At 36.7% G+C, this 56,935-nt stretch carries 65 protein-coding genes and 2 pseudogenes (1 of these 67 cut by a window edge); 30 read left to right on the forward strand and 37 right to left on the reverse strand.

The genetic code is table 11. The features are described from left to right. Window positions 1-567: 567 nt before the first annotated feature. Window positions 568-1,251 carry an MgtC/SapB family protein gene (locus CQ058_RS13930; RefSeq protein ID WP_002143579.1) on the forward strand — a complete coding sequence of 228 codons (684 nt, stop codon included), beginning with the start codon at window positions 568-570 and terminating at the stop codon, window positions 1,249-1,251. Window positions 1,252-1,346: 95 nt separating this feature from the next. Continuing rightward, window positions 1,347-2,342 carry a potassium channel family protein gene (locus CQ058_RS13935; RefSeq protein WP_002191049.1) on the forward strand — a complete coding sequence of 332 codons (996 nt, stop codon included), beginning with the start codon at window positions 1,347-1,349 and terminating at the stop codon, window positions 2,340-2,342. Here CQ058_RS13935 and CQ058_RS13940 read toward each other — a convergent pair. Both CQ058_RS13940 and CQ058_RS13945 read right to left on the reverse strand, forming a co-directional pair. Next, on the reverse strand, window positions 2,329-2,742 hold the full coding sequence (locus CQ058_RS13940) for a YugN-like family protein (protein WP_002131278.1): 414 nt from the start codon (window positions 2,740-2,742) through the stop codon (window positions 2,329-2,331). The genes CQ058_RS13935 and CQ058_RS13940 overlap by 14 nt on opposite strands. A 108-nt stretch (window positions 2,743-2,850) precedes the next feature. Further along, window positions 2,851-4,203 (reverse strand): glucose-6-phosphate isomerase, encoded by a 1,353-nt coding sequence (locus tag CQ058_RS13945; protein WP_002015845.1) that lies wholly within the window; start codon window positions 4,201-4,203, stop codon window positions 2,851-2,853. Window positions 4,204-4,485: 282 nt separating this feature from the next. Here CQ058_RS13945 and CQ058_RS13955 point away from each other — a divergent pair, with 282 nt between their 5' ends. Then, window positions 4,486-4,719, forward strand: coding sequence for a DUF378 domain-containing protein (locus CQ058_RS13955; RefSeq protein ID WP_002034535.1), 234 nt, complete (start codon window positions 4,486-4,488; stop codon window positions 4,717-4,719). 112 nt (window positions 4,720-4,831) lie between these two features. Here CQ058_RS13955 and yugI read toward each other — a convergent pair whose 3' ends face one another. The 3 genes from yugI to CQ058_RS13970 form a co-directional block, all read right to left on the reverse strand. Then, the gene (gene yugI / locus CQ058_RS13960) at window positions 4,832-5,176 is read right to left on the reverse strand and encodes a S1 domain-containing post-transcriptional regulator GSP13 (protein ID WP_002015848.1); all 345 of its coding nucleotides are present in this window, start codon (window positions 5,174-5,176) and stop codon (window positions 4,832-4,834) included. Between the two features lie 252 nt (window positions 5,177-5,428). Beyond that, complete coding sequence (locus CQ058_RS13965) at window positions 5,429-6,619, reverse strand: aminotransferase (RefSeq protein ID WP_002129685.1); 1,191 nt, start codon at window positions 6,617-6,619, stop codon at window positions 5,429-5,431. Beyond that, window positions 6,616-7,113 (reverse strand): Lrp/AsnC family transcriptional regulator, encoded by a 498-nt coding sequence (locus CQ058_RS13970; protein WP_002067952.1) that lies wholly within the window; start codon window positions 7,111-7,113, stop codon window positions 6,616-6,618. Before CQ058_RS13970 ends, CQ058_RS13965 begins: the two co-directional genes overlap by 4 nt. A 262-nt stretch (window positions 7,114-7,375) precedes the next feature. On the opposite strand from CQ058_RS13970, the gene CQ058_RS13975 reads away from it, so the two are divergent. Next, entirely contained in the window at window positions 7,376-8,356 is a 981-nt protein-coding gene (locus CQ058_RS13975) for a 2-hydroxyacid dehydrogenase (RefSeq protein WP_002034537.1), read from the forward strand. A 260-nt stretch (window positions 8,357-8,616) separates the two neighbouring features. After that, the gene (locus CQ058_RS13980) at window positions 8,617-9,456 is read left to right on the forward strand and encodes an alpha/beta fold hydrolase (RefSeq protein ID WP_002089283.1); all 840 of its coding nucleotides are present in this window, start codon (window positions 8,617-8,619) and stop codon (window positions 9,454-9,456) included. A 177-nt stretch (window positions 9,457-9,633) separates the two neighbouring features. Here the strand turns inward: CQ058_RS13980 and CQ058_RS13985 are convergent, their stop codons facing one another. After that, the gene (locus tag CQ058_RS13985; RefSeq protein WP_002015854.1) at window positions 9,634-9,885 is read right to left on the reverse strand and encodes a YugE family protein; all 252 of its coding nucleotides are present in this window, start codon (window positions 9,883-9,885) and stop codon (window positions 9,634-9,636) included. A 117-nt stretch (window positions 9,886-10,002) separates the two neighbouring features. Here CQ058_RS13985 and CQ058_RS13990 point away from each other — a divergent pair, with 117 nt between their 5' ends. Further along, window positions 10,003-11,154, forward strand: a complete 1,152-nt coding sequence (locus CQ058_RS13990) for a MalY/PatB family protein (protein ID WP_105589770.1) — start codon at window positions 10,003-10,005, stop codon at window positions 11,152-11,154. Between the two features lie 117 nt (window positions 11,155-11,271). Here the strand turns inward: CQ058_RS13990 and CQ058_RS13995 are convergent, their stop codons facing one another. Both CQ058_RS13995 and CQ058_RS31830 read right to left on the reverse strand, forming a co-directional pair. After that, a complete protein-coding gene (locus CQ058_RS13995) occupies window positions 11,272-11,811 on the reverse strand; it encodes a superoxide dismutase family protein (RefSeq protein ID WP_002089287.1) in 540 nt (179 codons plus the stop codon). Between the two features lie 68 nt (window positions 11,812-11,879). Next, window positions 11,880-12,056: a hypothetical protein gene (locus CQ058_RS31830; protein WP_000982764.1), complete on the reverse strand. Its 177-nt coding sequence runs from the start codon at window positions 12,054-12,056 to the stop codon at window positions 11,880-11,882. Window positions 12,057-12,229: 173 nt separating this feature from the next. On the opposite strand from CQ058_RS31830, the gene kapB reads away from it, so the two are divergent. Further along, window positions 12,230-12,613, forward strand: a complete 384-nt coding sequence (kapB, locus tag CQ058_RS14000) for a kinase-associated lipoprotein KapB (protein ID WP_001209324.1) — start codon at window positions 12,230-12,232, stop codon at window positions 12,611-12,613. 40 nt (window positions 12,614-12,653) lie between these two features. Here kapB and kapD read toward each other — a convergent pair whose 3' ends face one another. Further along, complete coding sequence (gene kapD, locus CQ058_RS14005) at window positions 12,654-13,277, reverse strand: 3'-5' exonuclease KapD (RefSeq protein ID WP_002034559.1); 624 nt, start codon at window positions 13,275-13,277, stop codon at window positions 12,654-12,656. Between the two features lie 290 nt (window positions 13,278-13,567). Here kapD and CQ058_RS14010 point away from each other — a divergent pair, with 290 nt between their 5' ends. Next, window positions 13,568-14,893, forward strand: coding sequence for an ArsB/NhaD family transporter (locus CQ058_RS14010; RefSeq protein ID WP_002145115.1), 1,326 nt, complete (start codon window positions 13,568-13,570; stop codon window positions 14,891-14,893). A 103-nt stretch (window positions 14,894-14,996) separates the two neighbouring features. Here the strand turns inward: CQ058_RS14010 and CQ058_RS14015 are convergent, their stop codons facing one another. Continuing rightward, window positions 14,997-15,464, reverse strand: coding sequence for a hypothetical protein (locus CQ058_RS14015; protein WP_002034556.1), 468 nt, complete (start codon window positions 15,462-15,464; stop codon window positions 14,997-14,999). A gap of 118 nt (window positions 15,465-15,582) precedes the next feature. On the opposite strand from CQ058_RS14015, the gene CQ058_RS14020 reads away from it, so the two are divergent. Together CQ058_RS14020 and CQ058_RS14030 are read left to right on the forward strand one after the other, a co-directional pair. Continuing rightward, entirely contained in the window at window positions 15,583-16,296 is a 714-nt protein-coding gene (locus tag CQ058_RS14020) for a DNA alkylation repair protein (protein ID WP_002192376.1), read from the forward strand. A gap of 346 nt (window positions 16,297-16,642) precedes the next feature. Continuing rightward, complete coding sequence (locus tag CQ058_RS14030) at window positions 16,643-18,019, forward strand: glycine--tRNA ligase (RefSeq protein WP_002034552.1); 1,377 nt, start codon at window positions 16,643-16,645, stop codon at window positions 18,017-18,019. A 38-nt stretch (window positions 18,020-18,057) separates the two neighbouring features. Here CQ058_RS14030 and CQ058_RS14035 read toward each other — a convergent pair whose 3' ends face one another. Continuing rightward, the gene (locus tag CQ058_RS14035; RefSeq protein ID WP_002145111.1) at window positions 18,058-18,441 is read right to left on the reverse strand and encodes a hotdog fold thioesterase; all 384 of its coding nucleotides are present in this window, start codon (window positions 18,439-18,441) and stop codon (window positions 18,058-18,060) included. 96 nt (window positions 18,442-18,537) lie between these two features. On the opposite strand from CQ058_RS14035, the gene CQ058_RS14040 reads away from it, so the two are divergent. Both CQ058_RS14040 and CQ058_RS14045 read left to right on the forward strand, forming a co-directional pair. After that, window positions 18,538-19,281 (forward strand): DUF3298 and DUF4163 domain-containing protein, encoded by a 744-nt coding sequence (locus CQ058_RS14040; protein WP_002129698.1) that lies wholly within the window; start codon window positions 18,538-18,540, stop codon window positions 19,279-19,281. A gap of 50 nt (window positions 19,282-19,331) precedes the next feature. Beyond that, on the forward strand, window positions 19,332-19,925 hold the full coding sequence (locus tag CQ058_RS14045) for a biotin transporter BioY (RefSeq protein ID WP_002191054.1): 594 nt from the start codon (window positions 19,332-19,334) through the stop codon (window positions 19,923-19,925). Between the two features lie 45 nt (window positions 19,926-19,970). Here CQ058_RS14045 and galU read toward each other — a convergent pair whose 3' ends face one another. Continuing rightward, window positions 19,971-20,858, reverse strand: a complete 888-nt coding sequence (galU, locus tag CQ058_RS14050) for a UTP--glucose-1-phosphate uridylyltransferase GalU (RefSeq protein ID WP_002191055.1) — start codon at window positions 20,856-20,858, stop codon at window positions 19,971-19,973. Window positions 20,859-21,003: 145 nt separating this feature from the next. Then, entirely contained in the window at window positions 21,004-22,728 is a 1,725-nt protein-coding gene (locus CQ058_RS14055; protein ID WP_105589771.1) for a phospho-sugar mutase, read from the reverse strand. A 143-nt stretch (window positions 22,729-22,871) separates the two neighbouring features. Between CQ058_RS14055 and cdaS the strand changes: the two genes are divergently transcribed. Then, window positions 22,872-23,477, forward strand: coding sequence for a sporulation-specific diadenylate cyclase CdaS (gene cdaS / locus CQ058_RS14060; RefSeq protein ID WP_105589772.1), 606 nt, complete (start codon window positions 22,872-22,874; stop codon window positions 23,475-23,477). A gap of 168 nt (window positions 23,478-23,645) precedes the next feature. Here cdaS and pepA read toward each other — a convergent pair whose 3' ends face one another. The 5 genes from pepA to CQ058_RS14085 form a co-directional block, all read right to left on the reverse strand. After that, on the reverse strand, window positions 23,646-25,130 hold the full coding sequence (gene pepA / locus CQ058_RS14065) for a cytosol aminopeptidase (RefSeq protein WP_002015872.1): 1,485 nt from the start codon (window positions 25,128-25,130) through the stop codon (window positions 23,646-23,648). 276 nt (window positions 25,131-25,406) lie between these two features. Then, window positions 25,407-26,033, reverse strand: coding sequence for a 3D domain-containing protein (locus CQ058_RS14070; RefSeq protein ID WP_002089307.1), 627 nt, complete (start codon window positions 26,031-26,033; stop codon window positions 25,407-25,409). Window positions 26,034-26,119: 86 nt separating this feature from the next. Beyond that, a complete protein-coding gene (locus CQ058_RS14075; RefSeq protein WP_002089308.1) occupies window positions 26,120-26,437 on the reverse strand; it encodes a YuiB family protein in 318 nt (105 codons plus the stop codon). Then, a complete protein-coding gene (locus tag CQ058_RS14080) occupies window positions 26,434-26,940 on the reverse strand; it encodes an NUDIX hydrolase (protein ID WP_002015875.1) in 507 nt (168 codons plus the stop codon). The genes CQ058_RS14075 and CQ058_RS14080 overlap by 4 nt, the downstream gene beginning before the upstream one ends. A 120-nt stretch (window positions 26,941-27,060) precedes the next feature. Then, window positions 27,061-28,269, reverse strand: a complete 1,209-nt coding sequence (locus CQ058_RS14085) for an NAD(P)/FAD-dependent oxidoreductase (protein ID WP_002067919.1) — start codon at window positions 28,267-28,269, stop codon at window positions 27,061-27,063. Between the two features lie 464 nt (window positions 28,270-28,733). On the opposite strand from CQ058_RS14085, the gene CQ058_RS14090 reads away from it, so the two are divergent. From CQ058_RS14090 to CQ058_RS14100, 3 genes are all read left to right on the forward strand, one after another. Next, window positions 28,734-29,723: an NAD(P)/FAD-dependent oxidoreductase gene (locus tag CQ058_RS14090; protein WP_002191057.1), complete on the forward strand. Its 990-nt coding sequence runs from the start codon at window positions 28,734-28,736 to the stop codon at window positions 29,721-29,723. A 178-nt stretch (window positions 29,724-29,901) separates the two neighbouring features. Next, on the forward strand, window positions 29,902-30,378 hold the full coding sequence (locus CQ058_RS14095) for a GyrI-like domain-containing protein (RefSeq protein ID WP_002191058.1): 477 nt from the start codon (window positions 29,902-29,904) through the stop codon (window positions 30,376-30,378). A gap of 329 nt (window positions 30,379-30,707) precedes the next feature. Then, window positions 30,708-31,955: an MFS transporter gene (locus tag CQ058_RS14100; protein WP_002034542.1), complete on the forward strand. Its 1,248-nt coding sequence runs from the start codon at window positions 30,708-30,710 to the stop codon at window positions 31,953-31,955. A 17-nt stretch (window positions 31,956-31,972) separates the two neighbouring features. Here CQ058_RS14100 and CQ058_RS14105 read toward each other — a convergent pair whose 3' ends face one another. Beyond that, window positions 31,973-32,854 (reverse strand): helix-turn-helix domain-containing protein, encoded by an 882-nt coding sequence (locus CQ058_RS14105; RefSeq protein WP_002167455.1) that lies wholly within the window; start codon window positions 32,852-32,854, stop codon window positions 31,973-31,975. 231 nt (window positions 32,855-33,085) lie between these two features. On the opposite strand from CQ058_RS14105, the gene CQ058_RS14110 reads away from it, so the two are divergent. After that, window positions 33,086-33,547 carry a 2-thiouracil desulfurase family protein gene (locus tag CQ058_RS14110; RefSeq protein ID WP_002192374.1) on the forward strand — a complete coding sequence of 154 codons (462 nt, stop codon included), beginning with the start codon at window positions 33,086-33,088 and terminating at the stop codon, window positions 33,545-33,547. 28 nt (window positions 33,548-33,575) lie between these two features. Here the strand turns inward: CQ058_RS14110 and CQ058_RS14115 are convergent, their stop codons facing one another. The 4 genes from CQ058_RS14115 to CQ058_RS14130 all read right to left on the reverse strand — a co-directional run bounded on the left by CQ058_RS14115 (window position 33,576) and on the right by CQ058_RS14130 (window position 36,267). Further along, on the reverse strand, window positions 33,576-33,929 hold the full coding sequence (locus CQ058_RS14115) for a YxeA family protein (protein WP_002191062.1): 354 nt from the start codon (window positions 33,927-33,929) through the stop codon (window positions 33,576-33,578). A gap of 508 nt (window positions 33,930-34,437) precedes the next feature. Continuing rightward, complete coding sequence (locus CQ058_RS14120; RefSeq protein ID WP_002034566.1) at window positions 34,438-34,791, reverse strand: HesB/IscA family protein; 354 nt, start codon at window positions 34,789-34,791, stop codon at window positions 34,438-34,440. Window positions 34,792-34,832: 41 nt separating this feature from the next. Continuing rightward, window positions 34,833-35,699, reverse strand: a complete 867-nt coding sequence (dapF, locus tag CQ058_RS14125; RefSeq protein ID WP_002191063.1) for a diaminopimelate epimerase — start codon at window positions 35,697-35,699, stop codon at window positions 34,833-34,835. 328 nt (window positions 35,700-36,027) lie between these two features. Then, window positions 36,028-36,267: a YuzB family protein gene (locus CQ058_RS14130; RefSeq protein WP_002015892.1), complete on the reverse strand. Its 240-nt coding sequence runs from the start codon at window positions 36,265-36,267 to the stop codon at window positions 36,028-36,030. A 428-nt stretch (window positions 36,268-36,695) separates the two neighbouring features. Here CQ058_RS14130 and CQ058_RS14135 point away from each other — a divergent pair, with 428 nt between their 5' ends. From CQ058_RS14135 to CQ058_RS14145, 3 genes are all read left to right on the forward strand, one after another. Beyond that, entirely contained in the window at window positions 36,696-37,766 is a 1,071-nt protein-coding gene (locus CQ058_RS14135) for an NAD(P)/FAD-dependent oxidoreductase (RefSeq protein WP_002192372.1), read from the forward strand. A gap of 268 nt (window positions 37,767-38,034) precedes the next feature. Next, the gene (locus CQ058_RS14140; RefSeq protein ID WP_002192371.1) at window positions 38,035-38,694 is read left to right on the forward strand and encodes an ABC transporter ATP-binding protein; all 660 of its coding nucleotides are present in this window, start codon (window positions 38,035-38,037) and stop codon (window positions 38,692-38,694) included. Continuing rightward, window positions 38,678-39,472 carry an ABC transporter permease gene (locus CQ058_RS14145; protein WP_002129719.1) on the forward strand — a complete coding sequence of 265 codons (795 nt, stop codon included), beginning with the start codon at window positions 38,678-38,680 and terminating at the stop codon, window positions 39,470-39,472. The genes CQ058_RS14140 and CQ058_RS14145 overlap by 17 nt, the downstream gene beginning before the upstream one ends. 50 nt (window positions 39,473-39,522) lie before the next feature. On the opposite strand, the gene phnA is transcribed toward CQ058_RS14145, so the two are convergent. The 3 genes and pseudogenes from phnA to CQ058_RS14155 all read right to left on the reverse strand — a co-directional run bounded on the left by phnA (window position 39,523) and on the right by CQ058_RS14155 (window position 40,826). After that, on the reverse strand, window positions 39,523-39,864 hold the full coding sequence (gene phnA / locus CQ058_RS14150) for an alkylphosphonate utilization operon protein PhnA (RefSeq protein ID WP_002089332.1): 342 nt from the start codon (window positions 39,862-39,864) through the stop codon (window positions 39,523-39,525). Window positions 39,865-40,145: 281 nt separating this feature from the next. Next, window positions 40,146-40,238 (reverse strand): annotated as a pseudogene (locus tag CQ058_RS33065) (DUF2628 domain-containing protein); the annotation flags it as partial. Between the two features lie 213 nt (window positions 40,239-40,451). After that, entirely contained in the window at window positions 40,452-40,826 is a 375-nt protein-coding gene (locus CQ058_RS14155; RefSeq protein WP_002034571.1) for a hypothetical protein, read from the reverse strand. Window positions 40,827-40,914: 88 nt separating this feature from the next. On the opposite strand from CQ058_RS14155, the gene CQ058_RS14160 reads away from it, so the two are divergent. Next, a complete protein-coding gene (locus CQ058_RS14160; RefSeq protein ID WP_002015882.1) occupies window positions 40,915-41,391 on the forward strand; it encodes an SMI1/KNR4 family protein in 477 nt (158 codons plus the stop codon). 350 nt (window positions 41,392-41,741) lie between these two features. On the opposite strand, the gene CQ058_RS14170 is transcribed toward CQ058_RS14160, so the two are convergent. Continuing rightward, window positions 41,742-42,536: a nucleotidyltransferase domain-containing protein gene (locus CQ058_RS14170; RefSeq protein ID WP_002192368.1), complete on the reverse strand. Its 795-nt coding sequence runs from the start codon at window positions 42,534-42,536 to the stop codon at window positions 41,742-41,744. Window positions 42,537-42,587: 51 nt separating this feature from the next. Then, a complete protein-coding gene (locus CQ058_RS14175) occupies window positions 42,588-42,896 on the reverse strand; it encodes a YuzD family protein (protein WP_000248586.1) in 309 nt (102 codons plus the stop codon). 206 nt (window positions 42,897-43,102) lie between these two features. Between CQ058_RS14175 and CQ058_RS14180 the strand changes: the two genes are divergently transcribed. Next, on the forward strand, window positions 43,103-43,339 hold the full coding sequence (locus tag CQ058_RS14180) for a NifU family protein (RefSeq protein WP_000431158.1): 237 nt from the start codon (window positions 43,103-43,105) through the stop codon (window positions 43,337-43,339). A gap of 435 nt (window positions 43,340-43,774) precedes the next feature. Continuing rightward, complete coding sequence (locus CQ058_RS14190; protein WP_001137788.1) at window positions 43,775-43,990, forward strand: hypothetical protein; 216 nt, start codon at window positions 43,775-43,777, stop codon at window positions 43,988-43,990. A 59-nt stretch (window positions 43,991-44,049) separates the two neighbouring features. Here CQ058_RS14190 and yutH read toward each other — a convergent pair whose 3' ends face one another. After that, window positions 44,050-45,051 (reverse strand): spore coat putative kinase YutH, encoded by a 1,002-nt coding sequence (yutH, locus tag CQ058_RS14195; protein WP_002089339.1) that lies wholly within the window; start codon window positions 45,049-45,051, stop codon window positions 44,050-44,052. 120 nt (window positions 45,052-45,171) lie between these two features. Here yutH and CQ058_RS14200 point away from each other — a divergent pair, with 120 nt between their 5' ends. Further along, complete coding sequence (locus CQ058_RS14200; RefSeq protein ID WP_002015902.1) at window positions 45,172-45,663, forward strand: phosphatidylglycerophosphatase A family protein; 492 nt, start codon at window positions 45,172-45,174, stop codon at window positions 45,661-45,663. A gap of 19 nt (window positions 45,664-45,682) precedes the next feature. Here the strand turns inward: CQ058_RS14200 and CQ058_RS14205 are convergent, their stop codons facing one another. The 3 genes and pseudogenes from CQ058_RS14205 to CQ058_RS14220 form a co-directional block, all read right to left on the reverse strand. Further along, a complete protein-coding gene (locus CQ058_RS14205) occupies window positions 45,683-46,162 on the reverse strand; it encodes a GNAT family N-acetyltransferase (RefSeq protein WP_002192367.1) in 480 nt (159 codons plus the stop codon). A gap of 520 nt (window positions 46,163-46,682) precedes the next feature. Continuing rightward, entirely contained in the window at window positions 46,683-49,256 is a 2,574-nt protein-coding gene (locus CQ058_RS14215; RefSeq protein ID WP_142396350.1) for an FtsX-like permease family protein, read from the reverse strand. Beyond that, window positions 49,240-50,012: pseudogene (locus CQ058_RS14220) on the reverse strand (ABC transporter ATP-binding protein). The gene CQ058_RS14215 and the pseudogene CQ058_RS14220 overlap by 17 nt, the downstream one beginning before the upstream one ends. 243 nt (window positions 50,013-50,255) lie before the next feature. Between CQ058_RS14220 and CQ058_RS14225 the strand changes: the two are divergent. Beyond that, window positions 50,256-50,837: an NAD(P)H-dependent oxidoreductase gene (locus CQ058_RS14225; RefSeq protein ID WP_002192362.1), complete on the forward strand. Its 582-nt coding sequence runs from the start codon at window positions 50,256-50,258 to the stop codon at window positions 50,835-50,837. Window positions 50,838-50,868: 31 nt separating this feature from the next. Here CQ058_RS14225 and CQ058_RS14230 read toward each other — a convergent pair whose 3' ends face one another. From CQ058_RS14230 to CQ058_RS14245, 4 genes are all read right to left on the reverse strand, one after another. Further along, window positions 50,869-51,399 carry a hypothetical protein gene (locus CQ058_RS14230; RefSeq protein ID WP_002166524.1) on the reverse strand — a complete coding sequence of 177 codons (531 nt, stop codon included), beginning with the start codon at window positions 51,397-51,399 and terminating at the stop codon, window positions 50,869-50,871. Window positions 51,400-51,515: 116 nt separating this feature from the next. After that, the gene (locus CQ058_RS14235; RefSeq protein WP_002129729.1) at window positions 51,516-52,280 is read right to left on the reverse strand and encodes a TIGR01457 family HAD-type hydrolase; all 765 of its coding nucleotides are present in this window, start codon (window positions 52,278-52,280) and stop codon (window positions 51,516-51,518) included. 107 nt (window positions 52,281-52,387) lie between these two features. Further along, on the reverse strand, window positions 52,388-53,020 hold the full coding sequence (locus CQ058_RS14240; protein WP_002191077.1) for a helix-turn-helix transcriptional regulator: 633 nt from the start codon (window positions 53,018-53,020) through the stop codon (window positions 52,388-52,390). Window positions 53,021-53,098: 78 nt separating this feature from the next. Continuing rightward, a complete protein-coding gene (locus tag CQ058_RS14245; protein WP_002139295.1) occupies window positions 53,099-53,539 on the reverse strand; it encodes a DUF86 domain-containing protein in 441 nt (146 codons plus the stop codon). Between the two features lie 147 nt (window positions 53,540-53,686). Between CQ058_RS14245 and glpX the strand changes: the two genes are divergently transcribed. The 4 genes from glpX to CQ058_RS14270 all read left to right on the forward strand — a co-directional run bounded on the left by glpX (window position 53,687) and on the right by CQ058_RS14270 (window position 56,344). Beyond that, on the forward strand, window positions 53,687-54,658 hold the full coding sequence (gene glpX / locus CQ058_RS14250) for a class II fructose-bisphosphatase (RefSeq protein ID WP_002034593.1): 972 nt from the start codon (window positions 53,687-53,689) through the stop codon (window positions 54,656-54,658). 16 nt (window positions 54,659-54,674) lie between these two features. Continuing rightward, complete coding sequence (locus tag CQ058_RS14255; RefSeq protein ID WP_002167444.1) at window positions 54,675-54,941, forward strand: DUF3055 domain-containing protein; 267 nt, start codon at window positions 54,675-54,677, stop codon at window positions 54,939-54,941. 372 nt (window positions 54,942-55,313) lie between these two features. Further along, complete coding sequence (locus tag CQ058_RS14265) at window positions 55,314-55,811, forward strand: hypothetical protein (protein WP_002192361.1); 498 nt, start codon at window positions 55,314-55,316, stop codon at window positions 55,809-55,811. An 11-nt stretch (window positions 55,812-55,822) separates the two neighbouring features. Further along, window positions 55,823-56,344 (forward strand): GNAT family N-acetyltransferase, encoded by a 522-nt coding sequence (locus CQ058_RS14270; RefSeq protein ID WP_002191081.1) that lies wholly within the window; start codon window positions 55,823-55,825, stop codon window positions 56,342-56,344. A gap of 10 nt (window positions 56,345-56,354) precedes the next feature. Here the strand turns inward: CQ058_RS14270 and CQ058_RS14275 are convergent, their stop codons facing one another. Then, window positions 56,355-56,657, reverse strand: coding sequence for a YutD family protein (locus CQ058_RS14275; protein ID WP_000435944.1), 303 nt, complete (start codon window positions 56,655-56,657; stop codon window positions 56,355-56,357). 118 nt (window positions 56,658-56,775) lie between these two features. Between CQ058_RS14275 and CQ058_RS14280 the strand changes: the two genes are divergently transcribed. Beyond that, on the forward strand, window positions 56,776-56,935 hold the 5' end (the start) of the coding sequence (locus tag CQ058_RS14280) for a YhcN/YlaJ family sporulation lipoprotein (RefSeq protein ID WP_002191082.1). It continues 419 nt past the right edge of the window; the window shows 160 of its 579 coding nt (coding positions 1-160); its start codon is at window positions 56,776-56,778; its stop codon lies beyond the right edge, outside the window.

A 56,935-nucleotide genomic window follows, 5' to 3' on the forward strand; every position in this document is an offset into this window, starting at 1 on the left:
TCAAACTCTCCAATAAAGTTAGTTTGTCTAGCATCTAAAAATAAAAATTGACGTTCACGTTGTTTGTTTCGTTCAGTTTTCAAAGAACTTATCTGCCGCTTCAGAAGCGACTTCATCATATTAACATCTTCATTTTTCGATGTCAACTATGTTTTTCAATTTCTTTTTTGTCGTTTTCTGCGTTTCTGCATCAGCGACGTTTATTAATATATCATGTGAAAAAATGAAATGCAACACCTTTTGAAAACTTTTTTGAAACCAACTACATTTCTTTTTTAATATCATATACTTAAACGAAACATCTCTTTCATTTCTAAGTAATTCCTACATATATTCTATAGAAAGTCACTCTGTCAAAAAACGTTTCTTTCTATATAAAGTGAAACTTTAATCAGTGGGGGTGTTCATCCCCCACTGATTATTAGCCTTCACCAATCGGGCATTTACGGGCAGTCGTCTCCCACCTAACTTTCTCGCATTCGGCGAATTTTGAGGCGGGGCTGACTGCCCGCAAATAGTGGGATAAACGTTTTATTCATATACCATATCATACAAGGAGGAATATACATGGACTACACCGACTTATTAATAAAACTAGGTCTCTCGGCTATTTTAGGATTCGCTATCGGTTTAGAGCGCGAATTAAAACGTAAACCACTCGGCTTAAAAACGTGTTTAGTTATTTCTATTATTAGTTGCCTCCTAACTATTGTTTCTATTAAAGCAGCTTACAACTTACCACATACCGATCATATGAATATGGATCCACTTCGACTTGCCGCTCAAATTGTATCAGGAATTGGTTTTTTAGGTGCCGGTGTAATTTTACGCAGAGGAAACGATAGTATTGCGGGGTTAACGACCGCCGCTATGATTTGGGGTGCTTCTGGCATCGGCATTGCCGTTGGAGCTGGTTTCTATATCGAGGCTATTTTCGGAATGTGTTTCCTTATGATTAGTGTAGAACTTATACCATTAGCGATGAAATACGTCGGTCCTAGATCATTTCGCCAACGTGATATCGCAGTGAGACTCGTTGTACGAAATATGGACAATATCCCGACCGTAATTGAAGAAATAAAAGAAATGGATATAAAAGTTAAGAACATGAAGCTCAAAACATTGGAAAATGGTTCGCACTATTTACATTTAAAATTGTCTATCGATCAAAAAAGACATACTGCTGATGTTTATTATGCTCTTCAGCATCTTGAAAGTGTTCAACAAACTGAAGTTGAAAGTATGTATTAATTATGAAATGAACTCTCTTTTTAATTAGAGAGTTTTTCTTTTTTCTATAATGGTAACAATGAATGTAGTCCTGAAAAGTAAGGAGGAATAGGAACTTGAAATCCCGTCCGAATTTAGTAGATACATTTCGTGATTCCATTATTTTTCGTTTAATTTGTTTTATTATTGTACTTACTGCCTTCTCCGGCTTTCTTATACATATATTAGAGCCATCTCACTTCACCACATGGTTCGACGGGGTTTGGTGGTCAATCGTTACCATTTTCACCGTTGGATACGGCGATTTCGCCCCCCATACAACGATAGGAAAACTTATTGGTATATGTATTATTTTATTAGGAACGGGATTTTGTTCTTATTATATGGTTCTATTCGCTACCGACATGATTAATAAACAATATATGAGAATTAAGGGTGAAGCAGCTGCTACCTCTAATGGTCATATGATTATCGTTGGCTGGAATGAGCGTGCAAAACATGTTGTAAAACAAATGCACATATTACAACCGAACCTTGATATCGTTTTAATTGATGAAACACTTTCTTTACTTCCAAAGCCATTTCATCATTTAGAGTTTATAAAAGGTTGTCCGCATCACGATCAAACTTTATTAAAAGCTAACATTACAACAGCTCACACTATATTAATAACAGCGGATAAAGAGAAGAACGAAAGCTTAGCAGATACACAGTCCATTTTAAATATTTTAACTGCAAAAGGACTTAATCCAAACATTCACTGCATCGCTGAACTTCTTACTTCTGAACAAATCCAAAATGCAACGAGAGCTGGCGTATCAGAAATTATAGAAGGAAATAAATTAACGAGCTATGTATTTACCGCTTCTCTTTTATTCCCTTCCATTTCAGGTGTACTATTCTCACTTTACGATGAAATCTCTGATAACAAATTACAACTGATGGAGATTCCCCCGTCCTGCACCGGACAATCCTTTGCAAATTGTAGCTATACTCTTTTAAAGCAAAACATTCTCTTACTAGGTGTAAAGCGCGACGAACAATATATGATCAATCCAGTTCATTCTTTCATTCTCATCGAAAGCGACATACTCATCGTTATTCACCATTAAAAAAATGATTTTCTAGTTCTTGTACCAATACTTTACCAATATTGACATACTTTCTTTTCACATCTCCATCTGGATCTTGCGGCTCCGCAAATTGATCCAATCCACTCGTTCCAGCTGTTAAAGCATTAACATTATCATCTAGTTCGTCTTGATATACGTGCGAAAGAATATACGGTGTTTCAAGACGGACTATTACACCAGGCACATCTAGTTCCCCATCCACCGCTGTAAATGGTACGCGTAAAAATTGATACCCTTCTTCTTCGTCGATTTTATAATCAAAGCATCCTTTATCATAATCCCAATTGCCGCCAATACTATATCCAAGTGGTTTCATAACCTCTTCTAACTTATATAACGCATATGTACATCCTTCTAATTTTGATTGAATCGGAATCAAGCCCATCCCTCCTAGACTTTTCCTTTAGCATACCCATTCTAGTTTGAATATACCGATGTACCTTTCAATAAAATAATAAAAAGCGACCGGAGACCCGATCGCTTTTCATTATTTTAAACGCTCTTCTAATTCTGCTTTTAATTCTTCAAATCCTGGTTTACCAAGTAAAGCAAACATGTTTTTCTTGTATGCTTCTACTCCTGGTTGGTCAAATGGATTTACGCCTAATAGGTAGCCGCTCATCGCACATGCTTTTTCGAAGAAGTATACAAGGTAACCGAATGTGTACTCATTTAATTCAGGGATGTTTACGATTAAGTTTGGTACTCCGCCATCGCTATGTGCAAGTAATGTACCTTCGTATGCTTTTGTGTTTACGAAGTCTATCGTTTCACCAGCAAGGTAGTTTAATCCATCTAAATCGTTGTCGTCTAATTCGATTTTTAGTTCGTGTGTAGATTTACCTACTTTAAGAACTGTTTCGAATAGGTCACGACGACCTTCTTGAATGTATTGACCTAATGAGTGTAAGTCAGTTGAGAAGTTTGCTGAAGATGGGAAAATACCTTTTTGATCTTTTCCTTCACTTTCACCAAATAACTGTTTCCACCACTCAGAGAAGTAGTGAAGTGCTGGCTCATAGTTAACAAGCATTTCAATTGTTTTCCCTTTATTATATAGAGCATTACGAACTACTGCGTATTGGTAAGCTGGGTTTTCTTCAAGTTCTGATTTCGCGAAATCATTATGACCAGCAGCTGCACCTTTCATCATCTCTTCAATGTTTAGGCCACTTACAGCGATTGGCAATAAACCTACTGGTGTTAATACAGAGAAACGACCGCCAACATCATCTGGAATAACGAACGTTTCGTAGCCTTCATTATCAGATAATGTTTTTAAAGCACCGCGCGCTTTATCTGTAGTCGCATAAATACGTTTGCGTGCTTCTTCTTTTCCATACTTTTCTTCTAATAATTTACGGAAAATACGGAATGCGATTGCAGGCTCTGTTGTTGTACCTGATTTGGAAATAACGTTAATAGAAAAGTCTTTACCTTCTAGTACGTCCATTAAATCTTTCATGTAAGTGGAGCTAATGTTTTGTCCAACAAATAGCACTTGTGGAGTTTTACGTTGTTCTTTAGAAAGCGTGTTATAGAAAGAATGGTTTAACATTTCAATTGCTGCGCGTGCTCCTAGGTAAGAACCACCAATACCTACAACAAGTAAAATGTCAGAGTCATTTTTAATTTTTTCTGCGCATTTTTGAATGCGAGCGAATTCTTCTTTGTCATATTGAAGCGGAAGCTCTACCCACCCAAGGAAATCGTTCCCAGCTCCAGTTTTTTCGTGGATTGCATGATGTGTTACTTTTACTGCATCACGTAAATAAGTTAGTTCATTTTCACCGATGAAGGATAACGCTTTAGAATAGTCGAACGTTACATGTGTACTCATCTTTTTCCCTCCAATTATGTATATGTGTTTCTGTATTCACTTTAGCGAAACTAAAGTTGTAAATCAAGCGATTCAATAATTGTAAACGTAACCATTATTTATTTTTTAGAAAAAGTTCATTTTTTGCATAAAAATTCGAATTTTTCGGTATAGATGTATATACATCGTTTTTCGTACATTTTTCATGTATAAAAACAACAAAACTATACCATTCTATAAAGGAGTTAAATTTTCTTATTAACTCCTTGCTTGCTCACGCTTCACATTAAGGGGGGGCTTTTCATGAGTACCTTGCAACGTATCGCATTAGTCTTCACTGTAATCGGCGCTGTTAACTGGGGACTGATCGGGTTCTTCCAGTTTGACTTAGTAGCGGCTATTTTCGGGGGACAGAACTCAGCTCTTGCACGTATTATTTACGGCATCGTTGGTATTTCTGGGCTTATCAATCTCGGCTTACTATTTAAACCATCCGAGAATCTTGGTACTCACCCAGAAACACATGAAATTCAATAGTCAGTATGTCTTTTTCGCCTCCGACATACGAATATGATTGCATGCAATCATATTTGCAAATATATATATCATAAGTCACAGTAAAAGAGGAACGCTCATATGCGTTCCTCTTTTACTTTATTACCTCCGACTCTTCAATCCATTCTGCTAGCTTTTCTCGCAGTGTATTAAATCCGTTCTCTGATGGATTCGGTATAAGAATTCGTCCTTGCTTTCTTTTCGCCGCTTTTAACGATAAACTCATTTTTCTGTGTTCTTCATCAATTGAAAGTACTTTTACTTCTACTGTATCTCCGACCTTTAAAAAGTCATGAATGTCTTTTACATACCCATTTGTGATTTCAGATATATGCACAAGTCCTTGTGTTTCTGCATCCAAAGCTACAAATGCACCGTAATCTTGAATTCCAGTTACTTTCCCTGTTACAACCACTCCCGTTGTATATTGTTCTGACATGTGAAACACTCCCATACGTTTACCATTTTCTCTACAATTGTAAATAGCAAAGCAGATGTATTTATTGTTAAATATCCGATTAGTGGTAAGTATCCTAAGTAAAACACCGAGGTTACTCCCACCTTATATTAGTAAATTATACCACTTTGATAGAACTCATTCAAAATTCACGAAAAAATTTCCTGTAATACGTATAATTCTCCAATATTAGGATAGAATACTAACACATGGCTTTCTAGTATTCCCCCCCTTTTATGGACAAAACGTATTGTGTTTTGTCCTTTTTTTATTCTCTATGAACCGTTCCATTCTCTTCATTGCTTCCATAAGTTGCTCAAGCGATGTTGCATACGAACAACGAATAAATCCTTCACCACTCCCGCCAAACACATTTCCAGGAACAACAGCCACTTTTTCTTCTAATAATAATTGTTCTGCAAATTCTGCTGAAGATAGTCCGGTTGAAGCTATAGAAGGGAAGACATAAAATGCCCCGCCTGGCACATGACATGTTAAGCCCATTTCATTGAAAGATGTCGTCATAAAGTTACGACGTTTTTTATAGCTATCTCTCATTCGAATTACTTCATCATTTCCCCCGCGTAATGCTTCAAGTGCTGCAAATTGAGACATCGTCGGTGCACACATCATTGAATACTGGTGGATTTTGAGCATTAATTCTGAAAATTGAACAGGGGCTGCAATCATCCCAAGACGCCATCCCGTCATGGCAAACCCTTTTGAAAATCCTGAAATTAAAATCGTATGGTCACGCATATTTTTAATACTCGCGAAACTCGTATATGCTTCGTCGTATACGAGCTCTGCATAAATTTCATCCGATAACACGATTAAATTATACTTCTCAACAATAACAGCTAGCTTTTCTAATTCGGATTTATTTAACATTGCGCCTGTTGGGTTATTGGGAGAACAAAGTAATATTGCCTTTGTTTTCGTTGTAATAGCTGCTTCAATTTGATCTGGCTGTACTTTAAATTCATCTTCTAATGAAGTCGCCACTGGAACTGGGACCCCGCCCGCTAACGTAACAAGCGGTGCATACGAAACGAAACTTGGTTCAATAATAAGTATTTCATCATCAGGGTTTACAATAGCACGCATCGCTACATCTAGCGCTTGACTCGCTCCAACTGTAACAATGATTTCATCATTCGGATCATAAGATACTGCAAATTGTTTTTTTAGATACTTTGCTATTTCTTGACGGAGCTCCAATAATCCTGCATTTGCTGTATATGACGTATATCCTTGTTCTAAAGAACGAATACATGCTTGCCTTACATTCCAAGGTGTAACAAAGTCCGGCTCTCCCACTCCAAGTGAAATAACACCTTTCATACTTGCCGCTAAATCAAAAAACTTTCGTATACCGGACGGTTGTAAAGATTCTGCTACTCTAGATAGGTCAAATTGCTTCACGGTGTCACCACAATTCTCTTATCATCATCTGTCTTTTCATAAATAATCCCCTCATGTTTATACTTCTTCAAAATAAAATGAGTTGTCGTTGAAACGACAGATTCAATTGTTGCTAATTTCTCAGAAACAAACATCGCTACTTCTCCCATCGTCTTTCCTTCTAATGTAATAGAAAGGTCATATGTCCCAGACATTAAATAAACGGATTTCACTTCTGAATAGCGATAAATTTGTTCAGCTACTGCATCAAAACCGACACCACGCTTCGGTGTAACTTTCACATCAATCATCGCCGTTAAACCAGTATGTTCTTTCACTTTTGTCCAATCGATATGTGTTACATAGTCCACGATAATCTTTTCACTTTCTAATTTCGTAACCATTTTTTTCACTTCTTCTACTTCTATATTTAACAACTTCGCTAATGTATCTACAGATAAACGACTATTCTTTTCAAGACAAGCTAATAATTCCAATTCTTTCTCTGTCACCATATAAATCATCCTTCCTTTTAGTTTCTGTCTAAATTATACAAATACTCTTTCCAATTTGAAAAGAAGATTTTTTTAGTGAATTATGTCAAAATAAAGTGAAACTTTAATCAGTGGAAAGACTCACCCCGCTGATTATTATTTGAACCAATCGAGCTTTTACGGACCGTTGCTTTCCCACCTAACCTCTTTGCTTAAGCTGCTTTTTGAGGCGGGAGGCTTACTGTCCGTTAAATCGGGGTAAAGTGAAAAAACGCAGGATAAAGTGAAAGGGGATGGAACCGTGAAACCAAAAGTATATATTGCCGAACCAGTTCCAACATTTGTAGAAAACTATTTATCAGAACACTGTGATTTTGAAAAATGGGATCAAAACGAGAAAGTACCTCGTGATGTTCTATTAGAAAAAATAAAAGATAAAGATGGGTTATTAAATTTCGGATCTACTATAAATGAAGAATTATTGCAGGTTGCTCCTAATTTAAAAGTAGTAAGTAACATTTCTGTTGGCCATGATAACTTTGATTTAAAAGCGATGGAGAAACAAAATGTTATCGGAACGAATACTCCATATGTGTTAGATGATACAGTAGCCGATCTCGTTTTCGCTCTTATGTTATCTGCTGGTCGCCGTGTTTGCGAACTCAATTCCTATGTAAAAAATGGTGAATGGAACGCTGAAATTGGAAAAGAACACTTCGGACTAGATGTACATCATAGTACGATTGGTATTATCGGAATGGGACGAATTGGAGAAGCTGTCGCAAAACGAGCGAAATTCGGCTTTGATATGAATGTCCTTTACTATAACCGTCGCCGTAAAGAAGAAGCTGAGCAAAAATTTGATGCTACATATTGTGATTTACAAACTTTAATCAAACAATCTGATTTTATTATTCTTCTTACTCCATTAACAGATGAAACGTATCATCTTATCGGTGAAAAGGAATTTTCACTAATGAAAGAAACAGCAATTTTCATTAATGCTTCTCGCGGGAAAACAGTAGATGAAACTGCATTAATTCATGCGTTAACAGAAAAGAAAATATTTGCAGCCGGCATCGACACATTTACACAAGAGCCGATTCAAAAAGAGAATCCGCTCTTATCATTACAAAACGTTGTAACTTTACCGCACATCGGATCTGCAACATTAAAAACTAGGCAGCAAATGGCAATGACAGCTGCTGAAAATTTAGTAGCAGGATTACAAGGAAAAACACCACCTAATATTGTGCGTGGGTAATTATAAAGTGAAACTTTAATCAGTGGGGGTTTTGTCCATCCCCACTGATTATTAGCCTTCACCAATCGGGCTTTTACGGGCAGTTATCTCCCACCTAACTTCCTCGCATTCGCCGAATTTTGAGGTGGGAGTCTACTGCCCGTTAATGCGGGATAAATAAGCGAAAGGCAAGATGACGATGTCATCTTGCCTTTTTTTGTTAACATATTTTGTTTCTTGCCGGGAGATGATATGAACAAAAATCAATGGAGTGACAAAAAATGAACCATGAATGCAAATGCCCTTACTTCACTTTTTCCACTCGCGGGACTACTATTCATTACGAATTGTATGAACATAATACTAAAAAAGAACGACCTACTTTCGTACTCGTTCACGGCTTCCTCTCTTCCTCATTTAGCTATCGACGACTCATTCCTTTACTAACAAAGGAAGGTACAGTAATTGCCCTTGATTTACCACCATTCGGAAAAAGTGATAAATCTCATCTCTTTAAATATTCTTATCACAATTTAGCAGCTATTATTATCGATTTAATCGAACATTTATCTCTCGCGAATATTGTATTAGTTGGCCATTCTATGGGCGGACAAATTTCACTCTTTGTAAACCGACTACGCCCTGAATTAATTTCAAAGACGATTTTACTATGTAGCTCTAGTTATTTAGCACGCGCAAACTTACCTTTACTGTACTCCTCTTATTTACCGTTCTTCCACTTATACGTGAAGAACTGGATTATTCGAAGGGGCATCGTCCATAACTTAATGAATGTCGTTCATGACCATTCATTAATTGACAATGAAATGATGGAAGGCTATGCTGCTCCTTTTTATGATGATCGTATATTCCCTGCTTTAACTCGAATGATAAGAGACCGTGAAGGTGACTTATCTTCAACTGAATTACAAAAAATCGAAACCCCAGTATTACTCATTTGGGGTGAAAAAGATCGCGTCGTCCCTGTACATGTAGGACACCGTCTCCATAAAGACCTGCCAAATTCAACTTTCATTTCTTACGAAAATACAGGGCACTTACTACCTGAAGAAAAGCCCGATCATGTTTATGAAGAAATTATTACGTTTGCGACGCAATAAAGTGAAGCTTTAATCCGTGGGGGTTTTTACGGGCAGTTTGATTTCTCGCCTAACCTCTTTGCTTCAACCGAATTTTGAGGCGGGAGTCTTACTGCCCGTTAAAACGGGATAAAGTGAAGCTTTAATCAATCAGCACAAATGAAAACAAACAAAAAGGCTGTCGTAAATTCCGACAGCCTATAACGAACAACTTCCGCCTTCTTTTAGTACGAGTAACTCTACTGCTAATTTTTCGCATTTTTCAAGTGCAGGTACTTCTTCAAAAGACATAAAGTATATATGTTGAATCTTCTTTGCGATGTATTTCGGATCATCAAACACACTTACGACGTTTACAACATCGCTCGCTTCTGTTTCATAAAACTCCGGTCCCATTTGAAACGGATCCCAATTTTTCACAACCTCAATCATTTTGTCATATGCACCCATCTGCTTCCCGCCTTTTCACTTTTTAATGCTTTTCTTTATCGTATCACATCAGCTATTCTATAAGAAGAGTGAGAATTTTCATAACTTAACAGTTTGACAGAAGAAAGGAGCAAACATATGCAACTATTTCATAAAACGGTAAATCGTCGCGGAACGCATAGTACAAAATGGGATACATATAAAAATGAAGAGCTCATCCACGCTTGGATTGCCGATATGGATTTTGAAGTACCAAAACCAATTCAAACTGCATTACAAAAACGCACAGAACATCCTATTTTCGGCTATACACTTCCTCCTGAAAATATTGGGGATATCATTTGTAATTGGACGAAAAGCCAATACAATTGGGAAATACAAAAAGAATGGATTGTATTTAGCGCAGGTATCGTTCCAGCTCTTAGTACGAGCATACAAGCTATAACGAAAGAAGGAGAAGCCGTACTAGTACAACCTCCTATTTATCCACCATTTTTTGAAATGGTCAAAACAAATAATAGACAATTATGTGAGAGTCCCTTATTTAAACAAAATGGCATATATAAGATAGACTTCGAGCATCTAGAAACTCAATTTAATCAAGGTGTAAAACTAATGCTTCTTTGCAGCCCTCACAATCCTATCGGGCGCGTTTGGACGAAAGAGGAGCTAACAAAACTCGGTACGTTATGTACGCAATATAATGTAACCGTTGTCGCGGATGAAATTCACGCCGATATTATTTATAGAGGCCATACTCATACACCGTTTGCTTCTTTATCTGAAGAATTAGCAGCACGCACTATTACTTGTATGGCTCCGAGCAAAACATTTAATATCGCTGGATTACAAGCATCGATCATTATTATTCCGAATGAAAATCTCCGTAATGCCTTTATGTCTATCCAATATAGACAAGGATTCCACGGATTAAATACATTTGCTTATACAGCAATGCAAAGTGCCTATACAGAATGTAATGATTGGCTAAATGAAATTCGATTGTATGTTGAAGATAACGCTCAATTTGCTTGTGAGTATATTCAAAATCACATACCAGCTCTTTCTGTAATTAAACCAGAAGGTAGTTTTTTACTGTGGATTGATTGTTCCCACTTGGATCTTTCTCAAGATGAACGAACAGCATTGCTTGAAGAGAAAGGTAAAATCATCATTGAGCCCGGTGAGAAATACGGAACAGGTGGAGAAGCCCATATCCGAATTAACATTGGCTGTCCTAGATCTGTTTTAGAAGAAATTTTAAACAGACTACACCATACATTCTCATAACAAAAAAGGAGGCTATCCCAAAATGATATTGGGATAGCCTCCTTTTTTCGGTAAATCGATATAATTCCACTTACTATCATGCGGTTTTACAACAAAAGCTATCATTCACGGTAGCTTCTATTTTTTCTTCAGATCCGACGCTTTTTTTACGATAACACCGCAAGCAATTCGGCCACCAGATTTACCAGTTGGTTGCGTCATACCATCATCAGCGTTTTCTGTAATAATAATAGACGCTCCATCTTTTCTATGAATCGTCGTTTTTCCTTCTTCAAGCGTTATATGCGGAGCATCGATTTCTGCTTTAATCTTTCCAGAACCATCCGCCACTACATTCGGTAAATCACCATTTTCCGCACCTTTCGGATTCAAGAGCCCATGTTTTTTATTATCTGGATTAAAATGATTCCCAGATGATTCGAAACTAGGCGCTTTACATTCTCCGATTTCGTGTACATGTATACCGTGTGGTCCTGGTGTAAAGCCTTCCGCTTTAATCGTAATTTTCACTCCACTTGTTTGCTGAGCTACTTTTGCAGTCCCAACTTCATCACCTGAAGCATTATGTAATTTCACATCAATTTCTTTCGGCTTCCCTTGGTCACAACCCGCCATTAGAAATAATAAACAACAACTGAAAAAAAGCCGTCTTTTCATTCAATTCCCTCCAAAATGCTTTCTGCCCTTAGATTGTCCGAGCATAGAGGGAAACATACAAAAATGAATTACCGTTTCTTTTCAGCTAAAAGCTTTTCTTCTACTTTCTGTAATCGCTCTGCTTCTCGTTTTGATACACGAATAAACATACGCCACGTAGCGACCGCACCGATGATAAATAGAACGCAAACAATACCTGGAATAATATACTCCGTTTTATCTTCAGGAAAATATAAAGGCATCATATGAAACACTCCTTATCGGGGAATTTATAGTAAGAATAAACATCAGAATTTTCTGTTTTATCATCTTAAATTATAATTGAAGCCTGTCATATTCTCAAGGGGGCGTTCCGAAAGCGAATGATTTCTTTGACTCCTTCGCGCACTTTCCTTACTATAAACTTGAGGTGAAAAATATGAGAGAAACATTTGAAATTGGTGAAATCGTTACTGGTATTTATAAAACTGGAAAATACATCGGCGAAATTACAAATAGCCGTCCTGGCAGTTACGTCGTAAAAGTATTAGCTGTTTTAAAACATCCAGTGCAAGGTGATTTACATAATGTAAAACAAGCTGACGTACCATTCTTCCATGAAAGACGTGCTTTAGCTTTTCGTGAACAGACGAACATTCCAGAGCAAATGGTGAAGAAATATGAAGGGGAAATTCCGGATTATACAGAGTCACTAAAATTAGCATTAGAAACTCAAATGAATTCATTTTCTGAAGATGATTCACCTTTTGCGGGGCGTAGTCTAGAAACACTTCAGCAATTGAAGCAAGATTACAAACTTTAAAAAACAAAACGACCAAATTACATATTTTGCAATTTGGTCGTTACTGTGTACTCACTTTCTTTAACACTTTCGAAAAATCAACAAGTTCCCCTAATGTCGGAGGTGCTGGTTTGACTAAATACTCTTTATCTTTTTCTACTAACTTAAAAATATTATATGTCGTCATCGCATCATCAAGCGCACAATGATGCTTTCCTGTTCCTGCTTTTCCATACGCCTCAATTGCTTTCCACAGCCCTGTTTGATTTCTCTCTCCAAAAAACTTCTTATACTCAAGCGATAAATCACGACACTGTCCAAAGAATGGAAATTCTACTCCCGCCATTTCACAGTTATGCTTTAAGACTTTCATATCCATATTTCCCCACGTTACAATTGTCGGTTTACCACTCTTTTCATATTCTGCAAGTTTCTCAACAAGTTCATGAAAAGAAATTCCTTTGTCCACTACTTCCTGTTTAATTCCTAAAAATTTTTTACATCGATCCGTTAAAGACGGAAATGTTTTCGGTCTAATATGCGATGAATACGTATCTTCCACCTTACAACCAACAACTGAAACGAGTCCGACCTCAATAATTTCTGGGAAAAAACCTTTTGGCTTTTTTCTATGCTGGGGCATCGTAAACTCAAAGTCTAAAAACAAAAATCGTTGTTCATCCATACGATCCCTTCCTTATCATATTTGTCATTCCTTTCTATTTGACACTCCTACACGAACAAGCTCGAATGCTGATTCGATTTTAAATATTCAGATTGGATGTATCTTATATATATGTCAGATGCCCACAAATATTTTTAAAAATAAGAAAAAATGACCTATGCAGAAAATATGACAAAATAAACCCTTTCATTTACATCCGCCATTTTTCTACTTTATAATGACGTTATGTGTGTTTCATCTAGTTAATTTTTTGACACACTAAGAAAAGTGAATGAAAGGAGATGAGAGTTTTGCACGAAACAACGCAAGAACTCGCAAACTGGCAGTATTATTTCGCTATCGCAGTCTTTTTAATTACATATGCCATTATTATTTCTGAAAAAATTAACCGTGCTGTCATCGCACTTCTTGGTGCAGCATTCATGGTAATTGCAGGGGTCGTTGACTTACACAATGCCTTTACGAAACATATTGAATGGGGAACAATTACATTACTCATCGGTATGATGATACTCGTAAACATTACAAGTAAGTCAGGTGTCTTCCAATACGTTGCCATTAAAGCCGCAAAAGGAGCACAAGGAAATCCAATTAAAATTTTAATTTCACTTTCCTTACTTACCGCGCTCGGTTCCGCATTTTTAGATAACGTTACAACAGTACTTCTTGTTGTTCCAGTTACTTTATCTATTACGCGCATCTTGCAAGTAAATCCTGTTCCATATTTACTTTCTGAAATTATTTTTTCAAATATCGGAGGAACAGCAACATTAATTGGTGATCCGCCAAATATTATGATTGGTTCTGCAAATAAGCATTTAGATTTCAATGCTTTCTTATTCAACTTAGCACCTATCGTGATCATCATTATTGCTGTTACGGCAACAATTCTTTACTTCATGTACCGTAAGCAATTAATTGCTGATCCTGTACAAATTAAAAAATTAATGAGCTTAGATGAAAAACAATACATTAAAGACCCAGTATTAATGAAGAAATCTTTAACAGTACTTGGCCTTACTATTTTAGGTTTCATGACTCATTCCATTTTCCATATTGATGCAGCTATCATCGCCTTAACTGGCGCTACTGTACTTATGCTAATCGGTGTGAAAGAGCATGAAATTGAAGAGGTATTCGCAAGTGTAGAGTGGGTAACAATCTTCTTCTTCGCGGGACTATTCGTACTCGTTGGAGGACTTATTGATATCGGGCTTATCAAAATGTTAGCTCAAAAAGTAATTGGAATAACAGGCGGAGATATTTCTCAGGCATCTATCCTTGTTCTATGGGTATCTGGTATCGCCTCTGCAACAATCGATAACATTCCATTCGTTGCAACAATGATTCCACTTATTAACGATATGGCAGTTGGGCTAGGTTTATCACCTTCTGACGCACAAATCGACGTACTATGGTGGGCATTAGCATTAGGTGCTTGCTTAGGTGGAAACGGAACATTAATCGGGGCTTCTGCTAACGTAATCGTAGCCGGAATCGCAAGTCGTGAAGGACATAAATTCAGCTACATGGAATTCCTTAAAGTCGGCTTCCCAATTATGATCGTTTCATTAATCATTTCTCATATTTACATTTACTTACGCTATCTTATGTAGTAGAAAAAAGCACCCTGCTCAGCAGGGCGCTTTCGTTCTTTTTTCAGCATATCCGAATTATTATAGAACCAAATATATCGACCGCTCGACAACTTTGATACGCCTACTCGTTATACCTCACCGGCTCATTCCGAATAATGAACAAATGAATCGGCAAGAAAACCGAAAATGTGATTGTATGAATGATCGTAAATAGTATGGAATTCGTTCCGTATCTATCCAAAATAGCATAGATAAGATAAATAGACAGTACAAGTGATACAGCTGTTGCTAATATATATAGAATTGGTACGAAATTAAAGATGAAGCATCCAACATATATGCCAAATACTTTCCACCCTGCTTCTTCTTTCAAGAAATCTGGTAATTTATCTTTCGCTAAATCACCCCATATCTTACTATTTATAAACGGAATAAAAGCAAGAACACCATCAGTTGCACCATCATTTTTCGCCATCGTATAAAGTGCAAAAGCCGTTAACAAATACGAAATAATTGCCCAAATTATTATAACAAGCATAAACGCAAAACTAAGAGCAAAGAAACCTGCTAGTACGCCTTGATCTTCCATCTTATCCTCTCCTCTCTCTTCTCAACATATTTCATTACAGTGCAAGTTATGTTTTAAAATTTAACCAAACTCTTTGTATAATAAGAAGAGAAAGATAATGAGAGAGGAGTACATACCTATGCATCCATTTGTAAAGGCATTACAAGAGCATTTTACAGCTCATCAAAATCCCGAAAAAGCAGAACCGATGGCACGTTATATGAAAAATCACTTCCCGTTTCTCGGTATTCAAACTCCTGAGAGAAGACAGTTATTGAAAGACGTAATTCAAATACATACTCTCCCAGATAAAAAGGACTTCCAAATTATCGTGCGTGAACTTTGGGACCTACCAGAACGTGAATTTCAAGCTGCCGCACTCGATATCATGCAAAAATATAAAAAACACATAAATGAAACTCACATCCCATTTTTAGAAGAACTTATTGTCACAAAATCTTGGTGGGATTCTGTTGATAGCATCGTCCCTACATTTTTAGGTGCTATCTTTTTAAAACATCCAGAATTAATTTCTGCATATATTCCAAAATGGATTGCATCAGAAAACATATGGTTACAACGTGCCGCTATTTTATTCCAGCTAAAATATAAACAAAAAATGGATGAAGAACTCCTTTTCTGGATTATCGGACAACTACATTCCTCAAAAGAATTTTTCATTCAAAAAGCAATCGGCTGGGTCCTTCGCGAATATGCAAAAACAAAACCAGATGTAGTATGGGAATACGTTCAAAATAACGAACTTGCCTCGCTTAGTAACCGCGAAGCAATTAAGCATATTAAGCAAAATTACGGAATAAATAACGAAAAAATAGGCGAGACTCTATCCTAGATGGGCACGTTCCTCTATTGAGATTTAAAAAAGAACGTGTTAAAATATGTTCATTATTATTAATATAAGTAGCGATGACGGACTTATAAGTACTTGCATAAAAAGCGATTCAGGGATAGTGAAAGCCTGAAGCTGCGAGGAAACGGCAGTCTCGAGCAATACGTGATAAAGTGGATGCACATTTTGTGTATCAACTAGGGTGGAACCGCGGGCAAACGCTCGTCCCTAGGCGATTAAGCCTTGGGATGAGCGTTTTTTTTATGTTTTTTAAAGCATATATTGCTCGTTTCCAAAGTACCCATCACGTCATCGCAAATACGTTAACTTTCAAAAGGAGGATTTTATTATGTATTCAATGGAACAAGTTGTAAACTTAGCGAAACATCGCGGTTTCGTTTTCCCTGGTTCTGAAATTTACGGTGGTCTTGCAAACACATGGGATTACGGTCCACTTGGAATCGAATTAAAAAACAACGTCAAAAAAGCTTGGTGGAAAAAATTCATTCAAGAATCTCCACACAACGTTGGTTTAGATGCTGCTATTTTAATGAACCCAAAAACTTGGATCGCTTCTGGTCACGTTGGTAACTTTAATGATCCAATGATCGACTGTAAAAAATGTAAAGCTCGTCACCGTGCTGACAAATTAATTGAAGATGCATTAGACGTAAAAGGTATCGAAATGGTCGTTGACGGTCTTACTTTCGACCAAATGGCTGACTTAATGAAAGAACATGAAGTAAAATGCCCAGATTGCGGTAGCCAAGAATTCACGGAAATCCGTCAGTTCAACTTAATGTTCAAAACATTCCAAGGTGTTACAGAGTCTAGCACAAACGAAATCTTCCTTCGTCCTGAAACAGCACAAGGTATTTTCGTAAACTTTAAAAACGTACAACGCTCTATGCGTAAAAAACTTCCATTTGGTATCGGCCAAATCGGTAAAAGTTTCCGTAACGAAATCACACCTGGTAACTTCACATTCCGTACACGTGAATTCGAACAAATGGAACTTGAATTCTTCTGTAAGCCTGGTGAAGATTTAGAGTGGTTCGCATTCTGGCGTGAAACTTGTAAAAACTGGTTACTTTCACTTGGTATGACTGAAGAAAGCATGCGTCTTCGTGACCACGGTGAAGACGAATTATCTCACTACAGTAACGCAACAACTGATATTGAATTCAGATTCCCATTCGGTTGGGGCGAACTATGGGGCGTTGCATCTCGTACAGACTTCGATTTAAAACGTCATATGGAACACTCTAACGAAGACTTTAACTATATCGATCCACAAACGAATGAGCGTTACGTGCCTTACTGCATCGAGCCATCTCTAGGTGCAGACCGTGTAACATTAGCATTCTTATGTGATGCATATGAAGAAGAGCAATTAGAAAACGATTCTCGTACAGTTCTTCGTTTCCACCCTGCTTTAGCACCATATAAAGCAGCTATCTTACCATTATCTAAAAAGCTATCTGAAGGTGCTACTGAAGTATTCGCAGAACTAGCTAAAGACTTCATGGTAGACTTTGATGAAACTGGTTCTATCGGTAAACGTTACCGTCGTCAAGACGAAATCGGTACTCCATTCTGTATCACATACGACTTCGACTCTGTTGAAGACAAAGCTGTTACAGTACGTGACCGTGACACAATGGAACAAGTTCGTATGCCAATTAGCGAACTAAAAGGTTTCTTAGAGAAAAAAATCCAGTTCTAATTATAAAAAAGAGGCAGCTCATAAGAGCCGCCTCTTTTCTATTTTTCACGTTTTTCTTTAATTGCTACTGTACATCTTGATATGCATAGTAAATCATCATTTTCATCAATGATGCGAATATCCCAAACCATTGTCGATTGTCCTCTATGTATCGGTGTTCCAATTGCTGTTACAATTCCATCTTGCTTTGAGCGAATATGATTTGCATTAATTTCTAATCCGAAACAAATACATTTTTCTTGATCAATTAAATTGTATGAACCAACACTTGCCACAGTTTCTGCTAATGCAACAGATGCACCGCCATGTAAAAATCCAAACGGCTGATGCGTGCGTTCATCAACAGGCATTGTAGCAACTACTTTATCCTCTGTCATTTCTAACAACTCAATTCCAAGCGAATCCATTAAAGTTTTTGACATATCGTTTTCAACCTCTCTCACTTTAGATCAAATGTATAATTTTACCTGTTTAATTTCAAACTACCTATAACACTTATATAAGGAGGTTTCACCTAAATGAAACAGAAATTTTGTATACTATTGCTTATGTTCTCCTTGCTGACTATTGTACCAAATTGTGCAATAGCAGCCAAAGCATCCAACCTGACAATCAATGTTAAGACTGTAACGCAAAAAGGTAAGAAACCTTATATAGAATATCAAATTAATAGGCCTTCCTTTCACAACTTTTCTGATTCAAAATTTCAAAATAAGCTGAATTCCTATTACAAAAACTCTACTACTAAATTTAAAAGTAAATTAGAAAAAGAAGCGAAGAAATATTATGAGGAAACAGAAGGATCTAGCACACCTTTTCATCCATACGTTGCAAATGTTGACTATAAAGTAGCTTTAAACAAACCACCTTTCCTCAGCCTATATGTGAATTACTATCAATATACAGGCGGAGCGCACGGACTGTATACGTGGAAGGCAAATACATTTGATTTAAACGAAAAAAAATTATTACACTTAGACGATTTATTTCAACAAGAGGATAAATATAAAGAAATAATTCGCACAGAGATTGTAAGACAAATTAAACAAAATGAAAGCATTTATTTTCCTGATGCAGTCGAAAAAGTAACGAGCACTAAAAAGTTTCACTACTTTTTAGAACCGGATAATCTTGTAATTTATTTCTCTTTATATGAAATTGCTCCTTATTCAAGCGGAATTCCGCAGTTTCGTATTCCATACACATTGCTTAGAGACTATTTAAAGCCTTCTTATCAAAATATTTTGATTGACAACAAGTAAATATTTTCGCTACGATATTGTTAACCTAAACACAACTGGAGGTTAACATTATGAAGAAGCTTCATGTTTTAGATTTAGCATTAGCTGCCATGTTCGTCGCTCTTATGGCTATTGGTGCAAATATTGTATCGTGGGCACCATTCTTACAAATAGCGGGCATTCCATTATCTATGCAACCATTTTTCGCAATTTTAGGAGGTCTTCTTCTTGGGAGTAGACTTGGGGCATTATCAATGACTGTTTACATGCTTGTTGGAGTAGCAGGTGCGCCAATCTTCGCTAACTTCAAAGCTGGATTTGGAGCACTTTTAGATCCTACTGGTGGTTTTATTATCGCATTTATTATCGTTGCTTACGTATCAGGAAAACTAGTAGAACAAAAAGAACGACCAACATTCAGCACCTTTGCAATTGCTTCTTTCGTCGGAATCATTTTAACGTATATTATCGGTACTACTTATATGTACGGGGCAGTCAATATTTTCATGGGTGGTAATATGAGTTATAAAGCTGCCTGGATGATTATGATGTGGTTCGCAGTAAAGGATATTGCGTTTACAATTATCGGCGCTATTATCGCACCTCGCATATACTATGCTGTACGTCGTTCCGCTTATCAGCATTCTCATTCGACGATTTCATAATAAACAAGGAGCTGTTCCTATAGGAACAGCTCCTTGTTTATTATATTAAGACTCTTGCTTCATTTGCTCGTCTAAAATTTTCTTCATCATTACTAGCATATCATCACGTAATTCTGGGTGTTGCAATGCCATTTCAATTGTTGTTTGAACAAATCCTAATTTTTCACCAACGTCATAACGCTTTCCTTCGAAGTCGTAAGCAAATACACGTTGAATTTCATTTAAGCTTTGAATTGCATCCGTTAACTGAATTTCGCCGCCCGCTCCAGCTTGTTGCTGTTCCAAGAACATAAAGATTTCAGGAGTTAAAATGTAACGTCCCATAATCGCTAAGTTTGAAGGCGCAGTACCTTGCGTTGGTTTTTCAACGAATTGACGAACTTGATAACGACGTCCCTCTTGCTCTAACGGATCAATAATTCCGTAGCGATGTGTTTCTGCTTCAGGAACAGTTTGTACACCAATAACAGAAGAAAGTGTTTTGTCATACTCGTCCATTAATTGACGTAAACATGGTTTTTCAGCTTGAACGATATCATCGCCTAATAATACTGCAAACGGCTCATCACCAATGAATTTACGTGCGCACCAAACAGCATGTCCTAATCCTTTTGGTTCTTTTTGACGAATGTAATGGATATCTACCATTTTAGAAGAAGCTTGTACTTTTTCAAGTAACTCATACTTTTTCTTCTCTAATAAGTTTTGCTCTAATTCAAATGCGTTATCAAAATGATCTTCGATAGAGCGCTTTCCTTTACCAGTAACGATAATAATATCTTCGATGCCTGATTTTACTGCTTCTTCTACGATGTATTGAATTGTTGGTTTATCTACAATTGGAAGCATTTCTTTTGGCATTGCTTTCGTTGCTGGTAAAAAGCGTGTTCCTAATCCCGCTGCCGGAATAATTGCTTTTCTCACTTTTTTCATGACAAATACCCTCGCTTTTCATTCTAATTCTCTTAGTAAAGTGCAAATTTATAACACTCGCTCGTAATAATCCTCTACATCAAACAAAACTACAAGAAAAGAGGAGGCTGTTCTCCCCTTTTCCTATCAGTAGTATTCTATTCTATTATAAACGATTCATAATATCTTCTTTAATAGTAAGTAACTTTTGTTCACTATTTTGTAAGGAATCATCTTGTACACCAAAGTAGAATTTAATTTTCGGCTCTGTTCCAGATGGACGTAAACAGAACCAAGAACCATCTTCTAATTGATATTTTAACACATTTGATTTCGGTAAGTGAATCTCTTCCTTATTTCCATCTTGTAACGTTGTAATGATGCTTTCTTTATAATCCTCAACTGCAGCGACTGTTAAACCAGCTACTTCTTTCGGAGGATTCTCACGGAATGTTGCCATCATCTTTTGAATCTGTTCGGCACCATCTTTTCCTTTTAACGTTAACGATACAAGGTCCTCACGGAAGAACCCATACTTCTTAAATACTTCTAGCAGACCATCGTATAACGTTTTACCTTGTGATTTGTAGTATGCAGCTACTTCACATGCAAATAGGACGGATTGCACCGCATCTTTATCACGGCAGAATGGACGGATTAAATAACCGTAGCTTTCCTCATAACCGAATTGGAATTCATATTGTCCGCTTTCTTCATACTGTTTAATTTTTTCGCCGATAAATTTAAATCCAGTTAACGTATCAACTGTATCTAAACCGTATGCTTTTGCGATTGTACGGCCAATTTCAGACGTTACGATTGTTTTTAAAACAACACCGTTTTCTGGAAGCGTTCCGTTTTCCTTCTTTTGTGATAATAAGTAATCAAGCATTAACGCACCTGTTTGGTTACCAGTTAATACTTGGAACTCACCATCGTGATTGCGAACTGCTACACCTAGACGGTCTGCATCAGGATCTGTTGCGATTAACACGTCTGCGCCTACTTTTTCACCGTCGCGAATTGCATACGCAAACGCTGCATGCTCTTCTGGGTTTGGTGATTTTACTGTAGAGAAGTTTGGATCTGGTAACTCTTGCTCTTTTACAACAGTTACATCTGTAAATCCAACTTCTTCTAAACCACGGCGTACCGAAATATTTGATGTTCCATGCAATGGTGTAAAGAAGATTTTCAAATCTTTTCCTACTTCTTTCACCATCTCTTTATTAATAATGACTTTGTTCAATTCTGCTGCATACGCATCATCTACTTCTTGTCCAATTATATGTAATAAACCGTCAGCTTTTAATTGCTCAACATCAGCAACTTCAACTGTTAATTCATTCTCTACTGCATTTACGTAGCTAATTAACTCATCAGCTTCCTTTGGAGGCAACTGGCCACCATCTTCACCATATACTTTATAACCGTTATATTCGGGCGGATTATGGCTTGCCGTAAGAACGATTCCACTTGCTGTATGTAAATGACGAACTGCGAAAGAAAGCACTGGTGTTGGACGTAAGCTTTCAAATACATATGTTGTAATACCGTGTGCACCAAGAGTAGCAGCTACTTCCATTGCGAATTCAGTTGATTTATGACGAGAATCATACGCGACAACAACACCGCGTTTTTTCGCTTCTTCACCTAATTTTTCAATAAACATAGCTAATCCTTTTGTTGCTTTACGAACTGTATATACATTTAAACGGTTCGTACCAGCACCAAGTTCACCACGCATACCACCTGTTCCGAACTCTAGATTTTTATAAAAGCTATCCTCGATTTTCTTCTCATCTTGCTTCATGTTTTCTAGCTGTTCTTTTAATTCTGCGTCTAATTCTGCATATGAAAGCCAGCGACTAAATTCTTGTTTCCAATTCATACTTCCATCTCCTCTCGCCTGTCGTACCTTCATTATATGAAAAAAACAACCTGAATCTCAATATTTTTTAAAATCTAGCAGGATTTTACTATAAATATTTGTATACACTATGGTTAAATACTCCACCAAAGGGAATGAGGATTATGCAAGAATGGGACTTGTCAGAAGAGCTCAAAATAAAAACAAAGCAGATGATTGAAATTGCTGAAAAAGAATTATCAAACATGAAGCATGCAATCGATAAAGAAGATGAATGTATTTTATGTAAAATGGAAGATATTCATCATATGTTAACAAATGTACAGACGTTAGCAGCTACATATTATATTCAAGCATATTTATCACCTTATACGGAAAGTTCACATTTCATCACTACAGCTGTCCAACATTTAAGCGCTCGAAAACACGGTGCTCTTATTATTGTGGAACGAAGTGACGCTCTTGATTCTTTCATTCAAACTGGAACGACATTAAACGCACACTTAACCGCGCCACTACTTGAATCGATTTTTTATCCAGGGAACCCTCTTCATGACGGAGCCGTTCTCATTAAAAATAATCATATTGTCTCAGCAGCTAATATTCTTCCATTAACAAAAAGCATGGAAATCAATCCTGAGCTAGGAACACGTCATAGGGCTGCAATTGGCTTATCCGAGAAAATTGATGCACTTATATTAGTTGTCTCTGAGGAAACAGGGCGTACTTCATTCGCTTTAGGTGGGACGTTATATACGATTTCTTTATAGGACGAATCTTTCACTATGTAGCACTTTTTGGAACTGTAAAATAGTAAATGAAATTATATTAACCGTAACTCCAAATATATCGACTTACCGACAAAAACTTACAATAGTCATACCATATCAATAAGAAAAGGCTATCCCAAAAATTTGAGACAGCCTTTTCTTCAAAAATTATTCTTCTCCGAAACGCTCAACAAGTGTTGCAAGTGTACGCACCATTGCACCTGTTGCTCCAGATGGTCCTAAATCATGTGCTCCTGATGTTTCAGATGTTCCAGCGATATCTAAGTGTACCCATGGTGTTTCTTCTGCAAATTCACCAAGGAATGTCCCAGCCATAACCGCATGTCCTTCACGGCCTGGTGAGTTATTTAAATCAGCAAATTTACTGTTTTTGACACGTTCTTTATCACGTTCAAAAATCGGCAATTGCCAAATTGGCTCATCCGTTTCCATAGAAGCCTCTAACACTTGTTCAAACAATTCTTCATTATTTGTCATCGCGCCTGTTGTATGATTTCCAAGTGCAACAATTACACCACCTGTTAATGTTGCAACATCAACTAAGTAATTTGCGCCAAGTTTCTTCGCATACGTAATACCGTCAGCTAACGCTAGGCGACCTTCTGCATCTGTATTTAATACTTCAATTGTTTTTCCGCTCATAGATGTAATAACATCATCTGGCTTAAATGCTGTACCACTTACAACGTTGTCAGTTGATGGAATAACAGCAATTACATTTTGCTCTGGGCGAAGTTCACCGATGATCTCCATCGCGCCAAGAACAGCAGCAGCTCCGCCCATATCACCTTTCATACCAACCATGCCTTCACGTGGTTTTAAAGAATAACCGCCTGTATCATATGTAATCCCTTTTCCAACAAATCCAATTACATCTTTCCACTCTTCTTTTCCTTTATAAATAAGAGCGATCATTTTTGGCGGTTCAGTAGATCCTTGGTTTACTGCAAGTAATGCACCCATACCAAGCTCTTCCATCTCTTCTTTCTCAAGAACCTTATAATCCATATCGTATTTTTCTGCTAATTCAACTGCATACTCAGCAAGCTTTGTCGCTGTTAATACGTTTGGCGGCATATTTACAAGCGTACGAGCTGAATTCGTTGCACGTCCATGTACGTATCCTACCGTTAATGCTGCTTCAATTTCTTGTGTATCTTCTGCTGTAATAGCCGTAAACTTCTCTAATTCTACACGATCCTTTTTATCTGATTTATACGTTTGTAATTCATATGTACCAAGACCTTGTACTTCTGCCGCAATATGAGCTACATCAATCGCATCTAATTTATCTGTCACGAAAGAATCAAGTAAGATTGCTGCATCTTGTACTTTTGCTGCTTGTAACGCTTTAAACGCCTTACCAAGAGCAGCACGTAACGTTTCCGTTGTATATGACTCTTTCTTACCTAAACCAACAAAATAATAACGTTTAACATTTGTTTTTCCTAAGCTATGTACTTTTGAAATTGCTTTCTTCTTAGTTGAAAGTTCTTTTTCTTCTAATAAAACTTGTAATTGTCCTTCAAACGCTTTATCCAGTTCTTGTACAAAGCTACTCGTTTTATCTTCTTCAAATAAGGCAACAATTACCGCTTCATGACTTACTAATTCTTTTTGTACTTGAAACATGTTCAGACCCCCTAAATTTCTCTACGTCCATTATAACTTTATTTTCGATAAAATGCGACAATTCTAAATTCTGTTATTTCATATAAAGTAAAACTATAATCAGCCCGCACCAATCGGGCGTTTACGGGTAGCAGGGCTCCCACCTACCTTCTTTGCTCCAGCTGAATTTTGAGGTGGGGGTTTTACCGGCCGCAAATAGCAGGATAAAGATGCTATCTCCAATATCTTCTATGGTGAAATAAGACAAGAAAAAAGTCTAGCGTTATTGCCACTAGACTATCTTTGTTTTAAATATTGTCCACGAAACACTTGCATCGTTTCGTCTTGATTTAACATCGTTAACTCTTCTTCCGAAAACTTGCCATTTCCTATTTTCACTATATACACATTTACTTTTTTCTTACCCCATTGGCTATAAACATCTTTCACCGTATCATAATATAAATCGAGACGATTTCCTTTTATAGCACCGCCCTTATCAGCTACAACACCATATCCGTAACCTGGCACGAATAGAATTGTCCCAAGCGGGAATACGCGTAAATCGGCAGCGATTGTGGAATATAAATCCCTTTTTGCTTTAACACCTGAATATGTAATGCCATACTCTGGATGCCCCGGCCTCTTTCCAGTCGACTCTATACCTGATGTATAACCAGTTGCAGTCATTTCTATAACACGATATTTAGACCAGTCATTTGCCTGCTCTAAAGCATTTATCACTTCTTTACTCGGAGCAACTTTTTTCTCAATTTCTGCTGCATGTACTTCTTTTACACTTGTTCCTTCATATGATTTTATAATCTCTAATAAAGAAACTCCTGTGAAAGCCTGCCATGTTACGCATAATGCGAATGCAAGTAAACAAGTCATCATAATGCGAATACAATATCGTTTTAACATTTTTATATTCCACACTCCTTCATCGTTAATCATTCCCTATACGATGAAGGAATATGCAAAAAAATAATCTCCAAATTGATTGGAGATTAAAACATTTGATATCCACTTTTTCGAAGTTTTTTAATTATGATTCCTGCTAAAGCAGCACCTACTAATCCAGTAGATAGAATAAACACATCTGCGTGTCCTAAATGCGATACACTTGTCCCAAATGAAGAAAATGTTTCTTTTGGCTTTGAAAAATAGTCCCATACACTCGCTTTATTAATAATAAGCATACAAATAATCGGATATACAATAACCATTACCCACGTAGCTCGCAAAATCATGTTGAGTAAAAATCCAATTCCAAAAAATAAAATAAAGAACAACATCATTGAAATAAGTAGTACCGGTATACTCACTTCTTCTCCCTCTCCTTCGCATACGCCGTAAACACATGATAAGCCGTATAACCAAATTGCTCTCCTGGATTTAATGTTTTGTCCATTTCAAAATGCGACTCTGCTCTTCCTTCTAATAAATATTTGATGAGTACAGAAGTATTTTGATCATCTGCAATATTTTCCGGATGTAAAAAAGCTACTTCCGACAATTCTTTCTCCTGTACGATAACGTCTTCTCCCTCTGGCTCTAGAAGAAAAATAATCATATTATCACTAATTTCATTATGAATAACACCTGAGCGAATACCAATAATCCCCTTTACATGAGCAACAATGCCTGTCTCTTCCAAAATTTCACGTTTCACAGCTTCATCAACAGTCTCGCCTTCATTAACAAAACCAGCAGGTAAAGACCATTGCCCTTTCAATCCACCGTATTTTTTCTTAACGAATAGCCATCTCCCATCTTCTGTAGCTACTAAGCCACTGACAGCTAACCACACTTTCCCTCGCTTCCCCATGATATAACCTCCTCCATCAAAACGAACAGAATATTCTTTCTTTTTTATATATTATACTATATTTTCAATACGAAAAAAGCAGAAACAGCTCATAGCCGTTTCTGCTTTTTCTACTATATATTAAAAGAACTTCAATTTACCTTTTTTAAGAACTAATAAAGGTCCGCCTAGTAAGAATAAGTAACGGTTGTCGATTACTTTCTTCATGAATGAAGCTTTCCAACCTGTTAACTTTTTACCCATAACAACGCCCATTGCATCGTCATGACCTAATGAACATACAGATCCTTTATTATCAAATGCGAACTTTTTCATTTCACCTTTGCCACGAACTAACACAGTTAAATTGTGTGCAATATTATAACCTTCTTGAATTGCAATCTGTGCTGTTGGTGGGTATGGACGGTTAATTTCTTCGTTGATGATTAACGCTGCATCACCAACCATGAATACATCTTCATGACCCGGAGCGTGCATGTACTCATCCACTTTAATACGTCCGCGCATTGCTTCAAATCCAGACTCTTCCACAATACCATTACCACGAACACCTGCAGCCCAAACTACAGTTTCAGATTTAAGAAGTTCAGCATCATCACCGTTGGCAACGATAATACCTTCTTCAGTTGCTTCCTTAATTGCTGTACCGATGCGGAATTCTACACCTTTTTTCTCAAGTTGTTTTACAGCGTACTCTACTAATGCTGGATCGAAACCAGGAAGTGCTGTTGGAGCAGCTTCTACACAGATGATACGTGCTTTTTCACGTGGAACATCATACTCTTTGCAAAGTTCAGGAATACGGTTTGCAAGCTCACCTACGTACTCGATACCAGTAAATCCAGCGCCACCAACAACGATTGTTACTAACTCATCACGTTTTTCAGTCGCATATTGAGCGAATTTTTCTTCCATATGCTCACGAATTTGACGAGTTGCATTAATGTTAGTGATTGAGAATGCATGCTCTTTTAATCCTTTAATTCCGAACGTTTCTGATTCGAAACCAAGACCGATTACTAAGTAATCATACTCTAATTCACCATCTTTTAAGATAATACGTTTTTCAGCAGCTTTAATCTCTACTACTGTATCTTGTACAAAGTTCACTTTATTTGTATCGATAACGTCTTGAATATCTAGACAGATTTTATCATCTTGTAATGTACCAGCTGCACTCTCATGTAACCAAGTTGCTTGGTAGTGATAGCTGTTGTTGTTTACTAACGTAATTTCAGCTTCACTTACAGATAATGTTTTTTGCAGACGAACAGTCGTAATCATCCCGCCATAACCTGCACCTAAAACTACGATTTTTGGAGTCTTCACTAAATCACAACCCTTTTCTTTATATAATAGTAATAAAAAATAATACCAAGTACTAAAAACTCTATTTGTCAAGAATGTGGAATTTATCACATTCTATATCATAACAAAACGCAGTCAAAAAATCGTACGAAATTTGTCATAGAAATTTAACATAATACTTCCCTATATTAGTCGGTTTCATTCCATAATTCAAGCACCTAGAGAATTATCAATATTTTAAAATAACATAGCGTTTTCAAGGGTTTTTCAGCCTTTTTTTCATGTATTTTCCTTTCGCTATATTTTATACAATTCTAAAACATCTATGCGCAAACTTACTTATTATTCAGTCGTTTTCAGAAGTAATATTAACTGAAATATGCTATCATTTATTTGAAAGTGTCATCATTTGCAGGATTTTCATGTACATATGAACAATATATGAAATCAATATTAAAATTCCATCATCTATAGGGGGAATGAAAATGACAGAAAATCAAAAAGTTTACGACATAACGATTATTGGTGGTGGCCCAACAGGACTATTCACCGCATTTTATGGCGGAATGAGACAAGCAAGTGTAAAAATTATTGAAAGCTTACCTCAACTTGGCGGGCAATTATCCGCACTATATCCCGAAAAATATATTTATGATGTAGCTGGATTCCCAAAAGTGCGCGCACAAGAGTTAGTTGATAACTTAAAAGAACAAATGAAAAAGTTCGATCCAACCGTTTGCTTAGAAGAAGCTGTTGATACGCTTGAAAAACAAGCTGACGGTATATTTAAGCTTGTTACAAATAAACAAACTCACTACTCTAAATCTGTCATTATTACTGCTGGTAATGGTGCTTTCCAACCACGCCGCTTAGAATTAGAAGGCACAGCAAAATATGAAAAGAAAAACTTACATTATTTCGTTGATGATATGAATAAATTTGCTGGAAAACGCGTCGTTGTATTCGGCGGTGGTGACTCAGCAGTAGATTGGACAATGATGTTAGAACCACTTGCGGACAAAGTTACAATTGCTCATCGCCGCGATAAATTCCGTGCACATGAACATAGCGTAGAAAGCTTAATGAATTCCCGTGCAGAAGTAAGCACACCTTACGTTCCAGTTGAACTTATCGGTGATGATACTATTGAACAAGTTGTTCTTCAGCACGTAAAAACAGAAGAAAAAATTATCATCGATGTTGATGACGTAATCGTAAACTACGGCTTCGTTTCTTCACTTGGTCCAATTAAAAATTGGGGCTTAGATATTCAAAAAAACAGCATCCTCGTGAACTCAAAAATGGAAACAAATATTCCTGGCATTTACGCTGCTGGTGACATTTGTACATATGAAGGAAAAGTAAAACTCATTGCTTGCGGCTTTGGTGAAGCACCGACAGCAGTAAACAATGCAAAAGCTTACTTCGATCCAAACGCAAAACTTCAACCAATGCATAGCTCAAGTATGTTTTAATATAGAAATGAAAAGAGCTCCTTTTACATGAAAGGAGTTCTTTTGTTATAAAGATCCCTAATCCAAATTACCTCTCTTTCTTCACAGCTATGTACTTTAGAAAAAAATACCACATACTCCTAAAATATGTTACAATAAAACAGAACATACGTTTCATTCAATGGAGGGAAATTTTATAATGAAAGAACCTATTATCATTAAGAAAGAAGCTTTCCAAGCAATCGGCGTTTCTATTACGACGACAAATGAAAAAGAGGCATCTACTGAAGGAAAAATCCCACAACTTTGGAACCAATACTTCCAAGAACAAATCATGCATCACATCCCAAATCAACAAACAAAAGAAACATTCGCTTTCTACTCAAACTACGAATCAGATGAAACTGGTACATATCAATTTACTATTGGCATGCCTGTTTCTTCATTAGAAGACGTTCCTGAAAATATGACAGCCTTAACAATACCTGCCGCAACGTATGCGGTATTTACAACGAGAAAAGGTCCTGTGTCTGAAGTCATTTGTGAAACTTGGGAATATATTTGGCAATGGTCGAAAGAAAACAAACGTGCTTTTACAACAGACTTTGAGCTTTATGACGAAAATGCAGTAGATCCAAATAACGTACAAGTGGATATTTATATTGCTTTAGCGTGAATGACAAAAAAGAAGATACCCTTTGGTATCTTCTTTTTTGTCGTTAAATAGCCACTGTGCAAATTCATTATTATTGTCTACAATGAGAAAGTGCAGTATAGAAATATTAGAAACTGTATAAAGTGAAACTATACTCAGTGGGGGTTTTGTTCATCCCCCACTGAGTATTAGCCTTCACCAATCGGGCGTTTACGGGCAGCCCGACTCCCGCCTAACTTCTTTGCCCTAGCCCAATTTTGAGGTGGAAGTTTTACTGCCCGCAAATAGCGGGATAAAACGATTGTTAATAGGTTTTTTAGTCTAAATTTGGTACATAGAAAGGAAGCAATATGGAGGAACTACAACAAAATAAATCTGCTTTAGAAGGAAGCGGAAAACCGTTATTAAAAAATACGAACTTCCTTTTTCTTTGGGCAGCTACTCTCTTTTCAAGTTTTGCTTTAGCCTTTTTTACTTTTTCACAAACATGGTACATAGCAAAAACATTAAACCTTGAGGCTTCACTCGGTATTGTTTTCGTGGCTCTTAGTGTTCCAAGGCTCATCTTTATGATTATCGGCGGAGCATTAGCTGATAAATTCCCGAAAAAAAATATTATGTTTTACTCTAATATTATTCGCGCTATTCTTGTCGCAACCATTCTCACCTGGTTCATCGTCGGTGATGTAACACTATATACATTTGCTTTGTTCGCTTTGTTCTTCGGACTTGCTGACGCTTTCTTCTGGTCAGCAGATGGATCTATTCTGCCTGAACTTGTAGAAAAAAGCCGTTTAACACAAGCAAATTCACTTACTCAAATGACAAACCAAGGATCGGTCATCTTGGGCCCTGTACTTGGCGGTATTCTCATTAAATTTACGAACTATGAAACAATCTTTTCAATTACAATCCTGTTACTCATTATCGCTGCGATACTCGTTCAAAAAATACAATTTACAGTACCCGAAAAAAATGAAACAGATAAAGGCATGTTTACTTCTATTAAAGAGGGAATTTCATATGTAAAAGAATCACCATTTCTTTCAACTTTCCTTATATGTAGCGCCTTTTTAAATTTATTTTTAATCGGCCCAATGCAAGTAGGCTTCCCGCTCTTCGTCAAAAACGTTCTGCACGGTGATTCACTTCAGTTTAGTTACTTAGAAGCGTCTGTTGGCGGCGGGATGGCGATAGGAGCTGTCATTGTCGGATTAAAAAACATTAACCGCAGACGTGGTCTATTTTGTATTATCATGATGCTACTGTCTGGTGTATTCTTCCTAGCCATCAACTTTAGCACCGTACTTTGGCAAGCCTTATTAGCTGGAATGTTTTACGGTATTACAATTGCGATGGCTATCGTTCCACTTATGGCAATGATTCAATCAACAGTAAAAGAAGAGATGATGGGACGCGTTATGAGTTTACTCATGCTTTCATCGATGGGATTCATTCCGCTCTCTTACGCATTTACATCGCTTGCACTTGGGATAGGCATTCCAATTGTAACGGTTATGAAAAGCGGTGCAATCGCTGTTATCGTCTTTGTACTATTTGTAGCAATTCGTGTTCCAGTTGTAAGAAAGTTCGATTAGCTACTTGGAGTCATGTATTATACGCATGGCTCTTTTTTAAATGGATCGAATAACGGTATTCCCTTACTTCTCCTTAATGCCGCTCCCCACTCTAATCCAATTTCTAAAAATAAATCTCGCATCGTACTATACAATAGTGCTCCAACATCTTTACGAATTTCTCCGTACTTATACGCTCTCACAACACTTTTCACCCGCCAAATTAAATTTCCATACGCTTCTTCATCAGCTAATATCCCCTCTAATAAAGCACCTTGCTCTAGTAATCCGCTCTTTTTATAAGCAAGTTCCACCTTACTCCAAAATATATTAATCTTCTTCGGATTACTCGTCATCGGCACCAGTGCGTATATAAAAGGCTTCGGTATATCGTGACGACAATACGTTTCATCAAGCTCGTACGTTACTTTTCTTTTCTCTTTTATTTGTGGAATGTTTTTAGAAAGAATTGTTTCCCCCTCATTTTTTTGCTCGTTTCCACTACAGCCATCTGTACGATCATCACTTTCACATGCGGACATTTTCATACGGTCATCCATGCGGTCAATTGCAGATTTAAGAAATACATATAAGTTTGCACTATATCCCCCGCGCTTATATCTTTCTTTTGTCGCAACACGTTTTATAATTCCTAGTTCCTCTAACTTTGCAATCGAGCGGCGTACCGTACGAATACTCTTTCCAACATTTGTAGCAATCGTCTCCATTAACGGACAAGCAACTCCCACTGTTTTCTGTTTCTCATTCACTGCATACTTTCCTAAAAAATGAATAATGATAGCATCCGTTTTATTCAATTGAAATCGATAGCACTTCAAAACTTGTTTTTGATATGTATTAAACTCTTCTTTACTTCGAAATTGACTATATGGTTTCATTAAATTATATAAGCTTCCCATTTTTATCACCTCACTTATAGGTAAGAAATAGGCAGAGAAATTGGCGTGATATTTAATATTTTTTATCCCGCATTAACGGGCAGTAAGACTCCCACCTCCAGATTCGGCGAATGCGAGGAGGTTAGGTGGGAGATCAACTGCCCGTAAAAGCCCGATTGGTTCAACTAATAATCAGTGGGGGATGGACAAAACCCCCACTGATTAAAGTTTCATTTTATTGGAGATGAAAATATGATTGTAATTAGCGCTTGTTTAGGTGGTATCGCTTGTCGTTATGACGGTAACGATAATCTCGTTTCAAAAATAGAAGAGTTATTACAAAGGGAAGATACCATCCTTGTTTGTCCCGAAGTATTAGGCGGTTTACCAACACCACGCCCTTCTGCTGAAATTATCGGCGGTAATGGCGATGATGTTTTAGATGGAAAAGCAAAATTAATGACGAAAGAAGGACAAGATGTCACGGAGGCTTTCGTGCGTGGTGCTTATAAAGCATTAGAACAAATAAAAGATTTAAACCCAGAATATATAATTTTAAAAGAACGCAGTCCATCTTGTGGTAGTTCTACTATTTACACAGGGGAATTTAACGGCAATAAACAAACCGGTTACGGAGTGACAACTGCTTTATTTAAAAGACACGGATTTAAAGTCATTTCAGAAGAGGATTTTGAAAGTAAAAAAAGGAATTGACCCTGTTCGTCAATTCCTTTTTTCTGTCTTATTTCGCACCTAGTTTTTCTTTCACTTTCGCTGGAAGCTCGTCTTTCTTCACTTCTTCCCAAGCTGTTACACCTTTTTTATCTGAGTGGTATACGCGTAGAAATGCTTCTTTACGAAGATTTTTTTGCGCTATGAATTCTAATTCTTTCTCTTTACCGTCTTTATCAAAACCAGTTAGCTTATATTCGTAATCTTTATACGGCTGACCATTATCAGCTTTACCATTATATTCTTTTCCATCTACTGTAATTTGAACGTAATACTCATCTTTACCCATACGGTTTAAATCACAGCCAACTAACAAACTTGCGAATACAACTAAAATACTAAAAAGTGCAATATATCTTTTCAATTCCTTCACCTCATATGTTTTTCTTATATTGTTATCTTAAAGCCTAAGCTTTAAAGAAGAAATTCAAAAACATGACATGAACATTACACTTTTGTAAGATAGTAAATTAAAACTTTAATCAGTTTTTTTTCATTGAAAACGTTATTGACACTCATCTAGCCTAGTCATGACAATCTATTAACGCCAATTTTTCCACTTGTCACGAATCTTATCACGTAATTTCCTTATACCGCTTATTACACCTTCTATTACGCACTCTATTATGATATCAATTATAAGGTAACTTACGAATCTAATTATAGGTTTAATCACATATCTCCTTACGAATTCAAAAATATCGTCAATCTTGCGTCCCCTTCTTCTTGCATATATTCGTTATCTTTGTCTTTTCTTTTTCTTTTTAGCGCAAAAGAAAAGACCTTCCTAACGATTTGGTTTCATCGCTAAGAAGGTCTTTATATGCAACCTACCCATTCAATTTCCACTTAGAATAAAGGGATGAAAAAACTTAGCAATCTTCTGGCTTACCAGCATTCGACGCTGTACGGAAAGATGATCCGCATCCACATGATGCGATCGCGTTTGGATTGTCGATTGTGAATCCGCCGCCAAGCATAGATTGCTTATAGTCAACTTTCACTCCCTTTACAATCGGAGCACTTTCTTTATCGATAACAAATTCAACACCGAAAAACTCAAGAACTGTGTCGTCTTCTTTTGGTTCTACTTCAAATCCTAAGCCGTAAGAAAGACCACTACATCCGCCGCCATGTACAGCAAGGCGCACGTACTTCTCTCCATCTTCAGCATCTTTTAACATATCTTTAATTTGAAAAGCTGCTTGTTCTGTTACTTCAATCATGAAATACACCATCCTTTCTGTTCTCATTCTATTATACATCTTTACGCTTCTATCTTGTACTCATACACTCCGCGGCAAATTATTTCCGCAGGTCCTTTCATTAATACATTTCCTTCTTCTGTCCATGCGATCATTAAGTCGCCGCCTGCTAAGTGAACCGTAATTTCTTTACCGTGTTCCATTTTCCCATTTAAAATTGCCGCAACGACAGCTGCGCATGCTCCTGTCCCGCAAGCTTGTGTTACACCAGATCCTCGTTCCCAAACGCGGAAATTCATCTCTTCATCATTCAAAATCTCGATAAATTCAACATTCACTCGCTCTGGGAACATTTCATGCGTCTCAAGAACCGGTCCTAACGTTGTAAGAGGCGCGTTTTCTACATCATCAACAAAAATAACCGCATGTGGATTCCCCATTGAAACAGCTGTAAATGCATAACGGTGATTATTGTATAAGAAGTTTTCACGAATAAATGGTGTTTCTCCTTCACCAAGCATCGGTATCTCTTCACGTGTTAAACGAGGTGCTCCCATATCGATTTTCGCTAATGTAACTTTGTCATCTTCTACCGTTACTTCTGCCGTAACAATACCAGCTAACGTTTCAATTGTGAAAACTTTACCTTCTACTAGTTTATGCTCATACGCATATTTCGCTACGCAGCGTAAACCATTTCCACAGCTCTTTCCTTCTGAACCATCGTTATTAAACATGCGCATTTTTACTGGTGCCACGTCAGAAGGACAAATTAAAATCATTCCATCTGCACCAATACCGGTATTAATATTTGAAACCTTTTCCGCTACAATTGCTAAATCTTCTTCTCTAATTTGTTCCTCAAACATATTTACATATATATAACTATTTCCAAGACCATGCATTTTTGTAAAAGAAAATCGGCTCATTTTTATTCACTCCAAAAATAATTTATTATTTCAAGTATAAAATGCATGCTTTTAGAACACAATATGAATGTCCCCCGTTTCTCATATTTGACAGTGTTTTGGCAATAAGCCGTTCTTACACAAATCGTGTAAGAAAAAAGCCCTTCTAAAAGGGCTTTTTTTTTCGAAATAAACACTCCTAATAAAGTGAAACTTTAATCAGTCTGGGGACGGGCAACAGGGCTTCAACCTAACTTCTTTGCTTCAGCTGAATTTTGAGGTGGGAGTCTTACTGCCCGCAAATAGCGGGATAAATGAAAAAAGAAAAACGTTGCCTGTTTGCAACGCTTTAAAACATTGGATTTTCATCCATATAATCATATACATTATTTACAAGTTCTTCTACTGTTGCACCTTGTACCACTTCACCATTTACAAGTGCAAATGGACCTTCAAAACAGATGCCACAATATCCTAAACAACCATATTCCATTACGTCTAAATTAGGATCTTTTTCTAATTTTTCTAAAGCTGCTTGCGAACCGCTTGCAAGGTTACCTACACAAAATTCGATTAATGGTTTAATCAAAACTCTCTCCCCCCTGTATCTCTAAACAAATTACCATTTACTTTATATGGTATGTGCATACCTAATTTGCGAAACGGATAAGTAACCCTCTCTACTTGTTACCATTCCACTTTATTTATAAGAAGAAAACTAAGCTGTTTCTTGTTGTTTTCGTTATATATTCTAAACTATTTAGTTACTTCACTATTTCACTTCATAATAGATGGTCTTCTTTATATAACATACTACTCATAATGAAATAGTAAATAGTAACTAGAAAATGAAAACCACTTACTTTACTTTTCTTCTTATTGTACAACAGAGTATTCATTCATGCATTGTTATTTGTTCACAAATTCGATATAATTTGATTGTGTAAAGTCAAAATATTTTATTAATATAAAATTGTATGATTAGGGGATATTTCAACAGAAAAGGGGTAATCCATCATGAAACACCTCGTACTACTAGGTGGTGGCTACGGTGGAATGAGAATTCTGCAGCGGCTACTTCCAAGCAACCAACTTCCAGATGATGTACAAGTGACATTAATCGACAAAGTACCATATCATTGCTTTAAAACTGAATATTATGCATTAGTTGCGGGTACAATTTCAGAAACGCATATTCGCATACCGTTTCCTGAGCACCCACGTCTCAATATTCAATACGGAACAGTAACAAATATTGACCTCGAAACGAAAGCCATTCATCTCGATGGCGGTGAAACGATTCAATATGATGATTTAATTATCGGGCTTGGCTGTGAAGATAAATATCATAACGTTCCTGGGGCAAAGGAATATACACATAGCCTACAATCAATTGAACAAACACGTAAGACATATGAACAATTAAATAGCTTAGAACCAAATGCAACAGTAGCTGTCGTTGGGGCTGGTTTAAGCGGCGTTGAAGTGGCAAGTGAACTTCGCGAAAGCCGTTCAGATTTAAAAATCTATTTATTTGATCGAAAAGATAGAATTTTATTCCCATATCCAGAGAAATTAAGTAGATACGTAGAAGAATGGTTTGTAAAACATAAAGTTACCATTATACGAAACTCTAACATTACAAAAGTGGAACCAAACATTGTATACAACCATGATGAACCACTTGAATGTGATGCAATCGTCTGGACAGCTGGTATTCAAGCAAATGAAGTTGTTCGAAACCTTCCAGTAGAACAAGATGGTAGCGGACGGGTTGTTTTAACGAAATATCACAATATTCCAAATAACGAGCACGTTTATGTCGTAGGAGATTGTGCAGCACTTCCACACGCACCATCTGCTCAACTTGCTGAAGGTCAAGGAGAACAAATTGTCCAAATATTATTAAAACGTTGGAATAATGAACCACTTCCTGATGAACTGCCTGTTATTAAATTAAAAGGTGTTCTCGGTTCTCTCGGCAAAAAACATGGATTTGGTTTACTAGCAAACCAACCATTAATGGGACGTGTACCGAGATTATTAAAATCCGGTCTTCTTTGGATGTACAAATATCATAACGGTTAATACTTTAAAGGCTGCCTACATAGTAGACAGCCTTTTTCTATTCATTTTTTGTAACTACTCAGTCATTCTATGAAAAACCGACAGAAAAGCATTTTTTTAAATGGTCGAGAGGGACTGGCTATGTATAGTATAGGATCGGTCAGTGCCTTTTCCTGCCACGCGCAAAGTTTTAAAACAAAGAAAAAAGATGTTCCTTCTAAAGAGACTTTATTTTTCTATTTTTCTCTCTTTTTGATACGATATAACTAGAATCAGAAAGGAGCAATTTATGTTTATATTAAAAGACATCATATATAAAGATATTCTACACATTCCTTATTTACAGATTCAAAAAGAAAAAACAACTTGTATTATCGGTGAAAGTGGTAGTGGTAAAAGCACATTACTTCGCATGCTAAACGATTTACAATCACCAACATCTGGCACAATTGAATATAACGGAAAATCTATTTTAGATTATCCTCCCATTCAATTACGCCGTGAAGTTGTCATGCTCGGACAAACTCCGCCTATTTTTGATGGAACAATTAAAGATAATTTATTAATGGGACTTCGATTTTCTGAAAAGCCATTTCCAAATGACGACGCCCTGCAAGGCGCATTAACGACTGTTAGCCTAGATAAAAAATTAGAAGATAACGCCTCTTCTTTATCAGGTGGCGAAAAACAAAGACTTGCTTTCGCTCGTATTATACTAATGGATCCGCCCGTCTATTTATTAGATGAGCCAACTTCGGCACTAGATGGTGACACAGAACGCCGCGTTATGAAACAATTCACTCTACTGGCAAGAGAAAAGAAAAAAACAGTTATCTTCATCACGCACTCGCAACAACTTCCAGAAGAAATCGCAGACGATATTATTGAAATTAGTAAAACAAACGGTGCAACTAGAAAGGAAGTGCTATCAATTGAAAGGCGTTATTGAACTACAAATTTGGCAACTTGCAGCTGCATATATTTTCATCCTTATTTTAATCGGGCTTGTGAAATTAAAAGGAATACCGCGTGAGAAACAAATTACAATTGCTACATTACGTATGACAATTCAGCTCGTACTAGTCGCATATGTTCTTACATACATATTTGAAAATAGTAATCCGTTTTATACAATAGCTCTCATTACTTCTATTACTACCTTTGCGATTTTCAATATTTATAAACGAGTTAATATTCCAATGTCAAAAGAATTAAAACGAGTAGCCGCCCTCTCCATGATCGCTGGATCAATTGGCCCTCTTCTACTATTTATCTTTGTCATTATCGGACACGATCCTTGGTATGCTCCGCAATATATCGTTCCTATTGCCGGCATGCTAATCGGTAATGCTATGACAGGTATTTGCCTCGGGGCAAACACCTTTTTAAACAGTATGAAATCACAAAGAGACCATATTGAAGGTGCACTTATGCTTGGCGCAACTCCAAAACAAGCAGCTGCTCCGCTCATACGGGACGCTTTCGATTCTGCTATTTTACCAACAATTAATTCCATGGTCGGAATGGGAATTATAAGTCTTCCAGGCATGATGACAGGACAAATTTTATCCGGTGTATCACCATTTACAGCTATCCAATATCAAATTGCGATTATACTTGGCATTTCTGGAAGTACAGCTTTCTCTGTTATTATCTTCTTACAGCTTGGGTATAAAACGTTCTTTAATAAGCGGTGCCAGTTGAAAGAAGTTGAAGTACAATCATAAAAAAGACGCTCTGCAAGTTACTTACAGAGCGTCTTTTTTCTTTGCTAATCTTACGCTTTCTTAACGAACTGTGATTTTAACTTCATAGCTCCGAAACCGTCGATTTTGCAATCAATATCGTGATCTCCCTCAACTAGACGGATACTCTTTACTTTCGTACCAATCTTTACAACTGAAGACGTTCCTTTTACTTTTAAATCTTTAATTACAGTAACAGCATCGCCATCTTGAAGAACGTTTCCGTTCGCATCTTTTACAACTTTTGCACCATCATTACTTTCAGCTTCCGCTTCTTGCCCCCACTCATGGGCACATTCTGGACATACGAAAAGAGCGCCATCCTCATACGTATATTCTGAATTACATTTTGGACAATTTGGTAAAGTAGCCATAAATTCATTTCCTCCGTTCATTATTTATACGTAAAAATCAAATCGAATTTTTACATGTCGATAAATAAAATTTGTATAGCATTTCTTTATACTGCCATAGTCTCACGTTATTGACAAGCCTACCTCAAATTCTCATTTTTTATTGTATTTTACAAAATTTCAATTAGTATGGCGTTTGTTTACTAATGTTTTTCTCTTCTTGTTACATATCCTTTCTCATAAATAAAAAGAAGAATCTTCATTAGACTCTTCTTTTTGCGATACATCATTATCTATTTATATTAATACCAGGCATTTTCTTCAATATAAAATTGATACTCTTCTGCTTCTTCTTCATTTAACTTTTTATCGTTTAAATAAATTTCTTTCCATTTTACTATTAAATATATTAGAATACTCATATATAAGACATTTAATACACTATGTTAAACATCTTGTATATTCGCAAAAAAGGATGTATCAAAATCATTTTGAAACACCCTTCTCCTATTAAACTACTATTGTAATATGACCAAACCTAAAATCTCGACTTAAGAGACTTCACAAATTAGCTCTCTACTATTTCAAACATATTTCCACTTACACAACTATCCCACATTACCCTTCACTTTCTCAATAACATCTTCTATACGCTTAGCTATACATTCTGGCTCCCAATCTCCCTCACCATGCATAGCTGTATAAACCGGATAATTCTCATCATTACTATCTACAAAGATCGGGTCTCCGAGATAGGAATCTATCCCAATTACAACCCATCCCTCTTTCCAATCTCCCTCTTCATTTCCGACTAAGCTTTGCCCTTCCTCATCAAAGCTATAACCAAGTTGTCCTTCTTCTATTTCTTCACTATTAAATAATTCGATTGTCATCGGTTCAAATTCACACTCTAACTCAATTTCATTATCCTCAGCGCGATCTACATGTGCTAAAAGTTGTTTAATTTTATTGTGGTTAATCATAATATCTTCCCCCTCTATTGCGCAGTATTTTAATTAACTATAATATACAAAATAAAGTTTATAAAACTATTATTTGAGGTGACCAAATATGAAGACTACACTTTGGGCAGAAGATGACTATTTAAAATTAGCACCTATTAACGACGAACTAATAAAAAAAGCAGAAGAAGTACTAAACGTAAAGCTCCCAGAATCGTACATAAATCTTCTAAAAGAACAAAACGGAGGAACTCTTCGATTAGATGCTCATCCTACTTCAGAGCCAAATTCTTGGGCAGACGATCACGTTAATGTTTCTGGATTATATGGCATTTCTTTTGATGAAAATGAGTCTAGTATTTTAGAGAGCCATTATTTAATTCAGGAATGGGACATGCCTGAGAATATCGTGCTTTTATCTGGTGACGGACATACGTGGATTGCACTAGACTATCGAAACGTAGCTGAAAATCCTCCAGTTATATTTATCGATAATGAGTTTGAGGAAATTATTGAATTAGCACCTAATTTTGAAAGCTTCTTACAAAACTTAACTACATACAATTATGATGAAGATGAAGAGTAAACCTATCTCTAAAGGAGTGCGCAATAGTGCAAGATTTCATTATAAAGTGAAACTTTAATCAGTGGGGGTTTTGTTCATCCCCCACTGATTATTAGCCTTCACCAATCGGGCTTTTACGGGCAGTTGATCTCCCACCTAACTTCTTTGCTCCAGCCGAATTTTGAAGTGAGAGTCTTACTGCCCGTTAATGCGGGATAAACATCAAAAAGAACAGTCTATTGCATAATGTTTCACATGAAACTATCCATATTTTAGATTATCTTTCGACTTCTCATTCCTTGCAAAGTACTTTTTCATTATATAAAAATAGTAAAAGCATCCTTTATATGAAGGATGCTTTTACTATTCACCTACCACTTCCCCCTACACTCTTCAATTACATGCAGCAAATACCGCTTTGTCATATCAGCCCGTCTCCACCTAGAGAGCTTTCGCTTTCCTTCTGGATTATGCCGCATTCGCTCTACTTCCCTTAATAAAGGCTCCCACTTATGAGAGTAAAGTTCCAACATGTATTGTAATCCTCTATCTTTTGAAACAATTGTTTTATGATCTAACGTATATAAAATGCGTCCCATCGTAACGACAGCTGATTCTACCCACTCTTCTATGAAAAATAAATATGGTTGCTTCGCTTTTTCACTCCAGTACTGTTCTACGTTGTATTTCATCGTATTTACTACATCATCCCACCTTATTTGAAACGAAAGATCTTCAGCTTCTTTCCCGGTAACTGTAATACCTTGATTTTTTAACGTCCACCATGTGACCGCGTTAATATCCCAATGACCAATATCAGCCTTACCATCTGCACAATACACGTACTCATTTATTTCATGATTGTATTTCCCTAAGTCAGCAAGCGGAATATACATACCGTCCATTCTTTTACCTAACGTACTTTTACTAATTTTTTTATGCAGTTCTATAATTTGTTGTTTTTCAGCTTCATTCACGGAATCACTTATTACCGTAACAAAATCAACATCGCTCGTTTCTATATGAAATGCTCCTAGCGCGATTGATCCGTAAATATATACCCCGACTATTTTTTCATCCGAAAAAATTTCTTTTAATTCTACTATGTACTGCTCCATTAATTGCTTTACTTCTTCTGGTAAAGCATGTTTTATTCCATTCTCCACATCTATCCCTCCATAAAAAAAGCCTTCGCAAATTCGCAAAGGCTTCATGCTTTATAAATATTTCTCGATTTCTTCATAAACATCCTTCAAACGTGGATTTCCTTCTCCAACGATTTCACCATTTACAAGAACGACTGGATAAAATAGATCTTCCTCCACTACTCGCTCTGCGAATGCTTTTTTATCTTCATCTTCTTGTTCTTCTTGAAAATCAATATACTCAAACTTAAATTTATTTTCTTGTCCTTCATATTTACGACCAATCGCCGCTTGTAACCACTCAAACGTTTCTGTTGAAGATGGCATTCCAACGCAGCTCGCACAAATTACTTTCGTCCCATACACTTGCACATTAACCATTTCTTCTCCCCCACTTCTCGTTCTAACAGTATATTCAGATGTCTTATTTCATAAGCACATCATTTTACAAATTTATTCTATACCCCTATACTGAAAAAACACGTTGTACACATGATACAATATTTCGACAATAAAACAAGAAGAGAAAAAATAGATTTTCCCCTCTATCTTGATTATAATAAAACTGATGAAAGGAGTCGATAAAAATGGAAAACCCACATATGGAAGAACAAGTACTAGAAGTATTAGATAAATTACGTCCATTCTTACTTCGCGATGGCGGAGACGTTGAATTAGTAGACATTGAAGAAGGTATCGTAAAATTACGCCTTATGGGTGCTTGCGGAAGCTGCCCAAGTTCTACAATCACACTAAAAGCTGGTATCGAACGCGCATTACTTGAAGAAGTACCAGGCGTTATTGAAGTAGAACAAGTATTTTAATTAAAAGCGGAAGCGGCTCGTCCAAAATGTGAGGAGGATGGAGCTTCTGACATAGAGGCGCTTTTTGCCTCGGCGGAAGAAGCGAAGCCACCGAACATTTTAGCCGCTGGAGCTAGATAATATCTAAAAGTGGAAGCGGCTCGTTCAGAACAGAAGGTCATTGGAGCTCCTGACGAAGAGGCGATTTTTGCCTCACAGGAAGGCGCGAAATGGCCGACTGTTCTAGCCGCTGGAGCTAGACATTATCTAAAAGCAGAAGCGGCTCGTTCAGAATCGCTTCCTAGAAAGAGACCCAAATGGGTCTCTTTTTTTATTCAAATAACACTTCCCCTTTAACATCATAAAACAAAATTGGAAATCCTTCTCAAAAAGTGCGATAATTAATACTATAGAATCGTTCACACATATACAGAAAAAAACATAGGGGGACGACACATGCCAAGAATGGGGAACACTTTCTTAACAATTCAAGAACTAGAAAAGAAAAAAGAGTATTTATTAGACCTTTCATCCGTTATACCAACATGGAATGCAAGTTATCAATTTTTATTTAAAGAAATCCAGCAAGAATTATTGAGTAAAGTAAATGAAAAAATCGAAAGACATCAATTCATTTTAAATATATGTGCAGATCAACAGGTAGGGGCATAATGTATTACATACAATTGTGATATATAAAAAAGAGACCTCACCCGGTCTCTTTTTTCATTTTAAGACAGCCAATCTAATTTCCTAATGCCTAACTTATCAACAGGTAAACGAAATGACTCGTAAAAATGATTCATAAATTGCTCAGTGCGCTTCACATCATGTAAAATGATTTCTAAACGGGCTCTATATATGCCTTTTTGTTCTTCGTTTCCTGTTTGATAATATCGTTCAATCGTTTCAAAGTAGTGAAGCGGGAACAGAAGCCTTGCGAATAATAAGCGCCAACCAAATGAAGAGAGCGAATAATTACGTTCATAATCTGTAATGAATTGAACTACCGTTTGCTCCCAATCTTTCTTTTTTTCTATCATCATATAGCGAATACATTCTGCTATATCTCTACTTGGGTGATCATATACCCAATCAAAAGGAAGTTTTAAACGCTTCGTTTGCTGCCATAATAAAGGTGTAAATCGTTCTTGGCAAATTGTTGCTGCGTCAGTTATTTGTGGTGTATCGTCCATTTCTGTATCGACAACATATTGAATTGCATTTTCTGCAACTCCTAAGTAATACGGGAAGGATTCAATAAACAATTGATCGAATACGTCTGAAGGATGGTTCATCACTTGCGATTGCCAAAACCTTTCTAATTGGTCGAGCCTTTTTTCCCATAATGCTTTCCATTCACCAATGCGGCTTAATTGCTCAACTTCTTCTGGAAAGAATGCGCCACGTTTATGGAATATAGAAAGCTCACTTCCTAATGATGTAGCATGTCGCTCTAACATACGCATACCTTTTAATAAGCAGTAATTTTTTTCTTCTATCTCACTTACATAGTAGCCGTGTATAGTCGGAACGAAAGTCGAAACAGTTATATCCCCTTGCTGGTTCATATAATCACTGAGCTTTTTCATCTCTACAAGTACTTCTTCCTCCATTTCTCCAATTGGAACAAGTACATAAATTTTGTTGCGAATCCAAAAGCTTTTATAGGGGCCAAGGGGGATTAATTCTTTAACATGCATGTGATAATGCTCATAAATATGCTGAATCATCGCAGTCGCCACCTATGGTTTTTCTTTATATATATGAGCTTGTGCTCGCCTTTCATTCCTATGCACATGATAAAGCAATGAAACGTATACAAATACTAAAAAGAAAAAAAGGTGATAAACATGAAAGACTCAAATCAACTACAAGAAAGAGCATTACAACTATTACAAGAGCGCGGTGTAACAATTGACGATATTGCTGATCTTGTTCATTTTCTTCAAAAGAAATACCATGCAAATTTAGAGATGTCAGAATGTCGTTATAACGTTGAGCGTGTACTATCAAAACGAGAAGTACAAAACGCTCTTATTACAGGCATTGAACTTGATGTCCTTGCTGAAAAAGGAATGTTAAGTCAGCCGTTACAAGATATCGTAAAACGCGATGAAGGACTATATGGAATTGATGAAGTCATCGCACTTTCAATCGTTAACGTGTACGGGTCAATTGGCTTCACGAACTTTGGATATATCGATAAATTAAAACCAGGTATTTTAGAATACTTAAATGATAAATCAACTGGAAAGGTGCATACATTCCTTGATGATATCGTTGGCGGAATCGCTGCCGCTGCTTCAAGTCGTTTAGCGCACCGTGCTGAGCATTCGGAATAAGGGGTCTAGGCCGTCAGTTTCACACTGACGGCCTTTCATATTCCATAAGCATGAACTCTCTTCCACGGCTCAAAAAAAGAGGTCCTACTTGAAATCCAATGTTTTTATACAGCCTAATCGCTCTCTTATTGAATGTCGCTACACTCAGTCGAAACATTTTCGAATTCAATTCCTCAGTAGCAAATGCTATTCCCGCTTGAAAAAATATTTCCCCCATCCCTTTTCCTGTTAACTCCGGCTTCATTCCAAGCCCAATATCTACTACATCTTCTCCCCTATATAAATTAGCATCTCTTCCCCCTGGCACTTGTGCATTTTCTCCAAAACAAAAATAGCCGATGAATTCTCCATTCTCTCCGCAACAACCGTAATACGTCCCATCTAGAAACTCTTCTATTACTTCAGCATCTCCCGAAAAGCTATATAACGTATAGGGATTTTCATACTTCCACGTATTTATTTCTTTCGCTTCTTCTTCTGTTAACTTATGTATATCCATTCATCTCGCTCCTTATCAAATACTCTACTAATCTATATGTATTTACTCATTCATTTTCCAAACTTGATTCTCCTCTAATCGTAATATGCATAGTTACATACGCACACCCCTTTAAAAAATGCTAAAATTTATTTGAATCGCTGTTGTTACACTTCTTGATTAAGAAAGACTGTTAACCGGAAAATTAACGTCTTATCAAACCCAAGCAATTGGCACGTTTTGTCATCATGAAAGACACTCGAAAGAGTGTCTTTTTTCTATACCTGAGCAGGACCTGCTCATTTACAAAATTAATGCATAAATTAATATAACTCTTAAACCCATTATTCCCTTTCTATACGTTGCAGCGTTCGTTGCGACAGATTCGGATAATAAAAAGCACTCCAGCCAGAGTGCTTTTTACTTTCAAACAAGGAGGTTACATATATGGATAGTACTCTTGTATTTAACTTTGGCATTGGTATTGTTATCATTTTATTCGTCTTCTTTGTACTTTGTATGAGCGGGATATAGTAATCTTTTATGCTGATAACTCCTTTAAAGTATCACTCAATTTAAACTTTCTTAATTGTAATGAAGCAATCATTGCTGCTCCTGCTCCGAGTATAATGCTAGCTAGTGCCAATATTAAAACTTGATTATACGGAATGATAATAACCGTTAACTCTAAGCTTGATAACACAATATAACTAAATACAATTCCACCTAAAACCCCAATACAACCAGCTATCGCTCCAAGTAAAGTGCCCTCTAATAAAACAATCCGTCTCATTTGCTTCGGAATAGCTCCTACCGCACGAATCATACTAATTTCAGCACGTCTTTCATGTAAACTTGAGACAATCGCATTCATTAACCCTATACCAGAAATAATGAAAACAATTACAACTAACAAGCGAATTAACATCATCATTTGCGATAATAACTGCTTCTGTTCTTTTAATAAATCATGGCTATTAATAACTTCTACGTTCTCTTTATTATTTGTAATTTGTTTTACTTGCTTCTTAATCTCTTCAAATAATTGATTAGAATTTGTCATAACTTGAATTGCTTCATAACCTTGCACGTGAAACTTATCACGAACCCATTGTTCATTTACGAAAATGTCTAATCCTCTTCCCCTTAATCCTTGCTCAATAATCGAAACGACTTTAATCGTTTGTTTTTCTTTCCCTTTTCCTTGTACTTCAATCGTATCATGCAACTGAATCCCTAATGTTTTAGCAGTTCTCTTCGTAACGACTCCCTCACCATCTTGTAATGGCTTATTTAAATCTTGTCCTGTAATCACTTTCGCTTTTGTTACTTTTTGATAAGCAACAATATCATTCCCCACAACTTCTATCACATCATATTCAAAATCATCTTTCCTCACATTTTCATACCACTCTTGATCCGCTTTTTTAAAATCATAATTTATAAGCTTCGCTGTAAAGTCAGTAACATTTGCTACGCTCTCTTCTACACCATCAATTTTTTTAACCTTCTCCATCCAACTAAATGGTAATACTTCAGTACTTTGCGACTCTATTGGAATTCTTATTACTAAATCAGCTGGTAAATGTTTTTGTAACCCATCTTTCATGCCTTCGTAAATAGAGTTTATATACATCGTTCCAACAAGTGCTAACATAAAACCAAATGCTAGTATAGCAACCGATACAGCTGCCTTATTTCGATAACGAATTACATTTCGGCTACTAATCGTCGTTTCAATTCGTAATATCATTTGAAGTGGTTTTGCAATCACTGGTGCTATCATCCGAATAAATAACGGAATCGCAAATAACAAACCGACCGCAAATAACAGCGCACCTATCGCACTTGGATTAAAACCGATATATCGCTCTAATACGTTACCCGCTAGTCCAATAACAGTACCAATGATTAAAATGCTACCACTAAAAGCACTCCACCTTTTTTCTTTTTTCTCATTACTAGGAAGACCTGGCCTAAGCGCTTGAACTGGTGGAATCTTTCTAACCATAAAGGCTGGTATAATAGCCCCTATGATAGACATAACAATCCCTAGTAAAAACGTAATGAGTAAAATCTCGCCTGAAATCGAGAATGATTCTTTCACTGCCCCCTCAATATTCACCCATTTATTAATAAATGATGCGGCGATTGTTTGCGTACCTGCTCCAAGAATAACTCCTGCTAGTGATCCGGTTGCCCCAATACATAAAGCCTCTAATAAAACGACTAATATAATTTGATTTGGATTACTACCAAGTGCACGTAATAATGCCCATTGCTTAAATCGACTTCTGACAGATAAGAAGAAACTTCCCATTATTAAAAGGGCTACAACAAATAAGGCAATACCACCTAAACTAAAAATTAATGGCTTCATTACATTTAGTCGTTCAAATGCCTTATCTACATAAGTACGTTGGTCCACCTTTATATTTTCAATCTTTTTATGTACATCAAAAGCAATTGCTTTTTTCACATTTACATCTTGTACTTTCACTTGAACAAGATTGAATTGATTTGGTAAATTTAATTCTTTTTGAAGCCAATGGATTGGAAAATAAGCACTATGCCCCATTGACGCCATTAACGGTGGATTTAAAATACCGACAACTTTCACAGCCTTTTCACCATGCTGCGGGAATGGCAGTTTAATCGTATCTCCTACCCGTATATTTTCACGATCTGTATACCCTTTTGTCAGTGCTACTTCAGCACCTTCTTTCGGATATCGTCCTTCTAATATTTTATAAGAATGCATTTCTGGAGAATCTTGCTCAACACCCCAATAAGATGGCTTTCCCGATAGTTCTTTATAATGTGGAAAAGGATACGGTATAAGTGCTTTTGATATTTTTTCAGCATTTTCTAAGCCATCTATTCCTTTTAAACTTTCATTATTTAAATACATGTCATTTTTTATATAGCCAAATTGTAAATTATAATCTCCATACCGACTTACTACTTGTTCCTTCACACTTTGCTCTACTGATTGATTACCTAGTAATAACATCGTCGCTAACATAACACCTAAAGCTGCACCGAGGGCAATCAACATATTCCGCAACCAATTTTGTTTCATCGATTTTATCGCATACTTAATTACCCATCGCATCACCTTTACCTCCTACTTTAAAGTGATGATTCATAATCTCTTGAATTTGAGTAACTTGTTGCGGGATATTTCGAAATTTCCATCCTTTACTTTCAGCATGCTCATGAATCACTTCACCATCTAATAAGAAAACAACTTTATCAGCATGGGCCGCTACGAATGGATCGTGCGTTACAATGACAGCTGTTTGCCCTAATTCATCACATGCATTGCGAAGTGCCGCAATAATATTTTTGCTATTTTCTGAATCCAATGCCCCTGTTGGTTCATCAGCTAATATAATAGCTGGCTCATTTGCAAAAGCTCTTGCTATCGCAACCCTTTGCTGTTGCCCACCTGATAACTGTGCTGGTAAATGCTTTTCTTTTCCTTTCAATCCAACGAGCTCTAATAAACGATTTGCTGTCACCGTTGCCTTCTTTTGCGAAACATTATCTAATAGTAAAGGCAACCTACATTTTCCTCCGCATTAAACACTGGAATTAAATTAAACTGTTGAAAAATAAAACCGATTTTATGCCTTCTAAATAAAGCGAGCTCTTTTTCTTTTAACGTTGAAATCTCTGTACCATCAACCGATGGAATATCTAATCCACCTAACAGCTGAAGTAAGGTCGTTTTACCCGATCCACTTGCCCCCATAATACAAACAAAATCTCCTTTTTGAATTTGAAGATTAATATCTTTTAAGATCTTTACTTTACTATCCCCAATATCAAATGATTTTTCTAACCTTTCAATTTCAATAATATTCATCCCAATATCCCCTTCTCTCTATTTACCAATCTATATATTCTATTCGGAAATGCAAAATCCCTACTATTTTGTATTTTTTTGTCACATACTAACATTTATATTAATGGGCCGTAAGACTCCCACCGATTAAAGTTTCACTTTATTTCTCACGTCAGAAAAGTTTACTCTCGCAACGAAAGTAATCATAATAGTTACACGAATACATAAAAACTATTCACATATCCACAATTAGGAGGAAGAACAATGAAACATGTGATCGTTTATGCACACCCGAATACAGAAAGCTTCAACCATGCAATTTTAGAAACTGTAAAAAGTGAATTAGAAGGAAAAGGTCATGAAGTACGCGTTCGTGATTTATACGAATTAAACTTCAATCCAGTATTAGGTGCTTCCGATTTCATCTCATTTTCCCAAGGAAACACACCAGAAGATATTAAAGAAGAACAAAAGCATATCTCTTGGGCTGATAGTATTACATTCATTTACCCAGTTTGGTGGGCGGGTCTTCCTGCTATTTTAAAAGGATACGTTGACCGTGTATTTAGCCACGGCTTCGCTTATGCTTACGGTGAGAATGGTATTGAAAAGTTATTAAGCAGTAAAAAAGGATTGTTATTATCTACGATGGGAAATTCGAAAGAAGTATACACAGCAGGCGGTATGTTTGATGCAATGAAAAAAACAACTGATGCTGGTATTTTTGAATTTACAGGCATTGAAACAATGGAACATACATTCTACACAAGTGTTCCTTCTGTGGATGACAGTGTGCGTAAACACTATCTTGAAGAAGTTAAAGACGTTGTGAATCGTGCATTTTAATAAAAAACTCCGGTTATAACAACCGGAGTTTTTATTTCATCATCAATTTCGGAATATATCTTTGAAGAATGCTTTCTAATTCATTCATATCTTCCTGTCTAATAAGTAAATTCACATTATCATTCATTTTTTCTCGCCCGCGATATAAAAATATATTTTCCTTTGGATTTTCCCATGTTGATGTTTTATAGCCTTTTAATTCTTCGTATGAATAAAAGTTCAATCCGTCTATTACACCTTTTTCATATATTTGTACACTTTTAATCAGATGGATAGCTATTAAAGTCATAAAACAACTTACTACAGCATAACTACCTGACTGAACGAGAAACTGTTCAATTGTACCAATATCACCACTTACGTACTGAGCATATGTATACATACATTGTCCGATGAAATACGCCGGTCCAAGTGATGCAATCCAACGCCGTTTCACCCGAGGATATGTTGCAATAAGTTTTCCCGCGCTTTTTTTCATTGCATTTATTTTATATATCTTCCATAGAACAAAGAACAAAACACATAATGCAAAAACAAACATAATGCATGACATCCAGTACACTCTTATTCCCTCCCCTTTTATATCAATACATATAAATTCTACATTTTATATAACTACAGTACATATGCAATTATGCATAAAAAAACAGGCAACCGCTCCCGGTTACCTGCATTTCATTACATCTTCTCAATCCACTCCGTCAAGTTGTGCACAACTTGCGTCGGTTGTACTTCATATTCTGTTAACTTGTCCACAGTTGTTACTCCAGTGTGGACAAGAAGGGTATGCATACTAGCATTTATCCCCGCTAAAATATCTGTATCGTAGTTATCCCCAACCATTAAAGCTTCTTCTTTTCCTATGCCAAGCACTTTTAACGCTTGTTCCATAATGATTGATTCTGGTTTACCAATAAAGATTGGGTCCACACCTGTTGATACTGCAACAACTGATGTTAATGAACCGTTACCTGGTAATAATCCGCGCTCAGTCGGAATTGCGATATCCCCATTTGTTGAAATAAACGTTGCACCGTTACGCACAGCAAGGCACGCTTTTGCTAATTTTTCATATGTGATATCGCGATCTAAACCAACAATGACGAAATCAGGATTTTCATCCACAATTTCAAATCCCTTTTCCACAAGAGCAGCGTGTAAGCCCTCTTCACCAATCATATATACAGTCGCATCTTGTTTACGCTCATAAATAAAGTTCGCTGTAGCCATACTCGTTGTGAATACTTGCTCCGCTTTCGCTGGAATATCGAAACGAACAAGCTTTTCTGCAACTTGTTCTGGTTTACGAGTTGAGTTATTTGTAACGAATAAATATGGAATACCGCGCTCTCCTAACGCTTTTACGAAGTCGCTTGCTTCTTCAATTTGCTCTTCACCGCGATACATTGTACCGTCTAAGTCAATTAAATAGCCTTTATACATCTGTTTGTCTCTCCTTTTATGCTAACGTTCTCATCTATCATACCACTCTTATATTAACCCCTTTTTCAAAAGAAAAAAACGCTTTACCTTAAAGCGTCCCATAACGTTCATTTTTTCTCTTTTATTTGGTACGAACAATTACAATCGCCCACGCACATGTTCGTTAGCGCTTTCACATTTGCACCTGCTAATAACCGCTTGTACATATCTTTTTCATCTTCACACACTTGCGGGTATTTCTCCGCTATTTCCTTTAACGGACAGTTTTGCTTTTCAAGTATGAAAGAGCGTTCCCCATCTCTCTTTATTTGAACCATATAACCATTTTTCTCTTGCATAGCAGCTATTTCTTGTACTTTATAGGCTAAATTACTTTGGTTACTTATCTTCTTTTTTAACTGTTCTTCCATTCGTTTCGTTCTCGCTTGTAAAACGTAACGAAGTATTTTTTCATCGCCCATTCGAGCTAAATCATCTAATATTTCAATAGCAAACTGCTTATATTCTTTCGGGAATGTATCTTCTCCCTTTTGACTTAATCCATACAAATATGTTGGGCGTCCAACTTGCTGCCTTACCATCTTTGAATAAATTAGCTCATCATTTTCTAGTTTACTTAAATGTCGACGAATCGCCATCTCTGTAATTTCTAAAGCTTCGGCTAATTCTGCTACAGTATGCTCTCCTTTTATCTTCAGTAATTGTACAATCTCTTCTCTCGTAGTACGTGCTTCCCCCATAGCTCACCCTTCTCCCTTTTCTTTCTCCTATACAATATAAGATCCCCAAAGGAATTCCCGGGGATCTTATAAGCACAATTATTCTGGTACAAATGCAGATACAGGTCCTAATTCCTTTTCTAAATAACTGTGAATATTCGCTGGGTATTTCTCTACCACGGCGATATGTTTTTGAATCGTCTTATATAATTCATCGTGATTCATTTGAATATAATCTTGCGTAAGCATTTTTCGAAGAAGAATAATTTCTTTAATATGCGCTCCCTCTTCTCCACTTATAACTCTCTCGTCCATTAAAATATCAATAATATCTTCGTAACTTCCTGGATCGCGCATAATAAATCCATCAATCATCGCATTCCCTACATCTAGTATACAATCGATAATAAGATGCGCCATGCGCTCTAATGCGTAAAATTCAAACTCGGTTTCATATGTCTTTTTCTCTTGAAATGTATTTGTTGCTTGTTCTAAACATACTAGCATTTGTTCTATTTTTTTTCTGTCTACGAAGTACATGAATGTCACCTACCTGGAAATTAAAGCATTTACATTTTAATTGTAACGCTTTCTTCTGAAAAAATCGACAATTTTTCGAATTCACCTTTTCCTCGTTATTTGTTATAGTTATATTTGTATGATTTTTGAAATTGGAGGAATGCAACCTTGGAACGTGAACTCGCACTAGAAATTGTCCGTGTAACAGAAGCAGCAGCCTTAGCATCCGCACAGTGGATGGGCCGCGGAAAGAAAAATGAAGCAGATGATGCAGCAACTACAGCTATGCGTGATATGTTCGATTCAGTAAACATGGCAGGTACAGTTGTAATCGGTGAAGGAGAACTTGATGAAGCACCGATGTTGTATATTGGTGAAGAACTAGGAACAGGTAACGGTCCAGAAGTAGATATCGCTGTTGACCCATTAGAAGGTACAAACATCGTTGCGAAAGGCCTTGCAAATGCAATGGCAGTTATCGCAATCGCAGATAAAGGAAACCTTCTTCATGCTCCGGATATGTACATGGAAAAAATCGCGGTTGGTCCAAAAGCAGCTGGTAAAATTAGCTTAGATGATCCAATTGAAAAAACAATTGATATTGTAGCAGAAGCAAACAATAAAAAAATTCGTGACCTAACGGTTATCATCCAAGAACGTGAACGTCATCAAGATATTATTGACCGTGTTCGTGCAAAAGGTGCACGCGTAAAACTATTTGGTGATGGAGATGTTGGTGCATCAATCGCTACAGCTTTACCTGGAACAGGTATCGACTTATTCGTAGGTGTAGGCGGAGCTCCAGAAGGCGTTATTTCTGCAGCAGCTTTAAAATGCCTTGAAGGTGAAATGCAAGCTCGATTAGTTCCAATGAACGAAGAAGAAGAAGCTCGTTGTCGTGAAATGGGATTAGAAGATCCTCGTCAACTTCTTATGTTAGATGACTTAGTAGCTGGTGATGACGCAATCTTCTCAGCAACAGGTGTATCTGCTGGTGAATTATTAGACGGCGTGAAATTCCTTGGCGGAGATTTAGCTGAAACATATTCTATCGTTATGCGTTACAAAACAAGAACGGTACGATTTATTAAAACACATCACCATTTAGATCATAAACCACATTTAAACTTAGATATTTAATAAAGGAGCCATGTGTATGGAAGAACGTTTCTTTCTGTACGACGATACAGTCGCTACAAAAACTCGTTTCGTTAGCTTTATGGGGGAAAATGAGCGTCATGATTTAGCGCTTTTATACTCCGATCGTCATTACGGCAAAACGATTGTCCTTGATATGCAGAGCAATAAATTTGCTATCATCGGTCCTGACGATTTAAACGAACAAGGCTACTTAGAGCATGCATTTTCGATGTCTGAAGAAAATGCAGAAGAATTACGCTCATTTTTATTTGAACTTATATAATTTATCTGGTGCACCAGCTATGTTAGCTGGTGTTTTTTCACAATTTATATTTTGAATTTTCAATCTTATATGTTATACTTATGAACAAATCTATTTGGATAGAAAGGACGTTATCTACGTATGCCAACATTTACTTTGTAATGGACCAGCAATTGGATAGCATTACTCTCAAAAAAGCACCGTGCTTTTTCAAGGGAGTAGTTTGCCCATTCCCATTACAAAGGAACGTAACGCATCTGTAGTATGATGTTTACGGAGGTTCCTCTTGGGGGAACCTCTTTTTATTTTTGTCTACTTCTTATGTCTTCATACTACAAGACATCCAAATAGCTGTATTACGTTCCTTTACCAATATATAAGAGGTGAAGGAAAATGCAGAAAGTACAACTTTCTTGGAGTTTATATGAAAACGAACTAGCAACAATCGAAAAATATTGTAAAAATTGCAGGCGTACTACCCTTTTTACTGATACGAATATTCGCAGGCATAACGCAAACGGAAAAAACATATACCGATTTGCCATTTATAAGTGTCCGAAAGATCATACGTGGAACCAAAAGCTTCACATTTATAAATCATTTACTGATCACGTCGAAACTGTCGATATGACTCAGCAAGAACAAACTGAAACAAGTACTACCATTTCCATTACACAATACAAAGAAAGTGGTATAACCGAAATAACGATCATATTAGACATAGTTTTCGGTTCCCACCGGATTGATAAAGTGTTATCCACATATATTTCAGATTGGAGCCGTGCACTCATTGTGGATAAAATTAAAAATGGGCATATCCAACTAAATGGACAACAAATGAAACCAAACAAAACTCTTTCTGAAGGTGATTACATTTCAATTTGTTTGTAAGGAGGACTCCCATGTTAACGGTGAGAAAAGGTACGATTGATTTATTGAATGACTTAGATGTAATGTATATAGCATGCAAAGAAGCACTCTTACAGAACCAAATTTATCAATGGGATGATTCTTATCCTACGCGAGACCATATTTCCTATCATTTAAAACAAGGTGAACTGTATTGCCTGTTTGAGCATGATTCACTCGTTGGTGCTGTCGTGTTAAACGAGTGGCAATCTCCAGAATACGAACTAATTGATTGGTTAGAAACAGACGGACGCTTTCTTATCGTCCACTCTTTTGTCATCCATCCGCTCGCGCAGGGCAAAGGATATAGCAAAGTACTATTATCCTTTTGGGAAAACGAAGCAAGGCAGGAAGGTTGCAAAGGAATACGCCTAGATTGTTTTACAGGTAATCCCGTTTCATTAGGCCTATATGAAAAAAACAATTATATTTGCCGAGGTGCTGTTTATTTCAAAAGTAAACAGCCTCCTCATAATTGGTATAACTGCTATGAAAAAATCCTCTTACAATCGTAAGAGGATTTTTTCATTTCTTCACTTTTCGTAATACGAAGTGTGCACAACCGAAGTTACAGTACTCGTATAAATACTCTGATAAAGTACTAATTTTCGTATCATATGTCGAACGTTGATTACTATCATCAAAGAATCCACGCAATCTAAGTTGCTCATAACCCCAGTCTCCAACGATATAATCATATTTATTTAAAATTTCTGCATAGCGCTCTTTAAATGCTTCTTCACTAAAACCGTCACGAAAGTTTTTAATTACTTCGTACTGAACATTATTAACGCTCACCGTAGTATGAATCTCTTGCTTTTGCTCCATTATGAACTTCCTCTCTAAGCATTCTTCTTTTTATCGTATCACAAAGCATAACAACCAACAATTTCAAATACAAAAAATTGAAAATTAGTGCATGCTATGGAGAAGGAGGTGATACATCGTGAAAAAGCAAATTATCCTCTCTCTTCTCACTCTTTCCTTATTTGCAGGCTGCCAATCAACTAATAAAGCCGAAATGGAGCGTGAAGAAGGAAGTCGTGTTCTTGTTTCCAACAAAAACGACATGTATCATACGGAAAACACAAATACACGACTCACGA

Origin of the sequence: Bacillus sp. MYb56 (assembly GCF_002976445.1) — a bacterium.
In the GTDB taxonomy this organism is placed as follows: Bacteria; Bacillota; Bacilli; order Bacillales; family Bacillaceae_G; genus Bacillus_A; species Bacillus_A mycoides.

What these genes read in the sequence shown, in the direction of transcription:
- CQ058_RS14275 (WP_000435944.1), bottom strand. Translation starts at nt 56,657, where the DNA reads ATGGAGCAAAAGCAAGAGATTCATACTACGGTGAGCGTTAATAATGTT.
- CQ058_RS13995 (WP_002089287.1), bottom strand. Translation starts at nt 11,811, where the DNA reads ATGAAAAGACGGCTTTTTTTCAGTTGTTGTTTATTATTTCTAATGGCG.
- CQ058_RS14055 (WP_105589771.1), bottom strand. Translation starts at nt 22,728, where the DNA reads ATGAATTGGAAACAAGAATTTAGTCGCTGGCTTTCATATGCAGAATTA.
- CQ058_RS14200 (WP_002015902.1), top strand. Translation starts at nt 45,172, where the DNA reads ATGAAAGACTCAAATCAACTACAAGAAAGAGCATTACAACTATTACAA.
- CQ058_RS14135 (WP_002192372.1), top strand. Translation starts at nt 36,696, where the DNA reads ATGAAACACCTCGTACTACTAGGTGGTGGCTACGGTGGAATGAGAATT.
- CQ058_RS14160 (WP_002015882.1), top strand. Translation starts at nt 40,915, where the DNA reads ATGAAGACTACACTTTGGGCAGAAGATGACTATTTAAAATTAGCACCT.
- galU (WP_002191055.1), bottom strand. Translation starts at nt 20,858, where the DNA reads ATGAAAAAAGTGAGAAAAGCAATTATTCCGGCAGCGGGATTAGGAACA.
- CQ058_RS14205 (WP_002192367.1), bottom strand. Translation starts at nt 46,162, where the DNA reads ATGGATATACATAAGTTAACAGAAGAAGAAGCGAAAGAAATAAATACG.
- CQ058_RS14070 (WP_002089307.1), bottom strand. Translation starts at nt 26,033, where the DNA reads ATGTTAAAACGATATTGTATTCGCATTATGATGACTTGTTTACTTGCA.
- CQ058_RS14030 (WP_002034552.1), top strand. Translation starts at nt 16,643, where the DNA reads ATGTATTCAATGGAACAAGTTGTAAACTTAGCGAAACATCGCGGTTTC.
- CQ058_RS13945 (WP_002015845.1), bottom strand. Translation starts at nt 4,203, where the DNA reads ATGAGTACACATGTAACGTTCGACTATTCTAAAGCGTTATCCTTCATC.
- yutH (WP_002089339.1), bottom strand. Translation starts at nt 45,051, where the DNA reads ATGATTCAGCATATTTATGAGCATTATCACATGCATGTTAAAGAATTA.
- CQ058_RS14040 (WP_002129698.1), top strand. Translation starts at nt 18,538, where the DNA reads ATGAAACAGAAATTTTGTATACTATTGCTTATGTTCTCCTTGCTGACT.
- CQ058_RS14245 (WP_002139295.1), bottom strand. Translation starts at nt 53,539, where the DNA reads ATGTACTTCGTAGACAGAAAAAAAATAGAACAAATGCTAGTATGTTTA.
- CQ058_RS14215 (WP_142396350.1), bottom strand. Translation starts at nt 49,256, where the DNA reads ATGCGATGGGTAATTAAGTATGCGATAAAATCGATGAAACAAAATTGG.
- CQ058_RS14095 (WP_002191058.1), top strand. Translation starts at nt 29,902, where the DNA reads ATGAAAGAACCTATTATCATTAAGAAAGAAGCTTTCCAAGCAATCGGC.
- pepA (WP_002015872.1), bottom strand. Translation starts at nt 25,130, where the DNA reads ATGTTTCAAGTACAAAAAGAATTAGTAAGTCATGAAGCGGTAATTGTT.
- CQ058_RS13985 (WP_002015854.1), bottom strand. Translation starts at nt 9,885, where the DNA reads ATGGGTGCATATGACAAAATGATTGAGGTTGTGAAAAATTGGGATCCG.
- CQ058_RS14110 (WP_002192374.1), top strand. Translation starts at nt 33,086, where the DNA reads ATGATTGTAATTAGCGCTTGTTTAGGTGGTATCGCTTGTCGTTATGAC.
- CQ058_RS13930 (WP_002143579.1), top strand. Translation starts at nt 568, where the DNA reads ATGGACTACACCGACTTATTAATAAAACTAGGTCTCTCGGCTATTTTA.
- CQ058_RS14240 (WP_002191077.1), bottom strand. Translation starts at nt 53,020, where the DNA reads ATGGGGGAAGCACGTACTACGAGAGAAGAGATTGTACAATTACTGAAG.
- CQ058_RS14265 (WP_002192361.1), top strand. Translation starts at nt 55,314, where the DNA reads ATGCAGAAAGTACAACTTTCTTGGAGTTTATATGAAAACGAACTAGCA.
- CQ058_RS31830 (WP_000982764.1), bottom strand. Translation starts at nt 12,056, where the DNA reads ATGATGCCTTTATATTTTCCTGAAGATAAAACGGAGTATATTATTCCA.
- CQ058_RS13990 (WP_105589770.1), top strand. Translation starts at nt 10,003, where the DNA reads ATGCAACTATTTCATAAAACGGTAAATCGTCGCGGAACGCATAGTACA.
- CQ058_RS13955 (WP_002034535.1), top strand. Translation starts at nt 4,486, where the DNA reads ATGAGTACCTTGCAACGTATCGCATTAGTCTTCACTGTAATCGGCGCT.
- CQ058_RS14105 (WP_002167455.1), bottom strand. Translation starts at nt 32,854, where the DNA reads ATGGGAAGCTTATATAATTTAATGAAACCATATAGTCAATTTCGAAGT.
- CQ058_RS14255 (WP_002167444.1), top strand. Translation starts at nt 54,675, where the DNA reads ATGGAAGAACGTTTCTTTCTGTACGACGATACAGTCGCTACAAAAACT.
- CQ058_RS14035 (WP_002145111.1), bottom strand. Translation starts at nt 18,441, where the DNA reads ATGTCAAAAACTTTAATGGATTCGCTTGGAATTGAGTTGTTAGAAATG.
- CQ058_RS14045 (WP_002191054.1), top strand. Translation starts at nt 19,332, where the DNA reads ATGAAGAAGCTTCATGTTTTAGATTTAGCATTAGCTGCCATGTTCGTC.
- CQ058_RS14190 (WP_001137788.1), top strand. Translation starts at nt 43,775, where the DNA reads ATGCCAAGAATGGGGAACACTTTCTTAACAATTCAAGAACTAGAAAAG.
- CQ058_RS14140 (WP_002192371.1), top strand. Translation starts at nt 38,035, where the DNA reads ATGTTTATATTAAAAGACATCATATATAAAGATATTCTACACATTCCT.
- CQ058_RS14235 (WP_002129729.1), bottom strand. Translation starts at nt 52,280, where the DNA reads ATGTATAAAGGCTATTTAATTGACTTAGACGGTACAATGTATCGCGGT.
- CQ058_RS14175 (WP_000248586.1), bottom strand. Translation starts at nt 42,896, where the DNA reads ATGGTTAATGTGCAAGTGTATGGGACGAAAGTAATTTGTGCGAGCTGC.
- CQ058_RS14080 (WP_002015875.1), bottom strand. Translation starts at nt 26,940, where the DNA reads ATGGGGAAGCGAGGGAAAGTGTGGTTAGCTGTCAGTGGCTTAGTAGCT.
- phnA (WP_002089332.1), bottom strand. Translation starts at nt 39,864, where the DNA reads ATGGCTACTTTACCAAATTGTCCAAAATGTAATTCAGAATATACGTAT.
- CQ058_RS14120 (WP_002034566.1), bottom strand. Translation starts at nt 34,791, where the DNA reads ATGATTGAAGTAACAGAACAAGCAGCTTTTCAAATTAAAGATATGTTA.
- CQ058_RS13980 (WP_002089283.1), top strand. Translation starts at nt 8,617, where the DNA reads ATGAACCATGAATGCAAATGCCCTTACTTCACTTTTTCCACTCGCGGG.
- CQ058_RS14225 (WP_002192362.1), top strand. Translation starts at nt 50,256, where the DNA reads ATGAAACATGTGATCGTTTATGCACACCCGAATACAGAAAGCTTCAAC.
- CQ058_RS14100 (WP_002034542.1), top strand. Translation starts at nt 30,708, where the DNA reads ATGGAGGAACTACAACAAAATAAATCTGCTTTAGAAGGAAGCGGAAAA.
- kapB (WP_001209324.1), top strand. Translation starts at nt 12,230, where the DNA reads ATGAGAGAAACATTTGAAATTGGTGAAATCGTTACTGGTATTTATAAA.
- CQ058_RS14015 (WP_002034556.1), bottom strand. Translation starts at nt 15,464, where the DNA reads ATGGAAGATCAAGGCGTACTAGCAGGTTTCTTTGCTCTTAGTTTTGCG.
- CQ058_RS14090 (WP_002191057.1), top strand. Translation starts at nt 28,734, where the DNA reads ATGACAGAAAATCAAAAAGTTTACGACATAACGATTATTGGTGGTGGC.
- dapF (WP_002191063.1), bottom strand. Translation starts at nt 35,699, where the DNA reads ATGAGCCGATTTTCTTTTACAAAAATGCATGGTCTTGGAAATAGTTAT.
- CQ058_RS14020 (WP_002192376.1), top strand. Translation starts at nt 15,583, where the DNA reads ATGCATCCATTTGTAAAGGCATTACAAGAGCATTTTACAGCTCATCAA.
- yugI (WP_002015848.1), bottom strand. Translation starts at nt 5,176, where the DNA reads ATGTCAGAACAATATACAACGGGAGTGGTTGTAACAGGGAAAGTAACT.
- CQ058_RS14180 (WP_000431158.1), top strand. Translation starts at nt 43,103, where the DNA reads ATGGAAAACCCACATATGGAAGAACAAGTACTAGAAGTATTAGATAAA.
- CQ058_RS14155 (WP_002034571.1), bottom strand. Translation starts at nt 40,826, where the DNA reads ATGATTAACCACAATAAAATTAAACAACTTTTAGCACATGTAGATCGC.
- cdaS (WP_105589772.1), top strand. Translation starts at nt 22,872, where the DNA reads ATGCAAGAATGGGACTTGTCAGAAGAGCTCAAAATAAAAACAAAGCAG.
- CQ058_RS13970 (WP_002067952.1), bottom strand. Translation starts at nt 7,113, where the DNA reads ATGGTGACAGAGAAAGAATTGGAATTATTAGCTTGTCTTGAAAAGAAT.
- CQ058_RS14270 (WP_002191081.1), top strand. Translation starts at nt 55,823, where the DNA reads ATGTTAACGGTGAGAAAAGGTACGATTGATTTATTGAATGACTTAGAT.
- kapD (WP_002034559.1), bottom strand. Translation starts at nt 13,277, where the DNA reads ATGGATGAACAACGATTTTTGTTTTTAGACTTTGAGTTTACGATGCCC.